This window comes from Trinickia fusca, from assembly GCF_003628145.1.
Lineage (GTDB): Bacteria > Pseudomonadota > Gammaproteobacteria > Burkholderiales > Burkholderiaceae > Trinickia > Trinickia fusca.
On sequence record NZ_RBZV01000002.1, the window covers coordinates 678,122 to 735,792 of the forward strand.

48 protein-coding genes and 1 pseudogene (2 of these 49 running past the window's edge) are annotated in these 57,671 nt (G+C 65.2%); 13 read left to right on the forward strand and 36 right to left on the reverse strand.

What is annotated here, in order from left to right; translation table 11 throughout:
* Window positions 1–263, reverse strand: partial view of an MBL fold metallo-hydrolase gene (locus tag D7S89_RS07835; RefSeq protein ID WP_121277045.1) — the 5' portion only. It extends 598 nt beyond the left edge of the window; only the first 263 of its 861 coding nucleotides appear in the window; the start codon lies at window positions 261–263; its stop codon lies beyond the left edge, outside the window.
* A 92-nt stretch (window positions 264–355) separates the two neighbouring features.
* On the opposite strand from D7S89_RS07835, the gene D7S89_RS07840 reads away from it, so the two are divergent.
* The 3 genes from D7S89_RS07840 (at window position 356) to D7S89_RS07850 (ending at window position 2,975) form a co-directional block, all read left to right on the forward strand.
* Window positions 356–700 (forward strand): ArsR/SmtB family transcription factor, encoded by a 345-nt coding sequence (locus tag D7S89_RS07840; protein ID WP_121277046.1) that lies wholly within the window; start codon window positions 356–358, stop codon window positions 698–700.
* A 183-nt stretch (window positions 701–883) separates the two neighbouring features.
* Window positions 884–2,143, forward strand: coding sequence for an NAD(P)/FAD-dependent oxidoreductase (locus D7S89_RS07845; RefSeq protein ID WP_121277047.1), 1,260 nt, complete (start codon window positions 884–886; stop codon window positions 2,141–2,143).
* A gap of 13 nt (window positions 2,144–2,156) precedes the next feature.
* Entirely contained in the window at window positions 2,157–2,975 is an 819-nt protein-coding gene (locus D7S89_RS07850; RefSeq protein ID WP_121277048.1) for a sulfite exporter TauE/SafE family protein, read from the forward strand.
* A gap of 9 nt (window positions 2,976–2,984) precedes the next feature.
* Here D7S89_RS07850 and D7S89_RS07855 read toward each other — a convergent pair whose 3' ends face one another.
* From D7S89_RS07855 to D7S89_RS07875, 5 genes are all read right to left on the reverse strand, one after another.
* On the reverse strand, window positions 2,985–3,596 hold the full coding sequence (locus D7S89_RS07855) for a thiamine phosphate synthase (RefSeq protein WP_121277049.1): 612 nt from the start codon (window positions 3,594–3,596) through the stop codon (window positions 2,985–2,987).
* A 247-nt stretch (window positions 3,597–3,843) separates the two neighbouring features.
* Window positions 3,844–4,764, reverse strand: coding sequence for an alpha/beta fold hydrolase (locus D7S89_RS07860; RefSeq protein WP_220702128.1), 921 nt, complete (start codon window positions 4,762–4,764; stop codon window positions 3,844–3,846).
* Between the two features lie 56 nt (window positions 4,765–4,820).
* Window positions 4,821–6,392, reverse strand: coding sequence for a methyl-accepting chemotaxis protein (locus D7S89_RS28125; RefSeq protein WP_121277050.1), 1,572 nt, complete (start codon window positions 6,390–6,392; stop codon window positions 4,821–4,823).
* A 140-nt stretch (window positions 6,393–6,532) separates the two neighbouring features.
* Complete coding sequence (locus tag D7S89_RS07870; protein WP_121277051.1) at window positions 6,533–7,255, reverse strand: class I SAM-dependent methyltransferase; 723 nt, start codon at window positions 7,253–7,255, stop codon at window positions 6,533–6,535.
* A gap of 129 nt (window positions 7,256–7,384) precedes the next feature.
* Window positions 7,385–8,332: a hypothetical protein gene (locus D7S89_RS07875; protein WP_121277052.1), complete on the reverse strand. Its 948-nt coding sequence runs from the start codon at window positions 8,330–8,332 to the stop codon at window positions 7,385–7,387.
* A gap of 127 nt (window positions 8,333–8,459) precedes the next feature.
* On the opposite strand from D7S89_RS07875, the gene D7S89_RS07880 reads away from it, so the two are divergent.
* The 4 genes from D7S89_RS07880 (at window position 8,460) to D7S89_RS07895 (ending at window position 15,267) form a co-directional block, all read left to right on the forward strand.
* A complete protein-coding gene (locus D7S89_RS07880) occupies window positions 8,460–9,335 on the forward strand; it encodes a M15 family metallopeptidase (protein ID WP_121277053.1) in 876 nt (291 codons plus the stop codon).
* A gap of 88 nt (window positions 9,336–9,423) precedes the next feature.
* The gene (gene tssM, locus D7S89_RS07885; RefSeq protein WP_121277054.1) at window positions 9,424–13,344 is read left to right on the forward strand and encodes a type VI secretion system membrane subunit TssM; all 3,921 of its coding nucleotides are present in this window, start codon (window positions 9,424–9,426) and stop codon (window positions 13,342–13,344) included.
* Entirely contained in the window at window positions 13,341–14,327 is a 987-nt protein-coding gene (gene tagF, locus D7S89_RS07890) for a type VI secretion system-associated protein TagF (protein ID WP_121277055.1), read from the forward strand. Before tssM ends, tagF begins: the two co-directional genes overlap by 4 nt.
* Before the next feature lie 4 nt (window positions 14,328–14,331).
* The gene (locus tag D7S89_RS07895) at window positions 14,332–15,267 is read left to right on the forward strand and encodes an OmpA family protein (RefSeq protein ID WP_121277056.1); all 936 of its coding nucleotides are present in this window, start codon (window positions 14,332–14,334) and stop codon (window positions 15,265–15,267) included.
* Between the two features lie 106 nt (window positions 15,268–15,373).
* Here the strand turns inward: D7S89_RS07895 and tssA are convergent, their stop codons facing one another.
* From tssA to D7S89_RS07940, 9 genes are all read right to left on the reverse strand, one after another.
* On the reverse strand, window positions 15,374–16,489 hold the full coding sequence (tssA, locus tag D7S89_RS07900; protein ID WP_121277057.1) for a type VI secretion system protein TssA: 1,116 nt from the start codon (window positions 16,487–16,489) through the stop codon (window positions 15,374–15,376).
* 1 nt (window position 16,490) lies between these two features.
* Window positions 16,491–19,148 carry a type VI secretion system ATPase TssH gene (gene tssH / locus D7S89_RS07905; protein ID WP_121277058.1) on the reverse strand — a complete coding sequence of 886 codons (2,658 nt, stop codon included), beginning with the start codon at window positions 19,146–19,148 and terminating at the stop codon, window positions 16,491–16,493.
* A gap of 25 nt (window positions 19,149–19,173) precedes the next feature.
* Entirely contained in the window at window positions 19,174–20,259 is a 1,086-nt protein-coding gene (tssG, locus tag D7S89_RS07910) for a type VI secretion system baseplate subunit TssG (RefSeq protein WP_121277059.1), read from the reverse strand.
* On the reverse strand, window positions 20,223–22,121 hold the full coding sequence (gene tssF, locus D7S89_RS07915; protein ID WP_121277060.1) for a type VI secretion system baseplate subunit TssF: 1,899 nt from the start codon (window positions 22,119–22,121) through the stop codon (window positions 20,223–20,225). The genes tssG and tssF overlap by 37 nt, the downstream gene beginning before the upstream one ends.
* A gap of 43 nt (window positions 22,122–22,164) precedes the next feature.
* Window positions 22,165–22,677 carry a type VI secretion system baseplate subunit TssE gene (gene tssE / locus D7S89_RS07920; RefSeq protein ID WP_121277061.1) on the reverse strand — a complete coding sequence of 171 codons (513 nt, stop codon included), beginning with the start codon at window positions 22,675–22,677 and terminating at the stop codon, window positions 22,165–22,167.
* 88 nt (window positions 22,678–22,765) lie between these two features.
* On the reverse strand, window positions 22,766–23,269 hold the full coding sequence (locus D7S89_RS07925; RefSeq protein WP_121277062.1) for an Hcp family type VI secretion system effector: 504 nt from the start codon (window positions 23,267–23,269) through the stop codon (window positions 22,766–22,768).
* A 75-nt stretch (window positions 23,270–23,344) separates the two neighbouring features.
* Window positions 23,345–24,835: a type VI secretion system contractile sheath large subunit gene (gene tssC / locus D7S89_RS07930; RefSeq protein WP_121277063.1), complete on the reverse strand. Its 1,491-nt coding sequence runs from the start codon at window positions 24,833–24,835 to the stop codon at window positions 23,345–23,347.
* Between the two features lie 27 nt (window positions 24,836–24,862).
* The gene (gene tssB / locus D7S89_RS07935) at window positions 24,863–25,399 is read right to left on the reverse strand and encodes a type VI secretion system contractile sheath small subunit (RefSeq protein ID WP_121277064.1); all 537 of its coding nucleotides are present in this window, start codon (window positions 25,397–25,399) and stop codon (window positions 24,863–24,865) included.
* A 37-nt stretch (window positions 25,400–25,436) separates the two neighbouring features.
* A complete protein-coding gene (locus D7S89_RS07940; RefSeq protein ID WP_183085121.1) occupies window positions 25,437–26,096 on the reverse strand; it encodes a tetratricopeptide repeat protein in 660 nt (219 codons plus the stop codon).
* 338 nt (window positions 26,097–26,434) lie between these two features.
* Between D7S89_RS07940 and tssJ the strand changes: the two genes are divergently transcribed.
* The 3 genes from tssJ (at window position 26,435) to icmH (ending at window position 29,254) form a co-directional block, all read left to right on the forward strand.
* The gene (tssJ, locus tag D7S89_RS07945) at window positions 26,435–27,049 is read left to right on the forward strand and encodes a type VI secretion system lipoprotein TssJ (RefSeq protein WP_121277362.1); all 615 of its coding nucleotides are present in this window, start codon (window positions 26,435–26,437) and stop codon (window positions 27,047–27,049) included.
* Between the two features lie 79 nt (window positions 27,050–27,128).
* On the forward strand, window positions 27,129–28,475 hold the full coding sequence (tssK, locus tag D7S89_RS07950; protein WP_121277065.1) for a type VI secretion system baseplate subunit TssK: 1,347 nt from the start codon (window positions 27,129–27,131) through the stop codon (window positions 28,473–28,475).
* Window positions 28,472–29,254: a type IVB secretion system protein IcmH/DotU gene (icmH, locus tag D7S89_RS07955; RefSeq protein ID WP_121277066.1), complete on the forward strand. Its 783-nt coding sequence runs from the start codon at window positions 28,472–28,474 to the stop codon at window positions 29,252–29,254. Before tssK ends, icmH begins: the two co-directional genes overlap by 4 nt.
* 9 nt (window positions 29,255–29,263) lie before the next feature.
* On the opposite strand, the gene D7S89_RS07960 is transcribed toward icmH, so the two are convergent.
* Together D7S89_RS07960 and D7S89_RS07965 are read right to left on the reverse strand one after the other, a co-directional pair.
* Window positions 29,264–30,031 (reverse strand): glycine betaine ABC transporter substrate-binding protein, encoded by a 768-nt coding sequence (locus tag D7S89_RS07960; RefSeq protein ID WP_121277067.1) that lies wholly within the window; start codon window positions 30,029–30,031, stop codon window positions 29,264–29,266.
* A 2-nt stretch (window positions 30,032–30,033) separates the two neighbouring features.
* Window positions 30,034–31,047 (reverse strand): zinc-binding alcohol dehydrogenase family protein, encoded by a 1,014-nt coding sequence (locus tag D7S89_RS07965; protein ID WP_121277068.1) that lies wholly within the window; start codon window positions 31,045–31,047, stop codon window positions 30,034–30,036.
* A gap of 396 nt (window positions 31,048–31,443) precedes the next feature.
* Between D7S89_RS07965 and D7S89_RS07970 the strand changes: the two genes are divergently transcribed.
* The gene (locus D7S89_RS07970) at window positions 31,444–32,358 is read left to right on the forward strand and encodes a LysR family transcriptional regulator (protein ID WP_121277363.1); all 915 of its coding nucleotides are present in this window, start codon (window positions 31,444–31,446) and stop codon (window positions 32,356–32,358) included.
* Here D7S89_RS07970 and D7S89_RS07975 read toward each other — a convergent pair.
* From D7S89_RS07975 to D7S89_RS08065, 19 genes and pseudogenes are all read right to left on the reverse strand, one after another.
* Window positions 32,345–33,826, reverse strand: a complete 1,482-nt coding sequence (locus D7S89_RS07975; protein ID WP_121277364.1) for an efflux transporter outer membrane subunit — start codon at window positions 33,824–33,826, stop codon at window positions 32,345–32,347. The two genes, D7S89_RS07970 and D7S89_RS07975, sit on opposite strands and share 14 nt — an antisense overlap.
* A gap of 23 nt (window positions 33,827–33,849) precedes the next feature.
* Window positions 33,850–35,097, reverse strand: a complete 1,248-nt coding sequence (locus D7S89_RS07980) for an efflux RND transporter periplasmic adaptor subunit (protein WP_121277069.1) — start codon at window positions 35,095–35,097, stop codon at window positions 33,850–33,852.
* 23 nt (window positions 35,098–35,120) lie between these two features.
* Window positions 35,121–38,288 carry an efflux RND transporter permease subunit gene (locus tag D7S89_RS07985; protein WP_121277070.1) on the reverse strand — a complete coding sequence of 1,056 codons (3,168 nt, stop codon included), beginning with the start codon at window positions 38,286–38,288 and terminating at the stop codon, window positions 35,121–35,123.
* A gap of 24 nt (window positions 38,289–38,312) precedes the next feature.
* Window positions 38,313–39,290: an extracellular solute-binding protein gene (locus D7S89_RS07990; protein ID WP_121277071.1), complete on the reverse strand. Its 978-nt coding sequence runs from the start codon at window positions 39,288–39,290 to the stop codon at window positions 38,313–38,315.
* A gap of 207 nt (window positions 39,291–39,497) precedes the next feature.
* A pseudogene (locus D7S89_RS07995) lies at window positions 39,498–40,565 on the reverse strand (3-deoxy-7-phosphoheptulonate synthase); the annotation flags it as partial.
* A 55-nt stretch (window positions 40,566–40,620) separates the two neighbouring features.
* On the reverse strand, window positions 40,621–41,160 hold the full coding sequence (locus D7S89_RS08000; RefSeq protein ID WP_121277073.1) for a chromate transporter: 540 nt from the start codon (window positions 41,158–41,160) through the stop codon (window positions 40,621–40,623).
* Window positions 41,157–41,819 (reverse strand): chromate transporter, encoded by a 663-nt coding sequence (locus D7S89_RS08005; protein ID WP_121277074.1) that lies wholly within the window; start codon window positions 41,817–41,819, stop codon window positions 41,157–41,159. Before D7S89_RS08005 ends, D7S89_RS08000 begins: the two co-directional genes overlap by 4 nt.
* A 7-nt stretch (window positions 41,820–41,826) precedes the next feature.
* Window positions 41,827–42,654: a c-type cytochrome gene (locus tag D7S89_RS08010; RefSeq protein WP_121277075.1), complete on the reverse strand. Its 828-nt coding sequence runs from the start codon at window positions 42,652–42,654 to the stop codon at window positions 41,827–41,829.
* 28 nt (window positions 42,655–42,682) lie between these two features.
* Window positions 42,683–43,849 (reverse strand): bifunctional 2-methylcitrate synthase/citrate synthase, encoded by a 1,167-nt coding sequence (gene prpC / locus D7S89_RS08015; protein WP_121277076.1) that lies wholly within the window; start codon window positions 43,847–43,849, stop codon window positions 42,683–42,685.
* A 36-nt stretch (window positions 43,850–43,885) separates the two neighbouring features.
* Window positions 43,886–45,565, reverse strand: coding sequence for an AMP-binding protein (locus D7S89_RS08020; RefSeq protein ID WP_121277077.1), 1,680 nt, complete (start codon window positions 45,563–45,565; stop codon window positions 43,886–43,888).
* A 93-nt stretch (window positions 45,566–45,658) separates the two neighbouring features.
* Window positions 45,659–45,988 (reverse strand): DHCW motif cupin fold protein, encoded by a 330-nt coding sequence (locus D7S89_RS08025; RefSeq protein ID WP_121277078.1) that lies wholly within the window; start codon window positions 45,986–45,988, stop codon window positions 45,659–45,661.
* Window positions 45,985–48,486, reverse strand: coding sequence for a lantibiotic dehydratase (locus D7S89_RS08030; RefSeq protein ID WP_121277079.1), 2,502 nt, complete (start codon window positions 48,484–48,486; stop codon window positions 45,985–45,987). Before D7S89_RS08030 ends, D7S89_RS08025 begins: the two co-directional genes overlap by 4 nt.
* A 2-nt stretch (window positions 48,487–48,488) precedes the next feature.
* Window positions 48,489–49,361, reverse strand: a complete 873-nt coding sequence (locus D7S89_RS08035; RefSeq protein ID WP_121277080.1) for a hypothetical protein — start codon at window positions 49,359–49,361, stop codon at window positions 48,489–48,491.
* Window positions 49,358–50,290, reverse strand: a complete 933-nt coding sequence (locus D7S89_RS08040) for an MbnB/TglH/ChrH family RiPP precursor modification enzyme (RefSeq protein ID WP_220702129.1) — start codon at window positions 50,288–50,290, stop codon at window positions 49,358–49,360. The genes D7S89_RS08035 and D7S89_RS08040 overlap by 4 nt, the downstream gene beginning before the upstream one ends.
* Before the next feature lie 87 nt (window positions 50,291–50,377).
* Window positions 50,378–50,551, reverse strand: a complete 174-nt coding sequence (locus tag D7S89_RS27390; protein ID WP_183085122.1) for a hypothetical protein — start codon at window positions 50,549–50,551, stop codon at window positions 50,378–50,380.
* Between the two features lie 18 nt (window positions 50,552–50,569).
* Entirely contained in the window at window positions 50,570–51,709 is a 1,140-nt protein-coding gene (locus D7S89_RS08050; protein WP_147426614.1) for a M50 family metallopeptidase, read from the reverse strand.
* Window positions 51,706–52,659: a class I SAM-dependent methyltransferase gene (locus tag D7S89_RS08055; protein ID WP_220702130.1), complete on the reverse strand. Its 954-nt coding sequence runs from the start codon at window positions 52,657–52,659 to the stop codon at window positions 51,706–51,708. Before D7S89_RS08055 ends, D7S89_RS08050 begins: the two co-directional genes overlap by 4 nt.
* On the reverse strand, window positions 52,647–53,384 hold the full coding sequence (locus D7S89_RS08060; protein ID WP_121277083.1) for a methyltransferase domain-containing protein: 738 nt from the start codon (window positions 53,382–53,384) through the stop codon (window positions 52,647–52,649). Before D7S89_RS08060 ends, D7S89_RS08055 begins: the two co-directional genes overlap by 13 nt.
* Before the next feature lie 117 nt (window positions 53,385–53,501).
* Window positions 53,502–54,188, reverse strand: a complete 687-nt coding sequence (locus D7S89_RS08065) for a sterol desaturase family protein (protein ID WP_245982754.1) — start codon at window positions 54,186–54,188, stop codon at window positions 53,502–53,504.
* A 523-nt stretch (window positions 54,189–54,711) separates the two neighbouring features.
* Here D7S89_RS08065 and D7S89_RS08070 point away from each other — a divergent pair.
* A complete protein-coding gene (locus D7S89_RS08070; RefSeq protein ID WP_121277085.1) occupies window positions 54,712–55,944 on the forward strand; it encodes an AAA family ATPase in 1,233 nt (410 codons plus the stop codon).
* On the forward strand, window positions 55,941–57,671 hold the 5' portion of the coding sequence (locus D7S89_RS08075) for a cobaltochelatase CobT-related protein (protein WP_121277086.1). The gene runs 57 nt beyond the window's last position; the window shows 1,731 of its 1,788 coding nt (coding positions 1–1,731); the start codon lies at window positions 55,941–55,943; its stop codon lies beyond the right edge, outside the window. Before D7S89_RS08070 ends, D7S89_RS08075 begins: the two co-directional genes overlap by 4 nt.

Below are 57,671 nucleotides of genomic sequence, written 5' to 3' on the forward strand. Positions count from 1 at the left end.
CCCCCCACCTCGTCCTTCAGATAGTGCGCCGCCGACAAATGATCGGCATGCGCATGCGTCTCCAGCAGCCACTGGACCGTGAGGCCGTGCTCGCGCACGAACGCGATCACACGGTCGGCCGATGCCGTCGAGGTGCGCCCCGACTTCGGATCGAAGTCGAGTACCGAGTCGACGATCGCGCATTCAGTCCCCTCTCCGCCATGCACGACGTAAGTAAACGTGGAAGTAGCGGGATCGAAAAAGGGCGCGACGAGCGGCTCCATGTAGGGCTCCGGTCAAAACGTTATGTTGCAATACAATATATGTATTCATATAATGTTCGTCAACCCATTATGAGCATGACGATTCGCGTCCCATGGAACAGTCGACGTCTCTCCCCCCTCAATCCTTGACCGGCCTTCGCGAGTCCGCGACGCAATGCTGCGCGCTGCTCAAGGCGATGGCGCACGAAGACCGTTTATTGCTGCTGTGCCAGCTGGTCGAAGGCGAGCACAACGTCGGCGAGCTCGAGGAGCTCGTCGGCATTCGTCAGCCCAGTCTGTCGCAGCACCTCGGCGTGCTGCGCGAGGAAGGGCTCGTCACCGCCCGTCGTGACGGTAAATACATCTACTACAGCCTCGCGAGCTTCGAAGTCATCTGCATCATGCAAACGCTTTCGAGCCTGTATTGCGGTAAAGCCAAACGTCGCAACAACAAGTGAGCCCCGGCCTGGCTCACTTTCATGCCGCGCGCGGCACGCGTGCGGTATCGTGGCCATCCGTTCGCTTCGTCCTCTCCGACACGCTCCCATTCGATGCACTGTCGGCCGGCTTGCCGGTCGGCGTTCGGGCTCGTCGCAGAACGCCATAACAAGCATGTCCAACAATAACCAGGAGAAGACTCGATGCCGATTCAGAAAGCCTCGGCCGTGGCATCGGCCGGCACAGTAGACAAGACGTTCGACGTCGTAGTGATCGGCGGCGGCACGGCCGGCATCGCGGTCGCGGCGAGCCTGTTGCGGCGCGAGCCGAAGCTCGCCATCGCCATCGTCGAACCGCGCGAGCATCACGATTATCAGCCGGCCTGGACGCTGGTCGGCGGCGGCGCCTACGACGTACGTAAGACGCGCCGCGCGACCCGCGATGTGATTCCTGCCGGCGCGACCTGGATTCAGGCCGCTGTCGTTCGCATCGAGGCGCAGCAGAACCAGGTGCAGCTCGAGGACGGCCGTATCGTGTCGTACCGGGATCTCGTGGTCGCCCCGGGCTTGCGGCTCGCGTGGGAGCGTATCGCCGGGCTCGAGCAGTCGCTGGGCAAGCATGGTGTCACGTCGAACTACCGCTACGAGCTCGCGCCCTATACCTGGCAGCTCGTGCAATCGCTCAAGCAAGGCACGGCGTTGTTCACGCAGCCGGCCATGCCGATCAAGTGCGCGGGCGCCCCGCAAAAGGCGATGTACCTGGCCTGTGACCACTGGCGCCGCAGCGGCGTGCTGGAACGCGTTCACGTCGAGTTCAACGCGGCCGGCGCCGTGCTGTTCGGCGTGGCCGCCTTCGTGCCGCCGTTGATGGAGTACGTGAAGCGCTATCGCGCGAATCTCGCCTTCAGCTCGAACCTCGTCGCGATCGACGGCCCGGCCAAGCTCGCGCACTTCGACGTGACCGACGCACAAGGGCAGACCACGCGCGAGACCAAGCCGTTCGACATGATCCATGTCGTGCCGCCCCAGGTGGCGCCCGACTTCATTCGCGACAGTGGCCTGGCCGATGCGGCGGGCTGGTGCGAAGTCGATCACGCGACATTGCAGCATCCGCGCTATCCGAACGTGTTCTCGCTCGGCGACGTGTGCTCGGCGCCCAATGCCAAGACGGCCGCGGCCGCGCGCAAGCAGGCCGTCATCGTCGCGTGCAATCTGCTCGCCGCGCGCGCCGGTCAGCCGATGCCTAGGCGCTACGACGGCTACGGTTCGTGCCCGCTCACCGTCGAACGCGGCAAGGTCGTGCTGGCCGAATTCGGCTACGGCGGCAAGCTGCTGCCGACGTTCCCGCTCGATCCGACGAAGCCGCGCGCGCTCGCGTGGTTCCTGAAGGCGACGCTGCTGCCCTGGTTCTACTGGAACGGCATGCTCAAGGCGCGCGAATGGTTCACCCGGACGTCGGCATAAGCGGCGGGCGCAGATGAACGAAGCTTCCTTGATCAGCACGGCGCTCGGCTCGGTAGTCGGCGTGATCCTCGCCTTGACGGGCGCCGGTGGCGGCATCGTCGCCGTGCCGCTACTCGTCTTCGGGCTCGGCTTGAACGTCGCGACGGCAGGCCCGATCGGCCTGCTGGCGGTCGGCATGGCGGCCGGGCTCGGTGCGCTGCTCGCGCTACGCGAACGGCGCGTGCGCTATAAGGCGGCTACGCTGATGGCCGTGGCCGGCTCGATCGTCTCGCCGGCTGGTCTCTGGCTCGCCCAGCGCGTGCCCAACGCGCCACTGATGCTGATCTTCGCCGCGGTGCTGTTGTATGTCGCCGCCCGCATGCTGATGCAGCAACGCGCCGGCGCGAACGGCGAGGCGCCGCGGCAAGGTCCGCCGCCGGCGTGCCGGCTCGATGCCCTGCGCGGCAAACTCGACTGGAACGCGCCATGTGGCTGTGCCCTCACCGCATCGGGCGCGCTCGCGGGGTTGCTGTCGGGACTGCTCGGTGTCGGTGGCGGCTTTGTCGTCGTGCCCGCGCTCAAGCGCGTCTCCGACATTCCGATGCAAGGCATCGTGGCCACGTCGCTGGCCGTCATCACGCTCGTTTCGATGACGGGGGTCGTCGCGTCGGCTGCCAGCGGTCATCTGCTGTGGGCCAGTGCCCTGCCGTTCACGCTCGGTGCGCTCGTCGGCATGCTGGCCGGGCGGCGCGGCGCGCGTCATTTGAGTGCGGCGCGCATCCAGCAGTCGTTTGCGGTGTTCACGGCAACGATCGCGGTCGGCATGGCCGTGAAGGCGCTGCACGGGTTGTGACTGTGACGCTCAGCGCGTTACGGTAGACGTAGAAGAAGCGACAGGCCACAGCCCGGAAATAGCTGCGATGCCTTGTGCGCCGCAGGTGCGTGCGGTTTGAATATCGGCACGCGTCATGCCGCCGAGCGCATAGATAGGCACGCGCGCCTCGGAACATAGGTGGGCGAACGTCGGCCAGCCCAACGTCGGCGCACCCGGGTGACTGGCCGTAGGCAAGACCGGCGATAACGTGACGAGATCGGCACCGATGTGCTCTGCATGCAGCAGCTGGTCGCGATCGTGGCAGGCGGCGCTCAACAGCATCGGCAGTGCGACCGGCCGCTGCGCCAAACTCATGAGCTGCGCGCTGCTCAGATGCACGCCATCGGCGCCGACGGCGACTGGATCGTCGATGGGACCATTGAGGATCAAACGTGCCCCATGCGCGTGACAGAGCGTCGCCGCTCGTGCGGCGAGCGCCGCATAAGCAGCGGCCGGCAGTGTCTTGGCCCGCAGTTGCACGAGCGAGATGCCGGCGTCCAACGCGGTGCGCAATCGCATGAGGAAAGCATCGAACTGCGAGGCATCGTCGGGCTCGGGCGTGACGAGCAGCAGTTCGGGCAGGGAAGCGGAGGAGGACATGGCGCTCACGCTATCAAAAGATCGCGCGGAGCGCCAATGCGGCGGCCGTTGAGGGGCGTGGGCAATTCGACGCTGTTGGCCTTGCGCGTTTCGACGGCGGACTGGGATGCATCAAAACCTGGGGTGTTTAGAACTACGGCTATATGCATGCGAGGGCACGCCGATCGAGAGACTGCAACGTCAATGGATAAGGCGTACTTGGCCGAAAATGCCAGGACTGTTGATGGGCGTAAGCCTAGCAGCACAATCAAGACGCTTTTTTATGTTCTTCATCCGTCTTTGAATGGCGCTCGAGGATGACTCGCGCCAGATCGGAAAACGCAGCTGCAACGGCAGACGGTTGCTCTACCCATGGAAAATGACCAGCGCAATCGATTTTCGTCCAGGTCACGTTTTTATCGCGGAAGTGCGAAGATTCCCAGCAATTTTGGGCAACGATGCGATCTTCGCTTCCACTAAGAATCAGCACAGGTGTAGCGCGAGGCCACCATTTCGCCGTGTATTGCGCTTCAAAATTGCTCTCTGACCAGTCCACTGCGGCCAAGTTGAAGGGCAGTGTGGCAAGCAGGCGACGCCCTGCAGCAAGTCCGTCTGGCGTGAAGTTCCATTCCGCTGCGGCCAAAGTAAGCTCGCGCAAAGTCTCATTGCTTCTGCACGTTTCGAAGCGATGGCTGGCGGATTCAACGGCAGGCAATGGGTTGTCGGACACCATCTCGCCAAAACGCTCACGCCAACCGGCATCGGGCGCCGAGCTGATCAATACCAGCCCGCAGATGTGATCTTCCAACTCTGGCACCGACAAGAGATACATGCCGCCGGTGGAATGGCCCACATAAATGCAATTGGGCAGTGCTTGCGCTGCCTCCAATAGAACTTTCGGCCAATGCCGATAGCATTCGTCAGCGGGAGGTAATGCAACGTTGGACCCGTCTCCGGGCAAATCCACCAGCCAGATAGCGCCGGGCACATCGAGACACGCTGCTAGCCCGGCAAGGGATTCCGAGCCGATCCCGGGCCCTCCGGGAAGTAACAGCCAGTTGAATGGCCCTGGCTGACTTTTGCATAGCCGCAGGCGAACTGCCGCTGGCGTGAAATGTTCTTCAAGCAAATGAATACCCGGAAATTCCAGAAGGGTGTCCAGGATTCGCAAAAGTCCGCCGCGCGTCAACCTAAGTTACCGATTTCAATGAAAAATCAGTGGTCACGTCGAGGAGGTGAAACGGATCAAGACAACGTCGACGAAGACGCCCCCACCTTGAACGACCGCGCTGCCTGCGCGAGACGCGCCGCCTGATCATGCATATTCTGGGCGGCAGCAGAAACCTGCTCGACAAGCGCGGCATTCTGCTGCGTAGCCGAATCCATCTGCGCCACCGCGCGATTGACCTGTTCGATGCCGGTGCTTTGCTCGTCGGAGGCGGCCGCGATCTCGCCCATGATGTCGACGACCTGCTTCACCGAGCCGACGATCTCCTGCATCGTCTGCCCGGCCTGCGTGACGAGATCGGCTCCGCTTTGGACCTTGCCCGTCGAATCGTCGATGAGGGCCTTGATCTCCTTGGCGGCAGTCGCGCTGCGCTGTGCGAGTGAACGCACTTCGCCAGCGACCACTGCAAAGCCCCTGCCCTGCTCGCCCGCACGCGCCGCCTCAACGGCCGCGTTCAACGCGAGGATGTTGGTCTGGAACGCGATGCCTTCGATGACGCCGATGATGTCCGCAATCTTCGTCGAACTCGCCGTGATCTCGTTCATCGTGCTGACGACGCGGCCCACGACCTCACCGCCGCGCCCCGCAATGTCCGACGCCTTAGCAGCCAGCACGGTCGCCTGGCTGGCGTTGTCGGCGTTGTGCTTCACGGTGCCCGTCAGCTGCTCCATGCTCGCGGCCGTCTCCTGCAATGAGGCCGCTTGCTGCTCGGTGCGCGAGGACAGGTCGGTGTTGCCCGAGGCGATCTGCTGCGCGGCCGCGCTGATCGATTCGGCGCTAGAACGAATGCTGCCGATCACCGACGACAAGCTGCCCTGCATGCTCGCGATCGCATGCAGCAGGCTTTCGTTGTCGCCCGGTTGCAGCACGACGGTCGCTTGCAAATCACGCTCGGCGATGCGGCTCGCGACATCGGCTGCATAGGCGGGCTCGCCGCCCAGGCTGCGCAAAATGCTGCGGTTGATCAGCAGCATCACGGCGGTCACGATGCCACCGGTCGCGATCAGCACGATGAGGTTCGTCAGCAGCGTGCCGTAGAACGCCTCATCGATGTCCTGCAGGTAGACGCCCGTGGCGATCGTCCAGTCCCACGGCTCGAAATACTTGACGTAGGTGAGCTTGGGCGCGCGCTGAGTCGTCGAGCCGACGACGAGGGCATCGTAATCGACATAGCCCTCGCCTTGCGCGCGCGAGGCTTTCACCATCTCCATGAACAGCAGCTTGCCCTTGCCGTCGGTCTGCTGCGCGACGTTCTTGTTCACCAGCTTCGAATTGGTCGGATGCATGATCACGACGGGACGCGAATCGATGATGAACACATAACCGTCACTGCCGTAACGCATCTGCGCAAGCCGCGTCATCGCTTCTTTCTGGGCCGCGTCCTGCGTCATCGTGCCCGCCTGCGCGAGGGCCGCATAGCCTTTGACGATGCCCGTCGCCGTATCGACGACGTTCTTGATGTCGGCCTTGCGATCGCGAATCATCGTGGCACGCTCGTGCAGCGAGCCCCAGCCGGCCAGCAGCAGCAAGCCGAGCCACATGAGAGTGAGCGCTAACAACAGCTTACGATGGAGACTTAAGCCTTTCATGAGCCTTATCTATCCAGGAAGTTTTCGATCACGGTGCCTGCCGAGGTCAACCTCTTGTTTACGGCATGCGCGGGTCGAGCTTGAACGCTGGAGGATCGGGTGATATGAAACCAGCGCTTAAGAACTGAAGGACATGCGCGTCAGCGCGCCGCCAGCGTCACCATCGGTTCGCCTTCGAGCGCCGTGACCGTCTCGAAGCCGGCGTCGTGCAGCCAGCCACACACCTCGTCTTGAGCGAGCCGCAGCTTGGGGTAAGCACTTTTCTGCGTCACGTAGCCTTCAGGCGTGCGACGCGTGACGACGTCGTGAATCATCGCAACGTCGTCGAGGTATTCGACGAAGCAGATCATCGATGCATGCTCGTCGGCGCGCACCGGAAAGATGCGTGCCACGCCCTCGAGCGCCTTCGACAGATCGCGATAGGTCAGCACGAACGTGCCACCCGGCACGAGCCGCTCGCGCACCGCGGCGAACAGCGCCCTGACATCGGCCCTGCCCGGCAGATGCGTGAGCGTATCGCCCATGCAAACGACGACGCGCGGCGCTCCGCCGCCCCAGGCTTGCGGATCGCGCATATCGGCGACGCGAGCATCGATCGGGCGGCCTTGCGAGCGCTCTTTAAGTTCGGCGATCAGCGGCGTGCTGGTATCGACGGCCGTGACGCGATAGCCGAGCTCGAGTAGCGCGATCGACTGGTAGCCAGGACCTGCGCCCAGATCGAGCGCAAGCGCACCGTCTCCAGGACCGATGCCGACCCGCTCGAGCAACGTGCGCTGCGCGTGCATGCGCGCTTCGAAGTCGCCCATCATCCAGGTGTAGTGCTCGGCGAGCAGCGCGTCGTAATGTTCGATCGGTGTGACCATAGCGGGCGTTCGACGGAAGGCGCCTTGAAAGCCGTCCCGTGCTACGAAAGAAGAACACGCGCAGACGTTATGCGTTCGCGCGCCGAATGTCGATTGCGGACTTGCGTAGTCGCCGGCGCGCGGACAGCCTTATTGGCTTTGCGCCGACGCCTTGGTGGGACAGGCGGGGTCCTTGCCCCAGTGACCGGCACAAACACGCCAGCGGCATGTCTCGCCCTGGAAGAAGCTCTGCTTGTCGCATTCGCTGAGCTGATCCTTCAAGCTCACGTGTTGCACGCTCGCCGGCTGCGGGGCCTTGGCGGCCACCTCCGATGCGGCAGGCTTGTGATACGGCTTCGTGCGCGCCACGAGCACCGCCAGCAGATCCGCATCGGAATCGTCGGGCGTTTGCGCGCCATGCGCTTTCGCATGTTTGTTCGGATGAACCGATGCCGCATGCGCGGCCGTCCGTGCATTCTTGGCTGTCTCGTGCGGGGCCGGCTTTGCCGCGGCTTTCGGCGCAACAGCAGCCTTGGCCACCGCAGCGGACGCCGGGGCCGATGCGGCCGCACCGCTCGCCACTTCGGCGCCGTTCGCCAGCGCGCGCGACAGGCGGCTCGCATCGGCGCTGCTCGAGGGGGCGGCGGCCGCCGCCGAAGCAGGTTTCCCATCGGGATGAGCGGCGTCTTCGGACACGATCACCGCCGCCTGCGGTGCGGACGCGGCCGCCTTTTGCGCCGCCTCCGCGGCAAGCGCCATCCCACTTGCGGGCGCAGCAACGGCAGCAGAAGCGCTCGCTACGCTGCTTGCGGCACTGGCATGGGCCTGCACGCTGTCGACCTGTGCGGCTACGCCGCCGTCGTCATCGGCTTGCGACAAATGCTGCCATTGCCAGGCGCCGAACGCGCCAATACCGACCACCGCCGCGACGGCAGCCGCGACGAACGGTTTACGGGAACGGGGACGCTTGGCCTGCTGGGACGGGACGCGACCTTCCAGGTTCGCCAGAATACGCGAGCCGTTGTCGGTGGCACCTTGGGCCGTATCGGAAAGCAAGCTTGGCCGCGCTTTGGAACTGGAATTGTCCGGCGCACTCATTCACTGTCTCGTTGAATCCGGGTTTAATTCGCCGCGATAATACATACAATCCGGCCTGCCTTGCAGCAGGCCAGATTCTAAGTTCAAGCATTACAAAATACAATTTATTTCCCACCCGGGGCTCACCTTGATTGCCGTCGCACTCGCCGCTTATTTCGCCGTTGCCGTGACAATCGCAGCACTGCTGCTATTGCCGCCCGCACGCGCCGCACTATTGAATGTCGCACTCGATTTGCATAAACGGATCAGTCGACGCACTTCGCGCAACGTCATGCGAGTACGCAGCGGCCTCAATGAATCAGTAAAAATTTCCCAATCGACGCTAGTTAATACGAAAAATTTACTTTATCGTCGCCGCTTGCTGATTTTCATTACGGCAGGTATCCTTGCGGCGCCTCCATTGCTAGCAATTGCATTGCGCGGCAAGCAGCTATTCCAGTTCGAAGGCGACACTCGCGCGCCGGACGAGAAAATCGCCGCGTTGCTGAACGGTGAACAGCTCGTGCCACCGCCGCCGCTGCCGCCCGAGGTGTTTGCAACACAGGAAGTCGAGCAGGTGCGCCCTGCCTTGGTGGATGCCAGCCGCGACTGGAATCTGCTCGACGCCGACTTCAGAACGCGCTTATTGCTCGTCTACAAGATCATGCGCGAGCAATACGGATACGAAATGGCTTTGCTGGAAGGTTATCGAAGCCCGGAGCGACAAAACCGGCTCGCGCAGCTGGGGGGCGTAACGAATGCTGCCGCATATCAGAGCTATCACCAATACGGGCTTGCCGCCGACAATGCGTTTTTGCGCAACGGCAAGATCGTCATTTCCGAAAAAGATCCGTGGGCCATGCGCGGCTACCAGCTATATGGGCAAACCGCCGAACAAGTCGGTCTCGTATGGGGCGGCCGATGGAAGCTGATGGATTTTGGCCACGTCGAATACCACAAGCCGGGCTTCGTGCTGGGCCACCGTCCGCCCGCCGCCCCCATTGCCGGACAAGCCGGACAATAAAACGCCTTACACACGCCATACGCAATGGCGCTTGCCCTAGCAAGAAAAGCGCCATTCATTGAGACCTGAACGCCATTTAGAACGCCTTATGCAACGCTTTCTCCATGCGCTGACCAACAAACGCACGATGGCCTTCATCGGCGTGCTCGTCATCGCGGTGATCCTGTTCGGCTGCGCCGCCTACTTCGACATCGCACCGATCTGGCCCGCCCTCGCGCTCGGCGCGATACTCGTGCTGATGCTGCTCACCTGGCTGTGGCGCCGCCTGGCCGCGCGCCGCGCCAACCGCAAGCTCGGCGAAATGCTCGAGCAGCAGGCCGAGACGGGCAAGGCGACGACCGCGGCGGCCCCGCCGGGCAAATCGGCGGAGCTCGAGGCGCTGCGCACGCGGCTCGCCGACGCGGTCCGCACGATCAAGACCTCGAAGATCGGCCAGATTTCGGGCGGCTCGGCGCTCTACGAGCTGCCGTGGTACATCGTCATCGGCAATCCGGCGGCCGGCAAGAGCAGCGCCGTGCTGAACTCGGGCTTGCAGTTCCCGTTCGCCGAGAAGAACGACGCCGTGATCCACGGCATCGGCGGTACGCGCAATTGCGACTGGTTCTTCACGACCGAAGGCATCCTGCTCGACACGGCGGGCCGCTATTCGGTGCACGAGGAAGACCGCACGGAGTGGCTCGGCTTTCTGGGCCTGCTCAAGCGCTATCGCCCGAAGGCGCCGATCAACGGCATCATCGTGACGGCCAGCATCGCCGAGCTCATGAGCAGCAAGCCCGATGCGACGATCCACCTCGCGCGCAGCCTGCGCCAGCGCGTGCAGGAACTGACCGAGAAGCTCGAGGTGTTCGCGCCCGTCTACGTGATGTTCACGAAGGCCGACCTCATCACGGGCTTCGCCGAATTCTTCGGCGGCGGCGAACGTCAAGAGTACGACCGCGTGTGGGGCGCCACGCTGCCCTACGAACGCGACGGCAAGCGTGACGTCGTCGCACAGTTCGACGAGCGTTTCGAAGAGCTGTATGAAGGACTCAAGGAAGTCAGCATCGCGCAGATGTCGATCAACCGCGGCAACAAGCTTGCACCGGGCCAGCTGAGCTTCCCGCTCGAATTTCTGGCGATCAAGCCTGCGCTGCGGGTGTTCCTCGCGACGCTGTTCGAAGAGAATCCGTTCCAGTACAAGCCGATCCTGCGCGGCTTCTACTTCACGAGCGCCTTGCAGGAAGGCCAGGCGAATAGCGCGGCGGCGCAACGGATCGGTCAGCGCTTCGGCCTCGACATCGAGAACATGCCGACGCCGCAGGCCGCCATGTCCAAGAACGGCTTCTTCCTGCGCGATCTGTTCTCGAAGGTCATCTTCGCCGATCGCCAGACCGTGCGCCAGTTCGCGAGCCCCGCGAAAACGCGCATGCGCTACGGCACGTTCTTCGCGTTCGTCGCCGTGCTCGCGCTCGCGCTGGGCGGCTGGACCTGGTCGACGATCGGCAACCAGCAGTTGACCGCCAACGTGCAGGCCGACCTCGACAACATCACGCGGCTCCAGCAGAACCGCAACGACCTGCAATCGCGCCTGCAGGCGATGGATATCCTGGCGGACCGCATCGACCAGCTCGAACAGTTCCGCCGCGAGCGGCCGATCTCGGTGTCGCTGGGCCTCTATCAGGGCGACCGCATCGAGCAACGCTTGATCGGCGAATACTATCGCGGCATCAAGCAGTTGATGCTCGACCCGGTTTCGCAGAACCTCACGTCGTTCCTGAAGGAAGTCAACGCGCATCCCGATCAGCTGGCCCCGCTCACGCATCCGCCCGAGTCCGGCGCGATCCCCGTGTCCGCGCGCCCAAGCACGGCGCAAACGGCGCAGAACCCGCAAGGCGGCCTCTACAGCGATGCTTCGCCGACCAACGTCGAGGACGCCTACAACGCGCTGAAGACGTACCTGATGCTGTCGGACAAGCGCCACGTCGAAGCCGCGCATCTGACCGATCAGCTCGCACGCTTCTGGCGCGGCTGGCTCGAAACGAATCGCGGCAACATGCCGCGCGATCAGATGATCAGGAGCGCCGAGCGCATGATCACGTTCTATCTGTCGCGCGTGAACGACAACCAGTGGCCGATGATCGACGCGAACCTCTCGCTCGTCGACCAGACGCGCGAAAACCTGCGCCACGTGGTGCGCGGCATGCCGGCCCGTCAGCGCGTCTATGAAGAAATCAAGGCGCGCGCCTCGACGCGGTTCGCGCCGATGACGATCGCGCGCATCGTCGGCGAGACCAACACGAACCTCGTCGGCGGCAGCTACGCGATTCCGGGCACGTTCACACGCGAAGCGTGGTTCCAGTACGTGCAGCCGGCCATCCGCGACGCGGCGACCAAGGAACTGCAAGCGAAGGACTGGGTGCTCAACACGTCGTCGCAAGACGACCTGACGCTCGAGGGCAGCCCCGAGCAGATCCAGAAGGCGCTCGTACTCATGTACAAGACCGAGTACGCGCAGCACTGGCAGCGCTTCATGCAGGGTGTCGCCGTGCAGGACTTCGGCAACTTCCAGCAGGCCGTCGATGCGATGAACCGCCTCGGCGATCCGCAGGATTCGCCGATCCGCAAGATCCTCGAAACGGCTTACGATCAGACGGCCTGGGACAACCCGGCACTCGCCGCGAGCACGTTCACGAAAGCACAAAACGGCGTGACGAGCTGGTTCAAGCGCCTGTTCGGTTCGCATGAGCAAGCGGTGCAGAACGCCGGCGTCGAACTCGACCTGAGCGGCATGGCCCCGTCGATCGGCCCCGTGGGCAGCGCCTTTGCCGGCCTCGCGCGCATCGCCACGACGCAGGACAACAACTCGCTGCTGCGCGGCTACATGGATTCGCTGTCGAAGGTGCGCACGCGCTTCAACCTGTTGAAGAACCAGGGCGACCCCGGCCCCGGCGCGCGCCAGCTCATGCAGCAGACGCTCGACGGCAGCGGCTCGGAGCTCGCCGATGCACTGAAGTTCGTCGACGAGCAGATGCTGACGGGCCTCACCGACGATCAACGCAAGGCGCTGCGGCCGCTGCTCGTGCGACCGCTGATGCAAGCGTTCGCCGTCACGATCGAGCCGGCCAGCGACGAAGTGAACAAGGTGTGGAACGCGCAGGTGTATCAGCAGTTCCAGACCTCGCTCGCGAACAAGTATCCGTTCTCGGGCGATGCGAAGGTCGAAGCGGCCGCCGGCGAAATCGCGCAGGTGTTCGGTCCCGACGGCGCTGTCTCGAAGTTCGTCGGCACGACGCTGGGCCCTCTGGCCGTGCGCCGCGGCGACACGCTGAGTCCGCGCACGTGGGGCGGCATGGGCATCGCGCTCACGCCGGAATTCACGAACGGCTTCGCGCGCTGGGTGGCCCCGCTCTCGGGTGCCGCCGCCTCGAGCCAGGCGTCGTCGGAACCGCAGACGGTATTCCAGATCATGCCGCAGCCTGGCGCGGGCACGACCGAGTACACGATCCTCATCGACGGCCAGCAGCTGCGCTACCGCAACATGCCGCCGCAGTGGGCGAACTTCGTCTGGCCGAACTCGCAGGGCAGCCCCGGCGCCTCGCTGACGGCGACGACCCTCGACGGCCGCACGATCCAGCTCGTGAACGAGCCGGGCCACTACGGTCTCGAGAAGCTCATCAACTCGGCACAGCGCAAGCGCAATCCGGACGGCACGTTCGATCTGTCGTGGACGCAAGGGACCGTGACGGTCGCGTTGAAGATGCGCATCATCAGCACCTCGCAGCCGACCGGCGCAGGTGCGGGCGGCGGCGAGACGCCGCAGCAGAGCCTGCGCGGCGCACGTCTGCCCTCCTCCGTCGCCGATGCAGCGGCGGCGCACTCGGCCGCTAGCGCGGCGATCGGCCTGCCGCAGCCGGCCTCTGGCGCGACGTCCAGCACCGCCGCTGGCGGCAGCGGAGCAGCAGGCGGCGAGCCGGCCACCACCCCGGCCACGCCGAACGCGGCCGCCACGAACCAGGGAGCGGCGCAATGATGCAATCGATCCAGGCGCAACTTGCCTACTTCGGCAAGATCCCGTCGCGCGGCGACTTCGTCAAGAGCACGCACAGCCCGCAGCTCCTGCAGACACTCGACCGTTGGGTGGCACAGGCGATGGAACTGCTCGCCGAAGACCCACGCTGGAAGATCGTCTACGAGAACGCCAAGCCCATGCACTTCGCGTTCCTCGGCTCGCAGAGCAAGCTCGCGATCGCGGGCCACATGATGTCGAGCCACGACGTCTCGTCGCGGCGCTTTCCGCTGTTGGCGGCAACGGCGCTCGAAGTCGAGCGTCCGCTCGCCTTTCTGGCGCGCAGCCCGCTCGCGTTCGCACGGCTATGGTCGCGTGCGCAAACCCAGATGCGCGAAGCGCACGACAGCGCCGAACCGACCGCCGCGCTGCAGGCGCTAGGCGACACGCAGGTGCCGATCGACGTCGGCGTGACGAACTCGCACGACGGCACGTTCGCCGACTTCCTCGAGCACCAGACGCTCGCGGGCCTCGAGCAGATGCTGCTCGGCAGCGGCCACCCGGTGCGGCTGCGCGGCGCGATGCTGGCGCTCGGCTCGCTGCTCAAGCCCGTCATGCAGAGCAAGTCACCGCATCTCGAGCGCGGCCTGACCTTGCCGCTGCCGAACGAGCCCTTCTATCGCAGCCTCGTCGCCGCGTTCTGGCTCGAGCTCGTGGCGCCGTTTCTCGCGCAGGCCGACTTCGAGATCGCGATCTTCATCGGCACGATCGCCGAACGCGAGCGGCTCGTGATCGGCTTCAACGGCGCCTCCGCGAAGACGCTGCACAGCGTCATCGATCCGCAGGCCTATTGTGCGCACAACATCGACATCGACGATCCCGAGTGGATCGACGAACATGCCCAGAACGAACATGGAATCAGCAAGCTCGTCAGCTATCTCGACCAACCTCAACTGTCGCTGCGCATCGCGGTCGACACGTTCCGCGAAGCGTTCATCGGGGCTTGATGTCATGACGTTCTCTGCTTCCCCGCTCTACAAGCGGCCCGCGCTGGCTGCGCTCGCCGCGGCCAGCTGCCTGCTGCTGGCCGGCTCCGCGTATGCCGACAACGCCGGCCCCGCCAACGTGACGCCCGTCGACAACAGCGGCATCCGCATCCACACCACGGTGTTGCCGCCGCCGAGCCAGCCGCAAGCGGCACAGGCTGCGCCGGCTACGGCGGTCACGCACGTGCCGGCCGCGGCCGACGCGACGCCGGGCCAAGTGGTCGTCAGCGGCAAGGTGCCCGACGAAGCGACGCGTGACGCGGTGCTCGCGCGCCTGCGCGACACCTACGGCGCGGCCAACGTCGTCGACCAGATCGAGATCGGCAGCGTGGCGACGCCGCCGAACTGGAGCGCCAACGTGCAAAAGCTGCTCGGTTCGCAACTGAAGCAGATCAGCAAGGGGCAACTGAAAATCGACGGCACGCAGATCGACGTGAAGGGTGAAGTCGGCAACGAAGCGCAGCGCCAGCAGATCGCGAGCGATATGGCCACCGCGCTGAACCCGACCTACACGATCCGCAACGCGTTGCGCGTGAGCGCATCGGAACAGAGCGTGCTCGATACGACGCTCGCGAACCGCACGATCGAGTTCGAGACGGGCAGCGCGACGCTGACGCCGCAAGGCCGCGCGATCCTCGATCAGATGGCCTCCGCGCTCGTGAAGATGCAGAACAAGACCGTCGAGATCATCGGGCATACCGATAACGCCGGCAGCCGCGCGTCGAACATCGCGTTGAGCCAGGCGCGCGCCGACGCGGTGAAGGGCTATCTCGTCGCGAAGGGCATCGCCCCGCAGACGATGGCGACGATGGGGGTCGGCCCCGATCAGCCGATCGCCTCGAACAGCACCGATGACGGCCGCGCACGTAACCGGCGTATCGAGTTCCGCGTCGGCCAGTAACGACGACGAAGGCCACGCCACCTGACGACGGGGGCCGTGCTCGAGCGAGCGCGGCCCCCGTCGCCATTTGGGAGGCGGCCTGGCCGCTTCCGTTGGTAACTTGCGCTCAGCTCTCGCCGTCGGTCTTCACGCCGAGCAGCTCGCGAATGTGCGCGAGCGAGCCGTCGTCCTTCACGACCGTCGCCAACCACTTGTGCAGCGGCATGTCGGCCCACTCGGCGGCCTTCTCGGCCAGATAGGCGGCCGGGCTGTGCGGCTCGGTCGCGCGCAGGAATTGAGCGACGGCACGCAATTGGCGCACGCAATCCGCGCGGCTCTCGATCGCACCCACTCGAACGGTGGGCGTGGCAACGGGCATGGCGATCTCGTCAATGGGCAGGGTTTTGAAGCTCGGCTCGGTGCGCCCGGCAGCGGTGGTCTGCGCGTTCGAAGAAGGGGCTTCGGGCTTGGACTCAGGCGTCAATGCACCGATCTCACGCGCGAAGCGTTCGGCCAGGCCATACACGGTTTCGTAGGCGTCCTTCGTCTGGCGAAAGCTCGGCGCCTGATCGCCGGCACGCTGGTCGAGCTCGGCTTCGAGCGCGCGCAGCGCCGACTCGAACGCTTTCAAATCGGCGAGCAAGCTGCGATAGAACGCTACCGGCGTCGCGCGCTTGGACGCGTCGATCTCGTCGATCGAGGGTTTGCCGCGCGCAATCTCGTCGGCCTGATCGGGATTGCGCTTGATAGCCTGTGCGACGTTCATCGCCACGTCCCAATCGAGTGCGCTATAGCTGGCCGAACTGCTTTGCGTGAGCGGCATGTCACGCAGCAGCTGCACCGTGCGGCCCACGAGCCAGCTCACGTTGCCGAGCCGGTACTCGGTGTCGTCACCTTCCGGCAATGGATGCAGCGCATCCCAGAAGCGTTCGCTCAAACCCGCCAGCAGCGTGTAGCCCTGCGTGAGACCGGGCACGCCCTGCTTGATCGCCAGCGCTTCGGTGAGCCACGCCGCGAGCCGCAGGTCCTTCGTCTGCGAGCTGAGCAGCGTCGTGCAGCGTTCGATGACGAAGCCCCAGTCGGCCTCCTTGATTTCGGTGACCCATTCGCCCTGGTCGAGCGAAGGATCGTCGAAGCGACGCGCATGCGTGATGGCGTCGAAGTCCGCCGAGAACAGCAGATCTTCGCCGCACGGCGAGGACTCCGACAGCGGAGCGAACAACGGAACGAGATCGATCGGCATGTCAGGCCACCTTGTATTCGAATTGGCCGGACTCGAGCGCACGCGCCTCGATGCGCTCGATGCGCTCGCCTTGTGCGATGCGGCCCAGCACGTGCTGGGCGAGTTCCGGCAGCAGCGTGCCGTTCAGGATGTGATCGACGTTGCGCGCCCCCGAATCGACCTCGGTGCAACGCGCGAGCACGGCATCGACCAGCGATTCGTCCCACGCGAACACCGCGCGATGGTTGGCTGCGATGCGATCGCGAATGCGCGAAAGCTTGAGCTCGATGATCTCGGCCAGCACGTCGTCGGAAATCGGGTAGTACGGCACCACCTTCAACCGGCCCAGGAACGCGGGCTTGAACGCCTTGTACAGCTGCGGACGCAGCGTCTCGGCAAGCTCGTCAGCGCTCGGCAGTTCTTCGGCAGGCTTGTTCAGGCACGCCTGCATGACGTTCGAAGAGCCCACGTTCGAGGTGAGGATGATCAACGCATGGCGGAAATCGATCTCGCGCCCTTCGGCGTCGTCGAGCGTGCCCTTGTCGAACACCTGGAAGAACATCTCCAGCACGTCGGGGTGGGCCTTCTCGACCTCGTCGAGCAGCACGACCGAATACGGATTGCGCCGCACGGCCTCGGTCAGTACGCCACCTTCGCCATAGCCCACGTAGCCGGGCGGCGAGCCCTTCAGGCCCGAGACGCTGTGCGCTTCCTGATACTCGCTCATGTTGATCGTGACGAGCTTGCGTTCGCCGCCGTACAGGATGTCGGCCAGCGCCAGTGCCGTCTCGGTCTTGCCGACGCCCGACGGGCCGACGAACAGGAACACGCCGCGCGGCTTGTTCGGGTCCTCGAGGTTGGCACTCGCGGTACGCACGCGCTGTGCAATCGCATCGAGCGCGTGGTCCTGGCCGATCACGCGCGCCGTCAGCAGATCCTGAAGATTCAGCACCGTGTCGATTTCGTCCTTGACCATGCTGCCGAGCGGAATACCGGTCCACGACGCCACGATCTGAGCCACGACATGCGCATCGACCTGCAACGGCACCATCGGGTGCGCTTGCTGCAACGCCTGCAATTCGCCCGTCGCCTGGGCTAGCGCCGCACGCGCGGTCCCGGCCTGATCGGGCGAGGCCGCCTCCAGCTCGCAGCGCAGCGTGCCGATGCGCGTGACGAGCGCACGCTCCTGTTCATAGCGGGCCTCATCGAGCGCCAGCCCGGTCACGTCGGTGTCGCGCGCGCGGCGCAACTCGGCCAGGCGCTCCTCGTGCGCGGCGCCCGTCATGCCCGTGGCCGTTTCGCGCTCGAGCGAGGCGATCTCGACGTCGATGCGCTCGATCCGCTTGCGCGCATCGTCGATCGCAGCCGGTGTCGAGCCGTGCGCGAGCGCGACCTTGGCGCAGGCCGTATCGAGCACGCCGATCGCCTTGTCGGGCAGTTGCCGCCCCGTAATGTAGCGATGCGACAGCCGCACGGCCTCGGTGATCGCTTCGTCGAGAATGCGAACCTTGAAGTGCGCTTCCATGCGCGCGGCCAGGCCCCGCACCATCGCGGCCGCCAGCATCTCGTTCGGCTCCTCGATCTTCACGACCTGGAAGCGCCGTGCGAGCGCCACGTCTTTCTCGAAGTACTTGCGATATTCGCTCCACGTGGTCGCGGCGATCGTGCGCAGCTCGCCGCGCGCGAGGGCCGGCTTGAGCAGGTTGGCCGCATCGTTCTGGCCCGCCTGTCCGCCGGCGCCGATGATCGTATGCGCCTCGTCGATGAACAGCACGATCGGCACCGCGCTCTTCTTCACTTCGTCGATCACGTTCTTCAGGCGGTTCTCGAACTCGCCCTTCACGCTGGCCCCGGCTTGCAGCAGCCCCATGTCGAGCACATGCAGCGCAACGCCCACCAGCGGCCCCGGCACATCGCCGGCCGCGATGCGCAGCGCCAACCCCTCGACGACGGCCGTCTTGCCGACGCCGGCTTCGCCCGTGAGGATCGGATTGTTCTGGCGGCGGCGCATCAGGATGTCGATGGTCTGCCGGATCTCGGCTTCGCGGCCGATCACGGGATCGATGTTGCCTTCGCGCGCGCGTTGCGTGAGGTTGGTCGTGTACGTGTCGAGCGCCGGCGTTTTCGAGGCGCCAGGCTGCGGGATCGGATCGGACGCCGCATCGAGCGCGCCCGCCCCCTCACCGGCTTCGACCGCGCGCATCGCTTCGCTCGATCCCGCCGTCGTCTCGTCGAACTTGTGCTTCAGATGCTCGACGGCGATGCGCGAGAACACCGACGACATCCGCTGCGCGAACTGCGCGAGATCGGGGGCGACCAGCAAAGCGAGCAGCAAGTGCCCCGAGCGGATGCGCGCCGCCTGCGAATCGAGCGAGGCGATGAGCCAGGCCTGTTCGAACAGTGCGATCAGATGCGGCGAAAAGACGGGCGTGCGCGTGTTGCCGGTCTTCAAGCCTTCGAGCTCGCGTTCGAGATCGCTGCGCAGCATGTCGACACTGAGCTTGTTCGTGCGCAGCACGACACACAAGTCGCTCGTCTTGTCCTCGAGCAGCGTGAGGAACAGATGTTCGAGATCCACTTCGTAGTGGCCGCGCGCGAGGCAGAGGCTCGCGGCGCGCGTGGCCGCATCGAGGCAAAGCGCGTCGAGCTTGGCGATCAGGGTCTTCAAAGGCGTGCTCATGAATGGGCAGTCCGTTCTCGTAAGGTCAATGGATGACGTGTAGGTCGTAACGTGCGTCGTCGCGATCGCGTTCGCTCTCGCGCGTGGAAAGGAAGGCATCCCAGCCGAGCCGCGAGCCGTGGCCGAGCCGGCTCGCGCCGACCTCCTCGCGGGCCAGCACCAGCGATACCTCGTATTCGAGCGTGACGCCGGCGAGCAGCAGCAACATGCGTTCGAGCGCGGCCGCGCGCGGGGCGCCGGGCAGAAAGGCTTCGTAATCCTGCTTGCTCAAAGGCCCGATCACGAGTCGCGCGCGCATGTCGCGCTGCCAGACCCGCTCGCCGGCCAGTGCCGTCGCGCCGAGTGCCACGTTCGCGCTCCCGAGCACGCTCAAACGCTCGCGCGGCACGTCGTACCACTTGCCGACGAACTGCTCGACGCGCACGGGCACACGGAAATACTCGGCCAGCGTGCGTTGCAGATAGACGGCCGACATCGGGCGATGCCGCACCGGCAGCGCGTAGCCCGCGATCGCCTCGTCGAGCAGCGCGCCGCGACCCTGCTGCAGCTCGGCACGCGTGGGCGCGTCGGTCACCCCCGCGAGCGCCAGGAGCAGCGGCAAATAGCGCTCGTCCTTGTCGAGCTCGTAGTGAAACGGCAGTCGGTACTTCTTCCAGGCCGCGTAAAAGAGGGCTGTCGCGCGGTTCGAAAACACATCGAAGAACTCGCGCGCGGCCGAATCGCGCTGGGTGTATTCGCGCGCGATCAGCTGCTCGGTGTAGTGCAGCGGCAAAGCGCCCTGCTGGCCGAGCAGGCCGAAGAAAGACGGCGTCAGATCGACGCGCGAGAGCGCGCCTTGCGACACCGCCTCGCGGCGCTCTTCGTCGCCCGCCAGCGCGGCCCCACTCTTGCCGTAGGGCGTCGCGCGCTCGAGCTCGCTCGGCGCGAACGTCAGCGACAGTGTGTTGCGAAACACGATGCGTTGCGCGACACGCTCGCCCGGACGGCCTGGGGCACGCTGCGAGAACCACTTCTCGAGCATCCGCACGGCCTGAAAGAACTGGAAGCGATACGGCTCGCTAAGGAGCCGCTCGACTACGCCAGCATCGACTCTGCGCTGCGCGGCTTGCATCGCATGATCTCCTCGCCGGTCCGCTTGGACACGGCAACCAATTGCACAAAGCTGTTCAGGTGGACGTACAGCCCAAAAAACGTGTCGAGCACACGCACGAATGACGCGAGACTCGTGCCGACGAAGTTGGCTTCGTCGACCGTCACGCGGATCTCCATGCCACGCACGAACGTCGCGAATGGCTGCCCGGGCAGCCACTGGACGGCGCCGCGTTGTTCGATGCCGACGAGCCCTTCGATATGGCGTGCCGACACGGCGCTGCGCCGCAGGTCGTACAGCACCAGTATTTCCTTGAGCGCGGCGAGCCCTTGCTCCGCCAGCGACACATGGTTCAGCGCCAGATGCGCCACGAGCCGCCAATGCATCAACGGCCCGCGCGGCACGCGCACGCTCGGTGTAGGGCGGCTCAGCATCGCAATGGGGCCGGCCCGCTTCGTACCGGGCGTATCGTCGGCGCCGTGCGTCTCCTCGACGAACAGATCGCCCCCCTCGAGCCCGATCGCGAGCGCAGCGGGCCAGTCGCGGTTCGTGCAGGTGAGCGCGAGGCTCAGCGTATCGGTCCGCGACTCACCCGGTTCGAAGTCGGCATCGACCAGCGAGATCTCCGTTTCGTAGCCGGGACTCACGCGTGCCACCTCGTCATCGCGTCGCGCGAACCAGTACCGACCCGTGCGCGCGAGCTCGTCGTGATGCAATGCGTAGAACGGCCGGAATTCGGTGACGGTCTGCATAGACTGCGTATCGGCGCACTCCTTGACCAGATGCACGCGATCGATCGAATACACCTCGTAGGCATCGGCACGGCGCGCAGCGGCCAGCACCGGATACGACACGGCCTCGTGGCTCACGTGGATCGGCTCGCCGCGCTGCGCGAACAGGTTCACGACCGGCGTGCAAAAGAGCCGCAGATGATGCCGCGCCAGCGTTTCGATCAAGCGCGCGAGGTGTGCCTCGCCGCGCATCTCGCCGAGCACGACGTGCAGCGTGATGCGCATGCAGCGTTCGCTCGCGCGCAGCATCGCGCCCAGATCGAAGTCGATGAAGTTGAACTTGTCGGGAAACGCGAAGTATTCGGTCAGCAGGCGGTAGGCACTGTGCGACTTCGCAGGGAAGTCGATGAGCGCCTCGTCGTCGGCGAAACCCGCTTGCGCAACCGGCACCGCGGCGAGCGGCGTCCAGCGACGCCCCGTGCCGGTTTCGACGTAAGCCGCGCTCGCGTTGATGAACAGGCAGTCGGCCAGCGCGGCAATGAACGATTGCTCGCCGTGCAGATAGGCGCGCAACGTGTCGAGGCCGATGGCGGAGAAGTCGACGCCGCTCGTCGTCTCGAACGTGAACGAGAGCACGCCCGAGGCATTGCCGGGCAGCACGGCCGCCTCCGGGCCGAGCGCACCTAGCGGGGTGTATTGGGCATCGGCGATACGCACAGGCGCAATCGCCACGTCGTAGGCCGTGCGGAAGCGGCACCGCACGCCGCGAAGCTCGCGCGTCTCGAGCAGCGTGCCGCGTGCGATCGTGGCGACCCGATGCGCGTGCTCGAGGTCTTCCGCGTCTTTCGCCCCTTCGACGTCCTGCGCGCCGAATTGTGCGATCGAGCATGACGGAAATGGCCGCAGATAGTGCGGATACAGCACTTCGAGCAGTGCTTCGGTGAATTCGGGGTACTCGTCCGCGAGCTTCTTGTTGATGCGCGCGCCCAGCAGGGCGAACGAATCGATCATGCGCTCGACGTGCGGATCGTCGCTTTGCTCGCCCCCGGTCGCCAGATGCGACGCGATCTTTGGATATCGCTCGGCGAATTCGCGCGAATACTGGCGCAAAAACGCCAGCTCGCGCTCGTAGTAAGGCAGCAACGCTTCCATCGATATTCCCCGAGCGTGCGCTCGTCTTTACTTTAGGGCCTGTTCACCCTGCTTCGCGCACGCGGCCACGCGTGGCATCGAGGGCCCGGCCCGCTCGCGTGACGGAGTATTGCAGCGTCGATGCCTGCAGCATCGCGTCGAAGCTGACGGGCTCTTCGGCCGGATGCACGACGAGCTTCGCGCGAATGCCGAAGTAAAGCGCGTTGGTCGATTGTCCGTTTATTTCGAGTGCGACGACGACGTCGCGCAAGCGCGGTTCGTGCCGTGCGATGGCTTGCCGGATCGAATCGCAGATGAACGTGCGATCGTCGTGGCTGACGAGGCTCAAGCCCGCGAAATCGTTGAGACCGTAGGTCAGCACCGAGCGCTGGCATTCGGTCAGTTTGACGAGGTCGTGCTCGGTCAACACGATGCGCGTGTTCAGCAGCGCTTCCACATCGCGCGCCACGCGGCTCTTGAGCTCGTCCAGCGACAATTGCCGCATCGCCGCCGGAGCCGGCGAACGGGGATCGTCGTCGAACAGCTTATCGAGCAAGCTCGGTTCGAATCGCTTCATCGGACAGCGCTCGCGCCCCTCTCGTCATGACAAGCGCGAAGCGCTCAGCGGCTCGAGGGCCGCGAGCGCTCCACGCGAGTTGCGGCAATCAGACCGCGTAGGTCTTGTCGTTCTTCGTGAGGCTCCAGGCGCCTTGCGCGTTACCGCCCTGGCTGCCGCCGATCTTTTGCTGCGTGTACTTCCATTGCACGGCTGCGTACTTGAGCGAGAACTGCTCGGTCGGCAGACCTTCGCCCACGACGCTCGGTGCGATCGACGAGATGATCACGTACTTGAGCTTGATTTCGAGGTACTTGACGCGCTGGCCTTCGCCGTCCGAACGCATGAAGTCGATCGTCACTTCGTCGAACGTCGAGCCGCCCGACGCGTGTTGATAGAGCAGCGGGCTCACGACGTCGATGTCCTTCGTGAACACCATGTCGCCGTGCTCGCAGCGCTCTGCCGTATGGCCGCCGGCCGTCGATGCCGTTGCCGAACGCGGCTGCGTGATCTGGTGATTCCACGCGCTGATTTCGATCCAGTCTTTGTGGTCCTTGTCGGCCGACTCACCCTTGATAGCAGGATTGCCGAACTTCAAATAAATATCTTTCATGACTTCGCGACTCCCGGAATGGCGGTTTATAGGTGAGCCCGGGCTTGATGCCCGAGCTCTATACGTTCACATCGTTTAAGCGTTTGCCGGCTTCGGCAGATCCGCGACGAGCCGCAGCGAGATCGACAACTCGTCGAGTTGGAAATGCGGACGCAGGAATGCGACCGATCGATACGCCCCCGGCCTGCCGGGGATTTCTGCAACCTGGATCGACGCCTCACGCAACGGGAACTGCGCTTTTTGTTCTTGTGTGGCGTTGTCGTCGAGCAACACGTACTGCGAAATCCAACGGTTCAGGAACACCTCGACGTTCTGCGCCGATGCGAAGCTGCCGATCTTGTCGCGCATCATGGCCTTCAGGTAGTGGGCCACGCGCGAAACCGAGAAGATGTATTGCAGCTGCGCCGACAGCACCGCGTTCGCGTTGGCACTGTCGGTGTTGTACTTCTTCGGCTTTTGCACCGACTGCGCCGCGAAGAACGCCGCATAGTCGGAGTTCTTGCAATGCACGAGCGGAATGAAGCCGAGATCGCTGAGCTCCTTCTCGCGGCGATCGGTGATCGCGATTTCGGTCGGGCACTTGAGCGCGATTTCGCCGTCGTCGGTCTTGAACGTGTGCGTCGGCAGATCCTCGACGAGACCGCCGCCTTCCACGCCGCGAATCGCCGCGCACCAGCCGAAGTCGTCGAAGGCCGCCGTCAGGCGCGCAGCAAAAGCCCATGCCGCGTTGCACCAGAGGTACTTGCTGTGATCGGTGCCGTCGACGTTCTCGACGAAGCTGAAGCCCTCGGCCACCAGACCGTCCTTCGGGTTGTACGGCAGACGGCCCAGGAAGCGGGGCATCGTCAGACCCACGTAACGCGAATCCTCCGACTCGCGGAACGACTTCCATTTCGCGTATTCGACCGTGTCGAATACCTTGGCGAGGTCGCGCGGCTTGCCGAGGTCGGCGAACGATTCGAGACCGAGCAGCTCGGGCGAGGCCGACGTGATGAACGGCGCGTGCGCCGCAGCCGCCACGTGCGACATCTGCTCGATGAAGTACATGTCCTCGGGCTGGCGCGTCAGTTCGAAGTCGCCGATCAGCGTGCCGAACGGCGCGCCGCCGAACGTGCCGAACTCTTCTTCGTAGACCTTCTTGAACAGCGCGCTTTGATCGAATTCGGCAGCCGTCTTGAAGTCGCGCACGATCTCGCGCTTGGTGGCGTTGAACGCCTTGATCTTGATCGTCTGACCCGTGTTGCTTTCCTTGCACAGGTACTCGAGCCCGCGCCATGTGCCTTCCATGCGCTGGAATTCGGGCGCGTGCATCACTTCGCTGAGCTGCGCCGACAGCAGACGGTCGAGCTCGGCGATGCGCGCGTCGATCGTCGCGGACAGGTTGTCCGACACGACGACGGTGCCGGCCAGCACCTGCTGCACCAGCTCGCCGATGAGATCTTTCGCGCGCGCGTGTTCCGATTCCGATTTGGCGACCTTGCTCTTTTCGACGATCTCGTCGAGCAGCGAAGGCGCCGCGTTCGTTTGCGCATCGGCAAGCTGTGCCGTGGCCGTTTGCTGGTTCATCTCAACACCCCCCGCTTGTTGCTTTCTTTACTCGCCCTGCTTGTCGTTGCCGGAGCCGTCGCCGTGCTCGTCGCCTTTCCCCGCTAACGTTTGCAGTTGCTGGGTGTTGGCGAGCACTTCGCTGAGCAGGCTCTCGAGCTTGTCGTTGCCTGCCAGCTTGTTGCGCAGGTCGGCCAGCTTGGCGCGTGCCTCGAGCAGCTGACGCAGCGGCTCGATCTGCTCGACTACTTCGTCCGGGTTGAAGTCCGCCATCGAGCGGAAACGCAGATCGACCGCAAAGGTGCCACCCGCGTCGCTGAGCTCGTTCTTGACTTGGAACGCGGCACGCGGCTCGAGGCCCCTCATCACGTCGTCGAAGTTGTCGCGATCGATGTTGACGAACTTGCGATCGCGCAGCTTGGGCTGTTCGATTTCCGATTGCCCCGCAAGGTCGGCCACCACGCCGACTACGAACGGCAACTCCTTGACTTCGATCGCATCCCCGCGCTCGACTTCATAGGTCAACTGCACACGCGGCGGACGCACCTTTTGCAGGCGCTTTTGAATGCTTTCTTTCTTCGCCATCGACGGCTCCCCGGACAAAAAAAATCAAATGACCCGATCAGCGAAGCGCACTGAAGGGATCGGATGCACCGCCGCCCGCCGCGGCTTTCGGCGCGGGCTCGGCAGGCTTGGCCGCGGGCGCTGCCGGAGCGCCTTCAGCCGGCTTTTGCGCAGCGGGTGCCGAGGCGCTGGCAACCGGATGGCGCACGATGCGGCGCTTCTTCACGACCTTCTTTTCCTCGTCTTCGGGAAACAGCGTCGACTGCCCCAGCGTGTCACGCAGTTGATGCGCAAGCGCCTGAGCATCGGTCTTCGCGTCGCCGGCCAAGGCCGAATCCTGACGCAGCTGGCCCAGCGACTCGGTCGCGACGCGCAGGCCGCTGACGGCCAGCACGCTCTTCGCCTCGCGATCGTTCGAATCGCGCTGCAGCGCCTCTTGCGCGGCGACGATGGCCTGGCCGTAATGCGATTGGGCGAATTGAATTTGCGCAATACGCGACCACGGCTCTTCACGAGTCGGATCGCTCTTGGTCAACTGCTCATAAAGCGCCTGCGCGCGATTTTGATCGCCGCCCTTGGCGACGGCATCGGCGTCGGCAAGCGCTTTGTTAAATGCTTCAGGAGACGAAGCAGTCGGTCCGTCTTGCGTCGCACAACCGGCAATAGCCGCGCACACGAGCACGGCCGCGGAAAACTTTTGGGGAAGTCCTAGTTTCATGATTCTTGATACCGCCAAGCGGTTTATTGACTGACCGAGAAACCGCAGCTTTGCTTTGCGGCGAGTGCGCGCGTATAGTACCGGCCAATTTTCGACAATTCAACTTCTATTTTGAGATAGAAGAATGACCGAAATCCATTTGTAATTGGCATTGGATCGGCCTTATGCGGAAACAATTTCCGAGCAAATGCGCAATGCGTCGGAATGCGGAAAAATTTTCCGCATTCCGACGCATACGAATCTGTATGTTTCACCGTAATGCGCATAGCGGAGCCAATGCCGGGGCAATTCTTTCTCATGTTTTGGACGGGGGCGGCGGAATGCGCCAGCACATTTCCATGAAGTCTCGTTTCACCCGTTACGCGCTAGCGCTCGTCGCGTGCGCGCTGCTAGGCGGCTGTGCCGCGGCGGTCCCCATGGTGGGCGCGGCCGCGCAGACGGTCTTGCAGGCCGCCGGGATCGGCAAGCCTGACGTGCCCGACGCGCAAAAGCCGCCGCGCGATATTGCGTTGACGCTCGCGGCCGCGCCGAATCTGAATGCCGCCAATGACAATCACCCGCTCGCCTTGGTCGTGCGGCTCTATGTACTGAAAGACCCGACTTCCTTTCAGCAGGCGCCATTCGACGCCTTTACCGATCCTGACAAGGAAAAAGGCGCACTCGGCGCCGATCTGATCGGCGTGCGCGAAGTGACGCTGATACCTGGGCAGCGTTACCAAATGACCGAAAAAGTCTCGCGCGAGGCGCAGGCATTCGGCATCGTGGCGCTGTTTCGCGACCCCGCCCTGCAGCGCTGGAAATTCGCTTTCGATCCGGCGAAATCGGAGAAATCCGGCATAATGGTCGGTCTTCATAACTGCGCAATGACCGTGACGAGCGGCACCGTGATACCGGCCAGCCCAGGATTGCCGATGCAGCCATTGAATATGCTTTCTTCCGTTACGTGCGGGTAAGCGCAACGGCAACGAGCGGCATACGCATCATGACGACCGCATTCGCGGCCCATTGAACAGAACTACGGCGAACTTAAGAATGAGTTATTCGGCGAAATTGCTCTGGGGCGAAGGGCTCTTTCTGAGGCCACAGCATTTCCAGCAACAGGACGCCTATCACGAGGCACGCCTGTTCGAATCGATCCGCTCGATTCAGCCGTTCAACTGGGGCGTGCGCTCGGTGCGCTTCGATACCGATGCGCTCAGCAACAACCAGCTGCGCGTGACCGAACTCTCGCTGATCTTTCCCGACGGCACGCTGTACGCGGCCCCGCAAGCGGACGAGCTGCCCGAGACGCAGTCGCTCGATACGCTGCCCGAAGGCGTCGGCGAGTTCGTCTTCTACGTCGCGCTGCACCCGCTGCGCGAAACGGGCACGAACTACTCGAGCGATCCGGGCGAGCACTTCACGTCGCGCTATGCGAGCCGGCAAGTGCCGGTGGCCGATCAATTCACCGATGCGGCCGTGGCCGATCTCACGTTCCTGAAGACGCGCGTGAAGCTCGTCGGGCACAACGAGCCTCGTGCGCAGCTCGTGACCGTGCCGGTCGCGCGCGTACGCCGCACGGCCACGTCGGGCTTCGAGCTCGACGAAACGTTCGTGCCGCCGAGCCTGTCGATCGATGCCTCGCCGGTGCTGTCGCTGCGGCTGCGCCAGCTCATCGACGCGTTGCAGGCCAAAGTCAGCGCGCTCTACGGCTTTCATCGCGAGCCCACCAAGAACATTATCGAATTTCGTTCGGGCGACATCGCCTCGTTCTGGCTGCTGCATACGGCCAACGCGGCCGTCGCCTCGCTCGTGCATCTGCACCAGTATCCGTCGCTGCATCCCGAGCGGCTCTTTCACGAGCTGCTGCGCCTTGCCGGCCAGCTGATGACGTTCTCCAAGCGTTACGCGCTGACCGACTTGCCCGTCTACCGCCACGAGGATCCGGGCCCCGTGTTCGCGCAGCTCGACACGATCGTGCGCGACCTGCTCGAGACGGTCATCTCGACACGCTACTTTGCGATCGCGCTCGACGAAGTACGGCCCTCGTTCCACGTGGGCCGCCTCGACTCGGGCAAGATCGACGAAAAGACGACGTTCTTCATCGCGGTATCGGCCGATATGCCGCCCGTCGAGCTCGTCGATGCCGTGCCCGCGCGCTTCAAGGTCGGCGCCCCTGACGACGTCGACAAGCTCGTGCTCTCGGCCATGCCGGGCGTGCGGCTCACCTATACGCCGCAAGTCCCCCCTGCGGTGCCCGTGCGGCCCGGTGCCTGCTACTTCGCGCTAGAGACGCGCGGCGCGCTGTATGACCGCATGCTGCAGGCACAGTCGGCGATGATCTACGCACCGTCGGGCATCAACGAACTCAAACTCGAACTGATCGCAGTCACGTCATGACCGAAGTCCCTTCCCTTTTCGGCAGCAGCGCCCAAGCGGCGCAATCCGTGCCCGCTCAAGATGCCGGCTTTCAGGCACGCTCGCTGCGCGACCTGCTGTACGACGGCTTTTTCATGCTGTTCCTGCTCAAGCACGGTCATGAGCCCGAAGACGGCGCCGCCGAATTCAGTTCGCGCGTGCAGTCGTTCCTGGCCGATTTCGAACGTGGCGCGAAAAAGCTCAACGCGCAAGCCGACGATATGTACGCCGCCAAGTTCGCGTTCTGCGCCGCGATCGACGAGGCCGTGCTGTCCTCGTCGTTCAAGATCCGCACCGATTGGGAACGGCGTCCGTTGCAGCTCGTGCTGTTCGGCGAGCAACTGGCCGGCGAGAAATTCTTCGATCACCTCGAGTCGTGCCGTGCGCAGGGCGTGGCGCGGCTGCAGTCGCTCGAGGTTTTTCACATGTGTCTGCTGCTGGGCTTTCAGGGCAAGTACCTGCTCGAGGGGCCCGAGAAGCTCGCGTATCTGACGGCTCGTCTAGGCGACGAGATCGCGCAGATGAAGGGCAAGCGCGCGCCGTTCGCGCCGAATTGGCAGCTGCCCGATCAGGTCGCACACCGGCTCAAGCATGAAGTGCCGCTGTGGACGATCGGTGCCGTGTTCGCGCTGGTCGGGCTCGTGGCCTACCTGGGCCTGAACACCTACCTGCGCGACACGACGATGCGCACGCTGGCGCCGTACTCGCAGCTCGTCAAGCCCGAGGCCGAGTCGGCCAACTTGACGATTTCGCTGCCGTAAATTTCCGCTTCAATCGGCCACGCCGCGCTGCAGATAGCGTTCACCGGCCTGCAGCGGCGTCATGCCCTCGCAGGCTATCCACCGGTCGAGCTGCGTGATGTCGGCGTTGCCTGGCGACAAGCGGCGCAGCGCATCGGCAGCCGATACCGGTAGCTGTTCGAGCGTGCTCTTGCGGATGATCAGCGTCGCTTCATCGCGTCCGCGCAAGAGCCCGTTCGGCTCATGCAATTCGCGGATGCGATGGGTCGCGTGCAGATACTGCGGCTGCCATAGCGGCACGACGACCCAACGCTTTTCGGCCACCGCTTGCTCGAACGCATTCACGCAGTCGGCAAGCGAGCCATTCTCGAAGCGATAGCCATATTGCTCGAGCCCGTATGCCTCCATGATTTCGCGCGAGAACCGCGAAATGCCGGCACCCGGGCCGATGCCCTGAATGCGCTTGGTCATGCGCGCCACGACATCGAGCCGCGTCAGATCGGCCACGCTCGACACCCTCTCGGCCGGCACATAGTCGGGCACGCCCCACAGCGCATAGGGCGTGTACATCACGCTGATCCCCTCGAAGTGCTCGGCCAGGGGCTCGAAGTACTTCCCGTGGCTGCCGGGCAGCCACGCTGCGCAAAGCGCATCGGCTGTCCCGTCGGCCAACAGCTCGAACGCGGCTTCGTGCGGCCGACGCCACTCCTCGACGGCCACGCCATGACGTGCGAGCGTGGCCATCACGAGGCCGGCGGCCGCGTGATGGAACGACAAATCGATCGTCGCGAGCCGCATGATCAAAACCCTTCGAGCACGATCTTGCCGCGCGCGCGGTTGCTTTCGATCAGTGCATGGGCACGGCGCAGATTGCTCGCGTTGATCGTGCCGAAGTGCTCGGCGAACGTCGTCTTCAACGTGCCCGCATCGACGAGCTCGGCAACCCTTTGCAGCAGGTGATGCTGAGCGATCTGATCGGGCGTGTCGAACATCGGCCGCGTGAACATGAACTCCCAATGCAGCGACACGCTCTTGCGCTTGAGCAGGCGCCAGTCGAACAATTCGGGATCGTCGATGAGCGCGAGGCGGCCTTGCGGCTTGATGGCCTCCACGATCTGCAGGAAATGACTGTCGGTCTGGTTCAAGCCCGCGACGTAATCCACTTGCGCGCAGCCGATCGCTTGAAGCTGTTCGGCAAGCGGCTTCGTATGGTCGATGACGTGATGCGCGCCAAGATCGAGCACCCATTGCGTCGTCTCGGGGCGCGACGCCGTGCCGATCACCGTCACGCCGGTCAGCTGGCGAGCCAGTTGCACGAGGATGGAGCCAACGCCACCGGCCGCGCCGATCACGAGCAGCGCCGCGTCCTGGCGCGCGCCGCCCTGCGCCACCTGCAGGCGGTCGAACAGCAGTTCCCACGCGGTGATGGCCGTCAGCGGCAGCGCGGCGGCCTGCGCGAAATCGAGCGTAGCCGGCATCCTGCCGACGATGCGCTCATCGACGACGTGCAACTCGCTATTGGTGCCGGGCCGCGTCAAGGCGCCCGCATACCAGACGCGGTCGCCGGGCTTGAACAGCGTCACGTCGCGCCCGACGGCACGCACGATGCCGGCCGCATCCCAGCCGAGGACGCGCGGCTGCCCCGGCTCGGGCTTCATGCCGGCCCGGACTTTGACATCGACCGGATTCACCGACACCGCGTGCACTTGCACGAGCAGATCGCGTGGGCCCGGCTGCGGCTCGGGCAGTTCGATGTCGACGAGGGACTGCGGATCGTCGATCGGAAGGTTCTGATACAAGGCGACGGCTTTCATAGGGCGACTGGCTCCCAAGGCGTGATTGAACAGGGTCGCGGCGAGCAGCGCTCGCGCGGCCGAGCGGGCTCGTCTGCCCGCTCTCGGTATGGCAATCATCGGCAAACGCGCAGCGCCGAACCAGCCGCACGACACGCATTCAGTTTCGCCGCAGGATTGAAAATCTCAGCCGCCATGCGGTGGCGCGCCGATCGCATGTATCGCCCGCCATCGAGCGCGACACCCTGCACCGACCCACATCGTTCGCCCGAAAAATAAATTCACCCAATATTCTTTTTTAGGCGCAAACGATTTCCTCGGAACCGCTTCCTGCTTTTGCTCTTCCCTCGACGAGGTGCACCGCTATAATCTTGACGATAAAGAAAGGCGCAAAAAATAACCGCACCGAGGGCGATGATGAATCAGCTCGAACAAATGGCATCGATGGCGATCTTTGCAAAAATCGTCGAGACGATGAGTTATACGGAGGCCGCGCGCGTAATCGGGGTGTCGAAGTCCGCCGTCAGCAAGGAGCTGGCGCGGCTCGAAGCCACACTCGGCGTCACGCTGCTCAAGCGCACCACGCGCAAGATCGAAATCACCGACGTGGGGCGGACGTATTACGAGTACTGTGCGCGCATGCTCGTAGAAATGCGCAGTGCCGATGCGTTCATGGAGAAATATCACGCCGACCCGGTCGGCAATCTGCGAGTGGCGGCCCCTGTCACGTTCGGCAATGTCGTGCTGATGCCGGCATTAAATCAATTCGCCACGAAATACGTGAACGTGCAGGTCGAACTCGATTTAACGGATCGGCAAATCGATCCCGAAAGCCAGAATGTCGATGTCGCGATCATGATCAACCGCAGCAAGCCCGAGCATGCGCGCGGCAAGGTCCTGATGGAGATCGACTGGGGGTTGTTCGCCGCGCCGGCCTACCTCGGGCGCCATCCTTCGATCACCGATCCCGAGCAGCTCTCGCGCCACGGCTTCCTGCTGTTTCGCGGCCCCGCTCACACGAGCGTGGTCGCCATGCAGAAGCACAAGCGCGAAGTCGAGGTGCGCGCGCGCTGCGTGATGCGCTCGAACAACAGCCGCGCACTGTTGAGCTCGGCGCTCGACGGCCTCGGCGTGGCCTACCTGCCGCGCTATGTCGCGAACGAGGCCGTCGACGACGGCACGCTCGTACCGATCTTTCCCGACTGGACCTTCGAAAAACGCTTCGCCTTCCTGATGTGGCGCGACGATCCGTTCGTCGCCCCGCGCGTGCTCTCGTTCATCCAGTTCCTGACCGACCACTTCGCCAACACACACACGCCTAGCGCGGCGTAGCTGAAGGGCTTGGCGTGCTCGTCGCAGGCGTAGCACTCGCCAGCGCGGGCGCGCCGTGCGTCGACGCCTGCGCCTGCCAGCCACCGCCAAGCGCCTTCGCCAGAAAGACCAGTGTCGCCAGCTGGCGACCGTGAATGGCGACCTCCTGTTCGCGGCTCGTCTGCAGCTGCTGCTGCGCACTGATCACATCGATGAACGCGGTCATCCCGCCCGTGTAGCGTTCATGCGCCATATCGACGAGGCGACGCGCATCGTCGACGGCCGCATGCGCCTGTCGCGCGGCGACGTCGAGCACCGACAGGCCCGTCACGCCGTCCTGCACCTGCTGCATCGCGTCGAGCACCGTCTGCCGATAGCGCGCCTGCGCTTCGGCATAGCCAGCCTGAGCGAAATCGACGCGCGCGCGACGCTTGCCACCGTCGAACAGCACCGACTCGGCCGATGCGCCGACCGACCACAACAGCGCCGGCGCACTGAGCATGCTGGCGAAGCGCGTCGCTTCCCAGCCGATGCCAGGGTTCAGCACGAGGCTCGGAAAGTACGCGGCGCGTGCCACGCCGATGCGCGCGTTGGCCGCCGCCATCGCGCGTTCTGCCGACGCGATGTCGGGCCGCCGCTCGAGCAGTTCGCTCGGCAATGCCAACGAGACAGCCGGTGGCGGCGTATCGATCAGCGGCACCACGCGCTGCGCGATCGAGAACGACGAGGCCGGCAAGCCGACGAGCGCCGCGAGCGCATGCTCGTATTGCGCGCGCGTGGCGAAGAGCAGTTGCGCCTGGGTGCGCGTCGCATCGAGCTGTGTCTGCTGCTGCAAGACATCGAGGCCCGAGACCGCGCCGAGATCGTGCCGCGTGCGCACGTAGTCGAGCGACTGCTGCTGCAGCGCAATGATTTGCGCCAGCACGTCGCTTTGCGCATCGACGATGCGCAGCGCCACATAAGTGGCCGCCACGTCGGCCGTGATCACGAGCCGCGCGTTGGCCAGATCGTCCGCAGCCGCTTCTGTCGAAGCATTCGCGGCCTCCACTTCGCGACGAATGCGCCCGAACAGATCGAGCTCATAGCCCACGCTCGCGCGCAGCACCACATCGTTCTGCACGGTCGAGAAAGTCGGCACCGCATAGTTGATGCGCGGCCGCTCGCCCGAGATCTTCTCGCGCGCCACGTCCGCTTGGAGACCCAGCTGGGGCGAGCGCGCCGACGCGACTTCGGCGAGACTCGCACGCGCGGCGTCGTAATGCGCGCTCGCCGCCCGCAGCGTCTGGTTGTCGGCGAGCGCGGCCGCTTCGAGGCTGTCGAGCTGCGCATCGCCAAAGCCGCGCCACCAATCGAGCGCGAGCGGCGCATGCGTGGGGGCCGCCGCATGCCAGTAAGCGTCGCTGGCCTCGATGCGCCACGCCGAGGGCGTCTCGACATCAGGCCTGCGGTAGTCGGGCCCGGCCGCGCACCCGGCAAGCGCCGCCAGCATCGGCAACCAGCCCCAGCGCCTCTTCACGCGTGCCCCTTCGTCGGCGCGGGCGCGGCAATGACTTTATCGCCATCGGCCAGCGAGTCGCCGGGATTGACGATGACCTGATCCTTCGGCGTGAGCCCGCTCTCGATTTCGAGCGACTGCCCCAGATCGCGCGCGATCACGACGGGCTGCAAATGCACGCGACCGTCTGCACCGACCACCGCCACACGTGGCCCTTCGGCACGAAACAGCAGCGCATTGCCGGGCACTTGCAGGCGCGCATGAGCGGTATCGGCGAACGCCACCTGCACGTAGGCCCCGGGCATCAACGCACCATCGCGGTTGGGCAGCGTCACTTCGACCTGCATCGAGCGCGTCGTCACGTCGATGGCCTGCGCCGTGTGTGTGACGGTGCCCGCGAACGAGCGACGCGCGAGCTCGGCCTGCGTCACGACGACGTGCGCGCCCGGCGCCATACCTTGGGCGTAGGCCTGCGGCACGTCGACGTAGACGCGCAGCGGGTCGGTCTGCGCGAGCGCGAACAAGGCACGGCGCGTGCCGCCATTGCCCGCGTCGACGAGATCGCCGACGTCGACGTTACGCCGCGTCACGACGCCTCCGAACGGCGCGACGATGCGCTTGAACGACTCGAGTTCGCCGAGCCGCTTCACGTTCGCATCGGCCGCGGCAAAGCTGGCTGCGGCTTCGTCGTAGGCGCTCGAGCGTTCGTCGAGTTCCTGCTGCGAGACGGCGTCGTGCGCGCGCAGCTCGCGCCAGCGCGTCAGCGAACTCTTCGCGAGACCCAACGTGACGTTGGCCTGACGCCGCTGCGCGAGCGCCTGAGCCAGCTCCTGATCGATCTCGGGCGTATCGAGCTCGGCCAGCAGCTGCCCTTCCCGCACGCGCGTGCCGATGTCGGCATACCAGTGCTTCACGTAGCCGTTCGCGCGCGCATAGATCGGCGATTCGACGGCGCCGCGCAGCGTGCCCGGCAGCACGAGCGCATCGCCATGACGCGGCAGTGTCGGCTTGACGACGTACACGTACTCGCGCTGATTGCTCGCCGATGCGTCGGCCAGCGCATGCGTGCGCTCGATGCCGACGACAACCGTACGCGCCGTCAGCACGACGAGCACGACCGCGATCAACATTGCCGCGACGCGCAGGCGTCGCCGCACCGTGTCCTGCGACGGCAACGGCATGGCGCTGCCCTCGGGCGACGTACGCGAGGCGTCGGAGGCAGCGTGCAGCCGCTCGGCGTTGACGGATTCCAGAGAGTCGTCCATGTCGTTGCGTTTTAAATGGATCGTCACGGTGCGTGCCGCGCGTCTCGCTTGCGCGCAAGACGCCCATGCAAGACCGAGAACACGAGCGGCACGAACACGAGCGTCGAGACCGTCGCGAACAGCAGGCCACCGATCACGGCGCGCCCGAGCGGCGCGTTTTGCTCCGCCGCTTCGCCGATGCCCAACGCCATCGGCAACATGCCGACGATCATGGCCGTAGCCGTCATCAAGACGGGCCGCATACGGGTCGCCCCGGCTTCGAGCGCGGCGGCGAGTGGCGTCGCCCCCGCGGCCAGGCGCTCGCGCGCGAACGACACCACGAGAATGCTGTTGGCCGTCGCCACCCCGACCGTCATGATGCCGCCGGTCAGCGCGGGCACCGACAGGCGCGTCCCGGTCAGGAACAGCATCCATGCGATGCCGGCCAAGGCCGCAGGCAGCGCGCTGATGATGATCAAGGGATCGAGCCACGACTGAAAGTTCACGACGATCAGCAGATACACGAGCACGACCGCCACGGCGAGCCCGATATAGAGCCCCGAGAACGACGAGCGCATCGTCTCCACCTGGCCACGTACGTCGATGTCCGAGCCGCGTGCGAGGGTCGGCCGCGCCGCTGCAACGAGCTTGTCGATCTCGCGCGCGACGCTGCCGAGGTCGCGCCCTTGCACCGAGACGAGCACATCGATGGCCGGGCGGATGTTGTAGTGCGACACCTCGGCCGGCAACGCGCGCCGCTCGACGCGCACCAGATTGCCGAGCAACTGCGGGCGGCTCGTCACGCCCGGCGCCGTCACGGGGATGCGCATGAGGCTGTCGAGCGAGGCCGCGTCGTACTGCGGCATCTGCACGCTGAGCGGGTATTGCACACCGTTGTGCTCGTTGAGCCAGAACGCAGGTGCCGTCTGCGAACTGCCGGACAGGGCGACGAGCAGATTCTGCGCGACATTTTGCGCAGTCAAGTCCAGCTGCTGCAAGCGGGAGCGGTCCATCTGAAACACGAGCGTCGGCTCGTCCACGCGTTGCTGGATATGCGCATCAGCAGCGCCCGGCAGCGAACGAATCGCCTTCATGAGGTGACTCGCCACGGCAAAGTTCGCGCGCTGATTGGCGCCGACGATCTGCACGTCGATCGCGGCAGGCAGGCCGAAGTTCAGGATCTGCGTCACGATGTCGGCCGGCTGAAAGAAGAACTCGACGCCCGGAAAGCGCTGCGGCAGCAGCGTGCGCAAGCGCTCGACGTAGCGTTGCGCGGGCGCATGCCCCGACGCGAGCGCGATCATCAGCTCGCCGTCGAACGTGCCGATCGTGCCGGCATTGCTGTACGACAAATTGATGCCGCTATAGGGCAGCCCCAGGTTGTCGAGGATCGGACCACGCTCGCCCACGGGGACGACTTCGCGCACGACGCCCTCGACCTGATCGGCCAGGCGCGCGGTTTCCTCGATGCGTAGCCCCGTCGGCCCGCGCATGTGCAAGCGGATCGCACCCGAGTCGACCGATGGGAAAAAATCGGTGCCGACGACGAACAGCAGCGTCGTGGACAGCAGACACCCGCCCAGAAACGCGCCACCAAAGCGGCCCGGCCGCTCGAGCGCCATCGTCAGCAGCACGACGTAATTGGCATGCAGTCGGTCGAACACACGCTGAAAGCGCCGATGCACGCGTGCGAACAGCGAGGTCCCCGCTTGCGCGTCCTCGAGATGCATGGGCGGATGTTGCGTGAGCAGCAGCGCGAGCGTCGGCACGAGCGTGCGCGACAGCCAATACGACGCGAGCATCGCGAACACGACGGCCTCGGCAAGCGGCACGAACAGGTAGCGCGCCACACCCGTGAGGAAGAACATCGGCACGAAGACGATGCAGATCGACAGCGTCGAAACGAATGCGGGCACGGCGATCTCGCCGGCGCCGTCGAGAATCGCATCGCGCAGGCTGCTGCCCCTATGCAAGTGGCGCTCGATGTTCTCGATCGTGACGGTCGCATCGTCGACGAGAATGCCCACCGCGAGTGCGAGCCCGCCCAGCGTCATGATGTTGATGCTCTCGCCGAGCGCCGACAGCGCGATCAGCGAAGCCAGAATCGACAGCGGAATCGAGATCGCGATGATCAGCGTGCTGCGCCAGTTGCCCAGAAACAGCAGCACCATCGCGGCCGTCAGCGCCGCGGCGATCACGGCTTCGCGCGCCACGCCCTGCACCGCCGCCTTCACGAACACCGATTGATCGAACAGCGAAACGATCTTCAGATCGGGCGGCAGCGATTGCGCGACATGCGGCACGAGCGCGTGAATCGCCTCGACGATCGAGAGTGTCGACGCTTCGCCGCTCTTCATCACCGACATCAGCACGCCGCGCCGCCCGTCCTGCCGCACGACGTTGGTCTGTGGCGAAAAGCCATCGCGCACGTGCGCGACTTCCCCCAGGTAGGTCGTCGCGCCGTCGACGGTGCGCACGGGAATGCGGTTCAAGCCGTCGATCGTGTCGGGCGAGGCGTTCGTCATGACCGAATATTCGGTCGCCCCGATCTTCGCGGTGCCGCTCGGCAGGATCAGGTTCTGCGCGTTGACCGCGTTGATGACGTCGCTCGGCGTGAGGTCCTTGGCCAGCAGTGCGCGCGTGTCGAGGTCGACCGAGATCACGCGCGGCTTGCCGCCGTACGCGAACGGCACGACGGTGCCTGGAATCGTCACGAGCTGCGGGCGCAGGAAATTGGTGGCCGCATCGTTGAGCGCCTGCTCCGACATCACGGGGCTCGAGATGCCCAGTTGCAGCACCGGAATGCTCGAAGCCGAGTACGTGAGGATCAGCGGCGGTGTCGCGCCGGGCGGCATGAAGCGCAGTTGCGCCTCCTCTGCCGACACGGCCTGCGCCATCGCCGTGCGCACGTCGGTATGCGGCTGCAAGAACAGCTTGATGATCGCGATGCCGGCCAGCGACTGCGACTCGCTATGCTGGATGTTGCTGACGAGCACGGTCAGATTGCGCTCGTTCACGGTCGTGATGCGGTTGGCCATCTCGTCGGCCGACAGACCGTTGTACGTCCAGATCACGCTGATGACGGGGATGTCGATGTCGGGCAGCACATCGACCGGCGTGCGCACGAGCGTGAGCGGTGTCGCGAGCACGATCGCGAGCGCCATGACGATGAACGTGTACGGCCGCGCGAGGGCGAGCCTGACGATCCACATTGCGTCGTTTCCGCGTCGATACGGTTACTGCGAAAACAGCGCGGCGAAGCGCTTGAGCACGGCGTCGCGGCTCGTGCCGCTCTTGCCCGCCTGCGCGGGCGGCGCCGGCAGCAGCTTGATCGCGTCGAGCCCGGGGCGCTCGGCCGCCACGTCGTTACGCGCGGGGATGATGAACTCGTCGGCGACGTCCTGCTGGCCCTTGCGCGACAGCACGAAGTCGACGAAGCGCTTGGCATCGCGCGCCTCGCGCGTCTGCTTCATGATCATCATCGGGCGCGCGGTCGCGATCGTGCCCGAGCGCGGGAAGATCACTTCGATCGGCGCACCGTGCGCCTTATCTTCGAGCGCCGTATGGTCGGCCACCGCAAACAGCGCCGCCTTGCCGCCCTTGAGCACGGCATCCATCGCCTGCGCATTCGAACCCGACGGCGTGAGGCCGTTCTCTCGCAAGGCGGCGAGCATCGCCCAGATATCGGTGCCATGCTGGGCGTCGAGCGCCGCGATGAGGTCCAGCGACGAGCCCGATTGCGCGGGATCGACCGTGCCGATACGGTCGCGATAAGCCGGCGCGGCGAGGTCGCCCCAGTCTTCGGGCCGCGGCGTGTCGCTGTCGATGCGCCACACGAGCGCAAGCGTCGCTACCCCCTGTGCGACGAACTGCGGCGTGCGATAAGCGCTGGCGATATGCTCGTAGCCGGCGGGCTGATACGGCAGCAACTCGCCGCGCCGGCTCATCTCGAGCGCCGTGTCCCATGAGCCGAGAATCACCACGTCGGCCGGCGCTACGCGCTTGTCGGCCAGACGCGCGAGCACCTGGCCCGTGTCCCCTTGAAAGACGTCGACCTCGATGCCCGTTTCCTGGCGAAAGTCGGCTGCCAGCCGACGAATGAGCGGCGCGGGCCCGACGCTATAGACGGTCAATGCCGCCGCATCGGCCGCAGCCGTCGCACACACGAGTGCCGCACAACATGCACTGAGAAGTCGCACAAAGGGTCGTTTCATCGGTATCGATCGAGCCGCTCTTGTTCAAGCTTTAACGAGTGTTGCGTCGCGGCAATGGTAGCGCAACGAATGTTGTCGCCCCCTTGCCGCGCCGATTGTTTCCTACCGCGCGTCGAGCGTAGTCGCAGCGGAAACGTCTGACAGCGCTGAAAGGCGTGCGCCGTCCAGATTGCCGAGACTGCCGAGTCGCTCGCGCCGGGCCTGGCTGGCCGTGCGCCGACGACGCACGGCCACCGCCAGCTGCTCGACCACGCGCTCGGTGTCGGCCCAGCCGATGCACGCGTCGGTGATGCTCTGCCCGTACACGAGCTCGCAGCCCGCACGCAGGTCCTGACGGCCATCGACGAGATTGGACTCGATCATCACGCCCACGACGGCCTCGTTGCCCTCGGCCACGAGCCGCGCCAGGTAATCGCTGACGAGCAGCTGATTCGCGTGGCGCTTGCGGCTGTTGCCGTGCGAGGCATCGATGACCACGCGCTCGGGCAGGCCGCGCTGCGCGAGCGCGGCACAGGCCTGCGCGATGCTCTGCGCGTCGTAGTTGGGCTCCTTGCCACCGCGCAGCACCAGGTGGCACGCGGCGTTGCCGGTCGTGCTGATCGTCGCCAGCGTGCCGTCGGGCGCAGCCGAGAGGAACTGATGCGGGCGACTCGCCACCTTGAGCGCATCGGCTGCGATCGACACGTTGCCGTCGGTGCCGTTCTTGAAGCCGATCGGGCACGGCAGCCCCGACGCGATCTGCCGATGGATCTGCGACTCGGTCGTACGCGCGCCGATCGCGCCCCACGCGATGAGGTCGCTCAGAAAATGCGTGGCTGCCGGCTCGAGGAATTCGGTCGCCGTCGGCACGCCGAGCAGATTGATGTCGATGAGCAGGCGCCGCGCGAGCCGCAGGCCGAGCCGCACGTCGCTGCTGCCGTCGAGCAGCGGGTCGTTGAGCAGGCCCTTCCATCCGTCGGTCGTGCGCGGCTTCTCGAAGTACGCGCGCATGACGATTTCGACATCGTCCGCATACACGCGTCGCAGCGCCGCGATTTTCTCCGCATAGACGAGCGCCGCATCGACGTCGTGGATCGAACACGGTCCGACGACGAGCGCCAGACGATCGTCGTCGCGCGCTACGATCGCACCGAGTGCGCGCCGCGCCTGCTCGACGGTATCGCCGGCCGCCGCGCCGGGCAACACGGTGGACAGCTCGGCGGGCGATGGCAGCGGCGCGACGTGCGCAATCCGTCCACCGTAATAGGCACCGCTTTGATGAAGGTCTTCGTTCATGTCCTCGGTCCTCGATGATGATCGTTGCATGCGGCGCGCGTACGCCGGCGTCGCGTCAAATGAGCCCCACCGCGCCAAGCAGGCAGCCCGCCGCAATGAGATAGATCGGATTGAGCTTGCGCGTCATCGCGACGCCCGTCGCCACTGCCGTCAGCAGCAGCGTGCGCACCCAGCGCTCGTCCATGTGCGAGGCGCCGACCGACAGCATCCAGCCCGTCGCCAGCACGAGCCCTACGGTGAGCGGCGCCAGCGAGCGGCGAATCAGCTTGTGCCATTCCGTGCCGCTGTGGCGCGCGCCGAGCGTCTCGACGGCGAACGCGAGCAGCGACGTCGGCCCGCACATCGCGCCGATCGAGACCAGTGCGCCGGGCACGCTCGCGACCCAGAAGCCGTACATCGCCACGATCTGCACGTTCGGCCCCGGCGCCGCCTGCGCGAGTGCGTTCAGCGCGATGAAGTCCTGATCGGTCATCAGGCGCAGATCGTCGACGAGAAAGCGATGCATTTCCGGCAGCACCGCACTCGCGCCGCCGAACGCGATCAGCGAAATCAGGAAGAAATGCAGTGCCAGCAGGCGGGTCAGACTCAGGTTCATGCCGAGCCCCCTCCCTGCTTACCGCCCTCGATGCGGCTGGCCGCCCAACTCGCGTGCTTGCGCATCGCGAACTCGCAGACGATCGCCGCGGGCACGAGCACCACCATCACATGCACGAGCGGCAGATGCAGCACGGCGATCGCGACGAACGGTAGCAAACCCAGCACTACCGTGTGAATGCGACGTGTCAGCGCGCGCGCCAGGCGCAAGCCCGTCTCGATGCTGAGACCCGCTGCCACAGCGGCCATCCCTTTGAGCGCGCCATGCACCTCGGGCAGCTTGCCGTACCAGCGATAAAGCAGCGCGAGCGCGATGAGGATCACGAACGGCGGAATCAAGAGGCCCGTGACGGCAGCCAGAGCCCCGCGCCAACCGCACCGTCGCGCGCCGAACATGACGGCCAGGTGCGTACCGTTCGCGCCTGGCAACACCTGTGCGAAGCCGAGCAGTTCGGTGAACTCCTGGTCCGTCAGCCATGCTTTCGTATCGACGAGCGTACGCCTCGCCCACGGCAAGATGCCGCCGAAGCCGCACAGCCCGATCGTCGCAAACGCGACGAACAGCGCGGCCGCCGAAACGGGCGCCGGCACGCGTTCGCGCGACGACGCGCCGGGCTCGGCGAGCGTCCTCAGATCGGGGGCGGTGCTCTCGACTCGCATCGCGTGCTCAGTAGCGTGCGTCGGAAGGCTTGCCGCCCTTGGGCCAATCGTCGACCTTGGGCGCGTAGTCCGGACGCGGCTGCTGCGTGACATAGGCCGCCACATCGACCGCTTCCTGATCAGTCAGCGTATCGCCCTTGCCGAGCGGCATGTTGTGCTTGATGAACGCCGCGGCCGGGCTGAGCCGCGCCATGCTCGCGCCGATGTTGTACGACGCGTCGCCCCACAGCGGCGGAATCGCGAACGTGCCGCCCGCCTGCATGCCTTCGCCGTTCGCGCCGTGGCACGACGCGCACTGCTGCGTATAAACGGCCTTACCGTGCACGCGATCGGGAGCGATCTTCGAGATGTTCTCGATCTTGCCCATGCCGCGGCCCGGCACATACTCGCCGCCCTTTACGCCGCGCGACAGAAACGCCATGTAAGCGAGCAGGCCGTTCATCTCGCGCGAATCGAACGCGAGCGATGTACCACTCTCCGAGCGCACGAAGCAGTTGTTGATGCGCTGCGACAGCGATTCGACGGTCGCGCTGCGCCCACTGTACGCCGGCATCACCCCCGTGATGCCGCCCCACGGCGACGCGTTCGCTTGAATCCCGCCGCCGATATGGCAGCTCGCGCACGACATCGCGTTGCCGGGCACGTGGCCCGGTGCGTAGCGCGGCGTGTCGAACGTGATGTTGCGTCCGAGCACGATCGCATCGGTGTCGGGTCCCGGCTTCAGCGCAGCGATGCGCGCATCGAGATCGTCGGCCCCATACGCCGCGCCGGCGGCCAACGCCGACAGCACGGCGACCAGCGCAAGCGTCGGCGCATGCTTTCGCTTCAATTGCATTGAGAATCTCCTCGCGTGAATCTTGGTGTCATGGACGCGCATCGAGCGGCACGAAGGCCAGATTGTCGGGACCGACGTAGTTCGCGCTCGGGCGGATGATCTTGTTGTCGATGCGTTGCTCGATCACATGCGCGCTCCACCCCGAGGTGCGCGCGATCGCAAAGATAGGCGTGAACATCGCCGTGGGCACGCCCATCTGGTGATACGCGATGGCCGAGAACCAGTCCATGTTCGGGAACATCTTCTTCGTATCGCGCATCACGTGCATGATGCGTTCGGCGATCTCGAACATCTTGCGGCTGCCCGCTGCGTTCGACAGGCGCTCGGCGACCGAGCGGATCACCTGATGGCGCGGATCGGCCACCGTATAGACGGGATGACCGAAGCCGATAATGACTTCCTTCTTGTCGATACGACGGCGGATGTCCTCTTCGGCTTCATCCGGCGTGTCGTAACGCTTCTGGATCTCGAACGCGACTTCGTTCGCGCAGCCATGCTTGGGCCCGCGCAGCGCGCCGATCGCGCCCGTAATGGCCGAATAGAAATCGGAGCCCGTGCTCGCGATCACGCGTGCCGTGAACGTCGACGCGTTGAATTCATGCTCGGCGTACAGGTTGAACGACGTGTGCAGCGCGCGCACCCACTCCTCGCGCGCGGGACGGCCGTGCAGCAGATGCAGGAAGTGGCCGCTGATCGAATCGTCATCGGTTTCGACCTCGATACGCCGGCCGTTCTGGCTGAAGTGATACCAGTACAGCAACATCGAGCCGAGCGAGGCCATCAGGCGGTCGGCGATGTCGCGCGTACCCGAGATGCCGTGGTCGTCCTTTTCGGGCAGCACCGTGCCGAGCACCGACACGCCCGTGCGCATCACGTCGAGCGGGTGCGCACTGGCCGGCGTCGCTTCGAGGGCGTCCTTGACGGCCGCGGGCAGGCCGCGCAGCGACTTGAGCTTGGCCTTGTAGGCCGCGAGCTCGACCTGGTTCGGCAGCTTGCCGTGCACGAGCAAGTGCGCAATCTCTTCGAATTGGCACACGTCGGCGATGTCGAGAATGTCGTAGCCGCGATAGTGCAAGTCGTTGCCCGCGCGGCCCACCGTGCACAGGCGCGAATCACCGACCACTACGCCTGACAGCGCAACGGACTTCTTGGGCTTGAAGCCAACGGGCTCCGATGCAATCGCACGCTCATCCATCGTGGGTTCTCCTTGTGCTTTTTGATGCTGGCTTGATTACTGAGTGGAAACGGAAGTCTCGGCAACGGCTTCGCGCAACACGACCGTGAGCCGAGCGCGCAATTCGTGTTTCTGGATCTTGCCCGTCGACGTCTTGGGCAGCGGCTCGAAGCGGATCGCCTTCGGCATCTTGAAGCCGGCCAGCCGCGTGCGGCAGTGCGCGATCAATTCGTCCGCGGTCACCTGCATGTTGGGGCGCGTCTCGACGAATGCGCACGGCACCTCGCCCCACTTCTCGTCGGGCATCGCGACGACGGCCACCGCGCCCACGGCCGGGTGCTGATACAGCGCGTTCTCGACGTCGATACTCGAAATGTTCTCGCCGCCCGAAATGATGATGTCCTTGCTGCGGTCCTTGATCTGCACATAGCCGTCGGGCCACTGCACAGCCAGATCGCCGGTATGGAACCAGCCATGGGCGAACGCCTTGTCGGTCGCCTCCGGGTTCGCGAGATAGCCCTTCATGCACAGGTTGCCGCGGAACATCAGTTCGCCGATCGTCGTGCCGTCGGCCGGCACAGGCTCTAGCGTCTCAGGGTGCCGGACCGACAAGCCGCGCTGCAATTGATAGGCCACGCCCTGCCGCGCGCGCTTGGCAGCACGCTCTGCGGGATCGAGCGCGTCCCATTCGTCGCGTGGCACGCAGATCGCGGCCGGACCGTAGGTCTCGGTCAGCCCGTAGCCATGCGACGGCACGATGCCGAGCGTTTCGAGCCGCTTGATCAAGGTCGGCGAAGGTGCCGCGCCGGCCAGCAACGCATGCACGGCTCGCGCGCTGCGCGCATGCCACTCACCGAGCCGCGCGTCGATCTCGTCGGCGACCAGGGTCTGCACGATCGGCGCGCCGCAATAATGCGTGACGCGTTCGCTGCACATCAGATCGACGACGAGCGCGGCGTCGACGCGCCGCAAGCACACGTTCACCCCCGCCCGCGCGGCAAGTGCCCACGCGCAGCTCCAGCCGTTGCAGTGAAACAGCGGCAGCGTCCACAGGTACACCGGGTGCATCGGGATGTCCCAGTCGAGCACGATGCTGAGCGCACTGAGCGCCGCGCCGCGATGATGCAGCACGACACCTTTGGGCTTGCCCGTCGTGCCCGACGTGTAGTTCAGCGCGATCGCATCCCACTCGTCGAGCGGACGCAGCCACGCAAACTGCGGATCGCCGCCGGCGAGAAAGTCCTCGTAATTGGTCCAGCCGCGCATGCGATCGAGCGAGAACGCGCCCGGCGCGACGGGATCGGTGTCGACGATCACACGCAAGTTCGGACAGGCGGCCTCGATCTCGAGCGCGCGCGCGGCGAACTCGGCATCGACGAGCAGCACCTTCGCCCCGCCATGCTCGAGCATGTAGACGAGCGATGCGGCATCGAGCCGGTGGTTCAACGCGGCCAACACCGCACCGGCCATCGGCACGCCGAAATGCGCCTCGACCATCGCGGGCGTGTTCGGCATCAACACGGCCACCACGTCGCCGCGTTCGACGCCGGCCTGCGCGAGCGCGCTGGCAAGGCGCCGCGTGCGCGCATAGGTGTCGCGCCAGTTGCGGCGCACAGGGCCATGCACGACGGCCAGTCTGTCACCGTGCACCTCGGCCGCGCGCGCGATGTAATCGAGCGGCGTGAGCGCGGCGAAATTGGCGTCACGGCGCGGCAAATCGGCTTGGCTGTCACTCATGAGGCTTCTCCGTGAATCGAACACAACGAAGCGGGTGGCATGGCACTTGGCCCTCGGAACGAGGGCCGCCGGTTAGATCAATCGGTTAGTCGGTCAGTCGACGATGAACAGCTTCGCGCCGGTCGCCGTGCGCGAGCGATGCGGCTCGGCATTGTCGGCAACCTGATAGCTCTGGCCGGCCTTCAGCGTGAAGCAGCGACCATCGTCGAGTTCGGTGTCGAGCTCGCCCTCGAGCACGTAGAGGATGTGTCCTTTCGAGCACCAGTGGTCGGCCAGGTAGCCCGGCGTGTACTCGACCTCACGCACGCGAATGTCGCCGAACTGACGCGTGCGCCAGTACGCCATGCCCGTCTCGCCCTTGTGCTCCGTGCGCTCGACGCCCGACCAGTCGGTCACGCCGAACGGAATTTCGCTCATCTTCATAGCAATGCTTCTTCGTGTTGTTGGGGGAAATGCGCAGGTGCGCCCTCCGCGCCGGTGCTGCCGACGATCGAGGTGCGGAACTCTGCGCAGAACGCGCCGCGCTCGTCGGCGAGCCACACTTGGTGCGGTGCCGGCAGCATCTCCGAGACGCCGAGCGTTTGCGCACGCGCCGCGACCGAGGTTAGCGCATCGAGCGATAGCGGGCAGTCGAAGTCGACGAATACGGGCTTGGGCTCGGTGTCGGCCTTGACGAAAATATGGCGCGGCAGGCCCTGCGCGCTGGCCCAGCGTCGCCACGCGAGGAACGCCGGCATGCTTTCGCCGACGCGTTCGGCAACCGGCAGCTCGCTCGCTTGCAGCGTCCAGGTGCGGCGCTTGAGAATCGTGCGGCCCAGGCGGATGCGCTCGGCAATGCCCGCGCCGAGCACGTCGGCGGCCAGCGCGAACGCAGCGCGATGAAAGTCGCCCGGCAGCACCGTCAGCAGGTGCTCGGTGAGACCGCTCGCGCGGTCTTCGACGAACAGCGTGCCGCTGCGTTCGATCAGCGTCAGCCGCGCAGCCGGCACCCGCCGCTCGCCGGACACGCGCGCGCTGGCGCCGGGCATCTCGACTTGCCACAGCTCGGGCACATCGAGCCAGTCGATGTGCGAACGCTGGTACGTACTGTCGGAATCGGCCGCGACCATGCGCGAATTGCCGAGCGTGTCCCGCACTTCGTCACGCACGCTGTCCTGGTAAGGACAGAACGGCTGCGCCACGGGCTGCGATACCGTATGCACGGTCGGATGCACTTCGCCGATCACGAGGTCGAACTGGCCCGCTCGGATCGCCTCGACGTTGGCAGCCGCGATCAGGAAATCGGGGGAATGCACGCGTGTGCCGAGCGGCAGCGGGTCGTGCGCTTGCAAGCCCGCCTGCTCGAACGCCGACACGAGCCGCTCGAGGTCGCCCGCATCGAGCGCGATCTCGCCGTCGACGGCAGGCTTGTCGGCCACGACGCTGCTCCACGCTGCGCGCAGCAGCGGACGCAGTGCGGCGACCGTCTCCTCGGCCACGCGATGACGCTGCAATTCGCGTGCGAACGACAGCAAGTCGTGCCGCACCGCCACATCACCGTTCGTGCGGATGCGCACGTAGGCAGCCGAGACCTGCGTGGCGATGGCGCCGGCCAGGCGATCGTAGAGCGCCATCAACGGCACGAGCTCGGTGTCGATCGCGCGCCTCACCTCACCCGCGATGCGTACACGCACATTGCGCGCGCAGTCTTCATAGAACGGGAAGCGGCCGACGTACATCTTGCCTTGTTCACGGCTCACGTCGATGCCGTTCTCGGCCAGCAGCGTCTCGCAATCGGCGAGCGCCGCACGTCGCTCGTCGAGTGTGCCGGTCGCGAAGCGCAGACGCTCGCGCTCCAGCGCCTCGAACAGTTCGCGCCAAAAGCGCGTGCGCGGATGGCCCGCGTCGAGATGCGCAAGATAGGCACGCAAGGCGCCGAGCGGATCGCCGAGGCCGGCCGCGACGCGCACGCCGCGCGCCGCGATGCCCTTGGCGAGCACGCTGTCGATGGCGGCATCGACGTTCTGCTCGCTCAAACCTCGCGCGATGCAGCGCTCACGCAGCAGCGCACGTTTGATGCCATGAGCGCGTTCAGCTTCGAGTTCGTCGAGGACGGCAAGGAGCGCGCCGTCGACGGCGATGCGCCGATTGCCGGGGGCGTGCAACGCGCCTTCGATCAGTGCGCAGGCGGGCGACAACGAGATCGGCAGCGTATCGCCGAGCACCGGGTCTTCCGACATGGCCGTCGCGACGCGCGAGATGACCCAATGCTCGAAGTACGTGCGCCGCTCGCCGATCCAACCGCCTTCGCCGAACGTCACCTCGAACGACGAGGCCTTTCCGTCGGCCCCATCGGCCGGCGCGAACTCGCCCCAGGCGATCGGTCCGAAGAAGCTCGTCGTGTCGTTCTTCGCGCACAGCCGCTGCACATAGCTCCACGCCAATCGCAAACGCTGCCGCATGCGGTTGTCGACGCGCTCGGGCGAGCACTCGGCCAACGTCTCGACGCGTTCGAGCGCGCTCGGATTGGACAGGAACACGGCCTCGCGCAGCAGCGGGTCGCGCAGCGTCTCGAACAGCGCGCCGCGCGCCTGGGTCGCAGCCGTACCGAAGCTCGCCTCGAGCGCCACGCCGAGCTGTACGAGCTCGGCGCGTTCGGCATAGAGTGGCTCGAGCTCGGCAGCCGCCAGTGCCGTTTGATCGGCGGGCCAGTCCTTGGCCGTCAACGGCATGCCCTCGGTCAGCTTGCGCACGACCTTCAGCGCCACGGGCGAGCCGGCCTTCAGCAGGCCCTCGCGAATACGCTCGATGCGCGCCTCGATCGATTCGGTCAGCGCGTGAAAGCGCGCGACCTCTTGCTCATCGAGCCGCACGGCGAAACGCTCGAGCCAGCTGATCGGAAAGCCTGCCGAGCGCATCCAGAAGAACGACGAAAGCGACATGGTTATCCCCGCGAGACGTCGATGGCGCGACACTGACGCAGCAGCTCGAACGCGCGCGCGTCAGCTTCTGTAACCGGTGCCATGCCGCGCGCGACGAGTCGCTCGTTCAGCGCGGCACGATCTGCCTCATGTTCGAGCGCGTCGACAATCTGAGCCGCACGCTCGGGCAGCATGCCGAAGCGATGGGTGCGCACGTCGTCGGCGTAGTACGCGACATACACGCCAGGCACCGCCGGCAACGGCTCACGTCCGAGCGTGCCCTTCTCACGCAGCCATTTCGCGAGTTGCGTCGACGAGCGGTACAGCTCGCAATACGGCGAACGCACCCACACGACGCTCGCATCATCGAACTGCGCGGCCGATGCGGCTGTGCTGCCCAAGGCTTGCGCTCGCGTCGCTTCGTCGAGCGCGCCCACGCGCAGCAGCATCGCGACGGCTGCCGCTTCGAGTCCCATCAAATCGCTCATGCCGGCCACGCGCACCGCTTGAGCATCGTGCCGCAGGAAGGTCAGCGCCTCGGCACAGTACGTGTAGACGAACGGACCGTAGTCGCGCCAGCCCACCGTGTCCAGGAAGCGCGCGCCGAGCTCGCGCACGTCGTGACCATCGGCCAGCAACGCACGCAGCGTCAACGGCGCGCCGTTCTCGAGCGCATTGAGGAACGAGTTGCGCATACGGAAGCGATAGTTCTCGACGAACCAGCGCGCGCCCGACGATTCGTGTGCGTATTCGCGTGCGACCGCGTATTCGTCGTCGGTCAGCGAAAAGCGCTGTTGCAGATCGTCGACCCGGCCCGCGAGCACGGCCTCGGCGAGCGGCTGCTCGCACATGATGCGGCGCCAGGTGAGCCAGACCGTTTGTGCGTTCATGTTCATGCTTGCTCCGCGATCGTCGACATGTCGTGCTGCGCGCCCTTATGGCGATTCCAGATCTCGCGCGCACGGGTGAGGTCGCCCGCGATCATTTCGTGATCGGCCTGCGCCGTCGATTGACCCAGCACGCGTGTGCCGTCGTGATGCGCCTGACCTTGGAATTCGAGGATCACGGCGGCCGGCTCGGCGCGCGAAAGCACGTCTTCGAGCAGGTCCCATACGGGCTCCGGCACCTTGCTGTCGTGCCAGTCGTGATAGCTGCCGCCATACCAGCTGCCGCCCGCGAGGTGGATCGCGATCACGCGATCGAGCGGAATCGTGTCGAGGTAGTCGGCACACGAGAACCCGGCGAGGTTCACCGAGTTCGTATAAATGTTGTGCAGGTCGAGGTGCAGGAACGTGCCTGAGCGCTCGACGAGCCGCGCCATGAATTCGGCCTCGCGCATTTGCGCGCCGGGCGTCGGCATGTAGTAGGCCGCGTTCTCGTGCGCGAGCGGCATGCCGTAGGCTTCCTGTACGGCCGCGGCGCGCGCGGCGCAGCGCTCGATCTCGGCGGTCGAGAACTGGACCGGGCTGCTCCAGATGTCGAGCCACGAGTTGTCGCCGTAGAAGCAGTGGTTGGCGACCCACGGGCTTTCGAGCGCTTGGGCGAGCGGCACATGGCGTCGCAACGCGGCCGTCTCCTCGAGCGGCGCAAAGCCGAAGTCGCAGCCGTAGTTCGAATGCGCGAGCAGCCGGCCGCGCCCGCGAATCTTCTCGAGTTGCTCGCGTGCGGCGGGACGCATCAGATACGGACCGTCGAGCGGACCCATCAGGTTGTCGAGCAGCACTTCGAACACGTCGACTTCCATATCCTCGAAAGGAAACCAGTCGAGAATCTCTGGGTTGTATTGCAGCCCGACGCCGATGGCGGACGGCTTCGCAAATGTCATGATTGCTCCGGAAAAGGAACGCCCCCGACCTGGTGGGTCTTGCGCAACGCAGTTACCCACGCGTTGGCACAGGGGCGTGCGTTTGCATCACGCGAAGACCTTGCTTTCGATGACCTCGATGTCGTCGAGCGAAAAGTCTTCGAAGTCCTGCAGCGCGTCGGCCGGCTTGCCTTCGCACGTGCCTGCGTTCTGCGGTGCGGCGTTCGCTTGCACGTCGGCTGCGAGCTGGCTCTGCTCTTGGGAAACGGTCGTGTCGTTCATGAGATCCTCCGTCAACAGTCAGTGGGGTTGAAAAGCAGAAACCGCGATGCGTGCGACGTTGGCCCACACGATGAGCCAACCGCCGAGTGTGCCGATGACCATGGCCGTGTAAGTCAGCGTCTCGCGCCGCGTGAGCGACACGGGGCGTCCGCGCACGAACGCCATGAAGGCCGAGAACGCGCGCTGCCGAAGCCGTGGCATGTTCAGGAGTTCCGTCATCGCTAGATAGCCGTCGCCGTTGAAGATCGGCAGCAGTGTCGGAATCAGCGCGAGCGACGGACTGGCAATCGCGACCGTCGCCGCGTAGCGCGCCGCGCTACCCGGTGCGGCCCATTCCCAGATGAAGACAGCTACCGCGGCGAACACGAGGCTCGCAAACGGGCCTGCGAAAATCGTCACGGCCCGCGCCGTCTTGTCGAGGCGGCTCCATTCACGTTGCACGGGCCACGCCCAACCCGTCGCGATGACGACATACACCGCCACCCCGATCTCCGTCACGCGTACGCGATAGGCCCGGCACGCCAACGCGTGGCCGAACTCGTGCACGACGATCGACGCGATCACGACCCCGTAGTGAATCGGAATCCACGCGAAGCCCGTCGAATAGACCGTGACCAGATCGTGCGCGAACGCGTGCCCGTTCAACCCGAGCAGCACGCAGGCGGCCATGACGAGCACACCGAACGCGCCGAACGCCGTGCGCGTCGCGAGCCACGGCATGCGCGCCATCATCGCGTCGAGCAGCTCGTGCGGATCGAAGCGAAACAGCGTGATCATCAGCACGCGCTTGAACGGACCGTAGGTGATGCCGGCCGATTGCGAGCGCGGCTTGGCCACGCGCGCAGCCGACGGCTGCAACGGATCGGTCAGGATGCCTAGCTTGAGCATGCGCTCTTCGAATTGCTTGACGGTCGCCGCCGACGCGCGCACCGCGTGCTCCTCGCGCAGCCGCTCGACGATCTGGTCGATCGAGCAAATTCCGTCGAACATGCGCGCGACGAGCAGCTCGCGCTTGCCGAGCACGAACGACTCTTCCGAGTCGCGATCGCGTAGCACGAAGCGCTCGGGCTGACCGGGCTCCGCGAGGGTCTCGATGTCGAGATCCTCGCGCAAGCGGGTGTAGCCGCCCACGATTCGCTGAGCGAGATCCTGGTTCAACTGCGCGCTCCCGGCAGCATGGCGACGGCTGCCCGCACCTTCGTCCGTTCCTCGGCCGCCCCTTCGCGTGCCGCTAGCGCGAACGCGTCCGCGCTCATCGGCTCGCCCGCCCGGCCCAGCACGTAGACACCGCCAGGCCGCGTCGGCCCCGTCAGCGGCTCGTCGGTCGAGAGGATCGGCTCCCAGCCGTGCTTGCGCATCAAAAGACCGATGTTGCGCAACGTGAGATAACGCCGATGCGTATGGCTGAACGTGCCGAGCGCCACGCCGCCGCGCAGCGCGCGCCCTTCGATGAACAGCAGCCCGCCTTCGCGCGTCGCGCGCCGGCACAGCTCGAGCGTGCGATTCACGTCATGCACGTGCTCGAGCGAGCCCGTGATCACGACGAGATCGAAGTGCGCCTCGGGCAACACCATATCCTCGGCGCCGACCGTCTCGATCGTGAGCTTCAGATGACGGGCGCCGTATTCGGCATAACCTGCGTCGGGATCGGTGCCGAGCACTTCCCAGCCGCGCTTGGCGAACGGCACCATGAGGCCGCCCGCCGAGCAGCCGACGTCGAGCAAGCGCCCGGTGGCCGGCAGGTAGGGCTCGAGCGACTGGAGCAGCCGCTCGCCGCGCCGCAGCTGATCGACCATGAACGCGCGCTCGGGCTCGGTTGCGCCGAACAGGTTCACGCGGTAGTGCTTGCGGTAATACGCGTCATAGAACTCGGGCTCGAAGCGCGGGTTCTGCATGACGAAGCCACACGTCTCGCACATGACGACCGGCAACTTCCAGCGCCGACCCTGCCCGATCTCGACCTCCTCGACCAGCGTGGCGAAGTGCGTGTGACCGCACACGTCGCACGGCTGCTCGGCGCATGCGTAATCGTCCTCGACGCCAACCGCACGCAGATAGTCGCGCACCGAGTCGAGCTGCGCTTCGCTCGTTTCACTCACTTGATGCATAGGAAACCTTCGAAGCAGATGTGCTTGAAGACGGTCACGACGTCGGAAAAGCCCGCGCGCTTGAGCATGTCGACATTGCCGGCCGTCGAGAACGGCTCGAGCACGCCCTTCAGGCTGCGCGTCTTTTGCATGATCTGCTCGCAGTCGTAGCCCTGCTTGAGCTTGTACTCGTTGTACAGCGCCACCGAGATGTCCTGAAAGCGCGCATCGGGCGCACGCACCTTCTCGAACATCAGGAAGGCGCCGCCCCAGTTCAGGCTCTCGTAGACCTTGTCGATGAGCGCCTGACGCAGCCGCGGCCGCACGAACTGCACCGTGTAGTACGCGACCATCAGGTCGCTCTTCTCATACGGATGCAGGTTGATGTCGTCGACGAGAAAGTTCACGTTCGCCATCGGGTCCGCTTCGTTCGCGGCCGTCTTGCGGGCCTGCGCGATCATGTCGGGCTCGACGTCGATGCCGATCCATTTGGCCGTGGGTCCGTGGCGCCGCGCGAGCTTGCGGGTGAGCGCGCCCGTGGAGCAACCGAGTTCGTAGCAGACCGAATGCGCGCTCACGAAGAAATCGCTGATTTCCGCAACGAGCTCATGACCTTCCGCATAGCGCGGCACCGATTTCGACACGTGGTCGTCGAAGTGCTTGGCCGTTTCGCCGGCGAACGTCCATGCGGCGTTGCCCGTGACGATCGAGTCGCCGACGGAGGCGACTTTCAGGTTGGTGTCCATACTCACCTTTGTCGTTGCTGCTTGATTTCGGGGGCGACACGTCCCTTGCCGGCGCTCTCGCGGAAAGAGCGCGGCACGGACGGCCTTGAGGAACTGCGGGGGCTGACTGGCCCGGCGCTACGGATGCGGTTGAAAGATGTCGCGCTGACCGCTGCGGCGGCGCTTGCCGCCGAACCACACATCGCCCCAATGCTTCACGCTGATCGGCAGGAGCGGCAGCAGATGGAGCCCGGCGAGCGAGTAGTCGGGATGCTCGTCGAGCCCGTTCGTAAAGCCGGGCGGACGGCGCGTGACGGCGCAGCGCGTGCCGGTGAAGTAATCCCAGACGCTGAGGATGGCGCCGTAGTTCGAATCGGTGAAATTCTGCGTGCGGCCGTGATGGATGTTGTGATAAAGCGGCGTCACGAGCACCTTGCCGAGCCACTGCTCGAGCCGGTCCGGCAGGCGGATGTTGCTGTGGTGGAAGATGCCATAGCAGAACACGAACGCTTCGTAGGCCCCGACGGTCTCGGGCGGCACCGCCAGCAGGAACAGCACGGGCAGCTTCGTGGCGAGCGCGAAGAACTTCTCGGCGAAGTGATTGCGGATGCCCGTCGTCACGTCGAGATGCTCGTCGATGTGATGGATGGCATGGAAGCGCCACAACAGCGGAATGCGGTGCGCCAGCATGTGCTGCAAGAAATGCGTGAGGTCGAGGATCATGAAATCGATGACGACCGCGAGCACGCCGTGATACCAGTCCGGCCGATGCAAGCGATACGGGACATCGCGCACGATATAGAGCACGAGCGGCGCAATGACCATCGGCGAGAATATGATCTTATAGGTTATGCCGAGGCCAAAATTATTGACCAATCGACTGCGCTTATTACCCTCGAAAATAATTCGCGGAAAGATTCGCTCGAGGATAAAGAAGGCCGCAAAGACTCCAACCGAGACGATCAATGACATGCTGATCGTCGGAGGTAGCAACGATTTCAAAATATCCTCCTTCAGGCTACGTCAGTGCATTTAAAAAGAAGCGATGCCATTCGCAGCTCTCATCGGATAATGCAGCAATTCATCGCCGCAATAGCGGCGAGACCTTCTGCGATCATTGGAAGCTACGATTTATACATAGAACTGATAAGCATATGCGCAGCTACGATAAACACTAACCATTACCGGCGCAAGATGCTTGCCGGGCTTGTCCAATTGTTTCCATGTGGAAACGCAAGCGGGCGATTTTTCCGGCGTCAACCTACTATAAAATATAGGTTCATCAACCATTTATGCCTGTTGAAAATGACGCGCCACGTAATCCTGGTCACAATTACCGGCCAATGCCATGAATTCACCTGAAATTACCGAGAGCGATTCGCTCGGCTTTTATCGCCGTTCTACCGAAGCGGGCGAGCAATGGTGGCGCGTGACGATCGGCGATCGTCCGCAGACCTATCGCATCGAGCAAGGCATCGGGGACACGCCGGGCGACATCGATCTCGTCGTCGATGCCGAGAACCTGCGCGCGAAGCTCAAGAAGTGGCATCGCGAGGGCTTCGTTCTTGACGCACACGCCCCACTGCGGGAACAGACCGCCGATGCGCGCGTCGCATTCATGGGCGAGCTTGCGCGCGTGGCCGCCAACTACCGCGCCGCCAAGCGGGACAACGGCGAACGCAGCGACGGCGGCGACTCTCCCCTGCCCGACACCGTGCGCATCGGCACCATCGAGCTCGCCTGCGGCGCCGGCCATGCGCTGGTGCCGCGCATCAATCCGGCCTACCTGTTCTCGCCACGGTTCGACGACATCGTCGAAGACATCCTGGAGAACAAGCGCGTCATGCTGATCGGTCACACGGGCGCCGGCAAGACGAGCTTCATCGAGCAGGTGGCCGCCCGTGCACGCTACGGCGTGTTGCGCTCGAACATGAACGGACAGACGACGGCCGGCGACTTCGTCGGCTTCTGGACCGTCAAGGGCGGCGAGACGATCTGGGTCGACGGCGTGCTACCCACGGCGATGCGCGAAGGGTTGTGGCTCATCGTCGACGAGATCGACTTCGCCGAGCCCTCGATCCTGGCCGCGCTGACCGCCGTGCTCGAACCGCAAGGACGCCTCGTGCTGAAAGAGAAAGGCCACGAGATCGTCGAGCCGCATCCCGACTTCCGCCTGTTCGCAACGGCCAATGCCGTCGGCGCCATGAGCCGCTTCCGGCATCTGTACCAGGGTGCCAACCTCATGAACGAAGCGTTTCTCGATCGCTGGCGCGTCTATCGCATCGACTATCTATCGCCCGACGAGGAAGCCGATGTACTGGTGCGCACGCTCGCGCCGCATATGACGCGGCCGCTCGCCGACACGCTGGCCAGCATCGCCGCCGAATGCCGCGCGGCGTTCATGCGCGAAGACTTGTCGAGCGCATTCTCGACACGGCGGCTGATCGACTGGGCCGAGCTCATGCTGCGCACGGGCGACCCCGAGCGCGCGGCCGAGCCCGCCATCTACGCGAAGGTCGCGCCCGAAGACGCGGCGTTCATCCGCGCGATCGTGCGTCACCACATCGCACCGAGCTCATGAGCACGGCCCGTGCCGCACGCGCCGCGCGCGAGCCCGAGGGCTTCGCCTTCGAATCGACGCTCGGCAAGATCGCGCGTGTCATCACGGGACGCTACGGCGTCTCGGTCGCATTCAGCCCCGACGGCCCGCGCGTCGAACAGGGGCGTATCGTGATTCCCGATCGTGCTGCCGACGAAGCGCTGGAGAAAGATGTGCTCGTCGGCTATCTGGATCTGCTCGCCGCGCGCGCCAAGCATTCGTCGCTCGACGCGCTCGCCGCGCAGCCGCCCGGCGTGACGGCCGAGCTCGCGCAAGTCATCGAGGACCGCCGTGTCGCGCGGCTGCTGATCGAAAGCTATCCCGGCGCGCGCTGGTTCCTCGGCGCGCTGCGGGCACATGCGGCGCGCCAGGCGGAGCAGCGCTGGCCACGCTTGCATTGGCGCGCCCGCCTGGTGTGGCGCATCGAGCGCGCGCTATGGAACGAAGCGCCGACCGCGATCGAAGCGCAAAGCTACTCACTGACGGCCGCCCTGCACGCGGCCAGCGAACTGATCGACGCGGCGCGCACCAGTCGCTCGAGCCGCGAAAGCATCGAGCGCGCGCAGGCGATCGTCGCGCGTGTGCGTGCGCTGTCGGCCGGTGGCGCGAACAACATGATGTTCACGACGCAAACGGCCGAAGACATCGAAACCGACCGTGCGGCGGCCACGTTCGAATCGTTCGACGACACGTTCGCACTCGAAGCTCCGCTTGCGGCCGACGGCACCCAAGCGGAATTCACCGAACGCGCATCGGCCGATTCGTCGCGCGAAGCGGTCGGCATGGGCCGCTCGCCGCTCGGCGCAGCGGCGCTCGACGAAGCCGGCGAGGCAGGCGACATGGCCGGCCGTGCGCCGCGCAGTAGAACGGCTGGCACCCGCCCGCAGTTGTCGATCCCGCTGGCCACCGAGTTCGACGTCGAAACCGATCTGACCGGCGCGGGGGAATCTGCGGCCTGGCGCGCGCTGCGGCAAGCCGCGCGCGCCCAGACGGCGCCGCTGAAGGACCGCCTCGAACGCGCACTGAGCGCCGACGAGCGCGTCCGCTGGCGCCGCGAGCAGGAGCGCGGCGAAATCGACCGCGCGGCGCTGGCCAAGCTCGCGACATCACCGGGCTACCGCACGCCGTTTCGGACGCTGCGCGCAACCAAGGGCCGCGACGTGGCGATCACGCTGCTCCTCGACCGCAGCGGTTCGATGGCGGGCAGGAAGATCGAGCTCGCGCGGCTCTGCGTGGCGGCCCTCGCCGATGCACTGACGCAGTTGTCGTTCGAATGCGAAGTGCTCGGCTACAGCTCGGTCGACTGCGCGCCGATGCAGGCACTGCTCGAACGGCAGCGTGCCGCCGGCGCCGACCTGAGCCGCTACAACCGTTTCGTCGAACGGCTCGATCTGAAGATCTACAAACGCTTCGGCTCGCCCGACCTCGCCGGCCTCGCGTGCATCGACTGCGGCTACGAGAATCCCGACGGCGAAGCGCTGGCCTGGGCCGCCGCCCGGCTGGCCGAGCAGCGCGCCGCGCGCCGTATCCTGATGGTGTTCTCCGACGGCTACCCGTCGACGGGCGACGGCGATCCGCAGGTGCTGCGCAGCGACTTGCGCGCACGCGTCGCGGCGATCGGCTCACGTGGCATCGAACTCGTCGGCGTCGGCATCCTGACCGATGCGGTCGAGTCGTTCTACCCGCACAACATCGTCGTGAGCCGGCTC

What these genes read in the sequence shown, in the direction of transcription:
- tssG (WP_121277059.1), bottom strand. Translation starts at nt 20,259, where the DNA reads ATGCAAGCCGCGCAGCGCAGAGTCGATGCTGGCGTAGTCGAGCGGCTC.
- D7S89_RS08010 (WP_121277075.1), bottom strand. Translation starts at nt 42,654, where the DNA reads ATGCAATTGAAGCGAAAGCATGCGCCGACGCTTGCGCTGGTCGCCGTG.
- D7S89_RS07925 (WP_121277062.1), bottom strand. Translation starts at nt 23,269, where the DNA reads ATGAAAGATATTTATTTGAAGTTCGGCAATCCTGCTATCAAGGGTGAG.
- D7S89_RS08000 (WP_121277073.1), bottom strand. Translation starts at nt 41,160, where the DNA reads ATGAACCTGAGTCTGACCCGCCTGCTGGCACTGCATTTCTTCCTGATT.
- D7S89_RS07990 (WP_121277071.1), bottom strand. Translation starts at nt 39,290, where the DNA reads ATGAAACGACCCTTTGTGCGACTTCTCAGTGCATGTTGTGCGGCACTC.
- D7S89_RS08060 (WP_121277083.1), bottom strand. Translation starts at nt 53,384, where the DNA reads ATGGACACCAACCTGAAAGTCGCCTCCGTCGGCGACTCGATCGTCACG.
- D7S89_RS07985 (WP_121277070.1), bottom strand. Translation starts at nt 38,288, where the DNA reads ATGTGGATCGTCAGGCTCGCCCTCGCGCGGCCGTACACGTTCATCGTC.
- D7S89_RS08070 (WP_121277085.1), top strand. Translation starts at nt 54,712, where the DNA reads ATGAATTCACCTGAAATTACCGAGAGCGATTCGCTCGGCTTTTATCGC.
- tssJ (WP_121277362.1), top strand. Translation starts at nt 26,435, where the DNA reads ATGAAGTCTCGTTTCACCCGTTACGCGCTAGCGCTCGTCGCGTGCGCG.
- D7S89_RS07855 (WP_121277049.1), bottom strand. Translation starts at nt 3,596, where the DNA reads ATGTCCTCCTCCGCTTCCCTGCCCGAACTGCTGCTCGTCACGCCCGAG.
- D7S89_RS07845 (WP_121277047.1), top strand. Translation starts at nt 884, where the DNA reads ATGCCGATTCAGAAAGCCTCGGCCGTGGCATCGGCCGGCACAGTAGAC.
- D7S89_RS07895 (WP_121277056.1), top strand. Translation starts at nt 14,332, where the DNA reads ATGACGTTCTCTGCTTCCCCGCTCTACAAGCGGCCCGCGCTGGCTGCG.
- D7S89_RS07980 (WP_121277069.1), bottom strand. Translation starts at nt 35,097, where the DNA reads ATGGACGACTCTCTGGAATCCGTCAACGCCGAGCGGCTGCACGCTGCC.
- D7S89_RS07875 (WP_121277052.1), bottom strand. Translation starts at nt 8,332, where the DNA reads ATGAGTGCGCCGGACAATTCCAGTTCCAAAGCGCGGCCAAGCTTGCTT.
- D7S89_RS07850 (WP_121277048.1), top strand. Translation starts at nt 2,157, where the DNA reads ATGAACGAAGCTTCCTTGATCAGCACGGCGCTCGGCTCGGTAGTCGGC.
- prpC (WP_121277076.1), bottom strand. Translation starts at nt 43,849, where the DNA reads ATGGATGAGCGTGCGATTGCATCGGAGCCCGTTGGCTTCAAGCCCAAG.
- D7S89_RS07965 (WP_121277068.1), bottom strand. Translation starts at nt 31,047, where the DNA reads ATGAAAGCCGTCGCCTTGTATCAGAACCTTCCGATCGACGATCCGCAG.
- D7S89_RS08020 (WP_121277077.1), bottom strand. Translation starts at nt 45,565, where the DNA reads ATGAGTGACAGCCAAGCCGATTTGCCGCGCCGTGACGCCAATTTCGCC.
- tssH (WP_121277058.1), bottom strand. Translation starts at nt 19,148, where the DNA reads ATGAGCACGCCTTTGAAGACCCTGATCGCCAAGCTCGACGCGCTTTGC.
- D7S89_RS08025 (WP_121277078.1), bottom strand. Translation starts at nt 45,988, where the DNA reads ATGAAGATGAGCGAAATTCCGTTCGGCGTGACCGACTGGTCGGGCGTC.
- tssM (WP_121277054.1), top strand. Translation starts at nt 9,424, where the DNA reads ATGCAACGCTTTCTCCATGCGCTGACCAACAAACGCACGATGGCCTTC.
- D7S89_RS08055 (WP_220702130.1), bottom strand. Translation starts at nt 52,659, where the DNA reads ATGCATCAAGTGAGTGAAACGAGCGAAGCGCAGCTCGACTCGGTGCGC.
- D7S89_RS07970 (WP_121277363.1), top strand. Translation starts at nt 31,444, where the DNA reads ATGAATCAGCTCGAACAAATGGCATCGATGGCGATCTTTGCAAAAATC.
- tssF (WP_121277060.1), bottom strand. Translation starts at nt 22,121, where the DNA reads ATGGAAGCGTTGCTGCCTTACTACGAGCGCGAGCTGGCGTTTTTGCGC.
- D7S89_RS07840 (WP_121277046.1), top strand. Translation starts at nt 356, where the DNA reads ATGGAACAGTCGACGTCTCTCCCCCCTCAATCCTTGACCGGCCTTCGC.
- D7S89_RS08040 (WP_220702129.1), bottom strand. Translation starts at nt 50,290, where the DNA reads ATGACATTTGCGAAGCCGTCCGCCATCGGCGTCGGGCTGCAATACAAC.
- icmH (WP_121277066.1), top strand. Translation starts at nt 28,472, where the DNA reads ATGACCGAAGTCCCTTCCCTTTTCGGCAGCAGCGCCCAAGCGGCGCAA.
- D7S89_RS27390 (WP_183085122.1), bottom strand. Translation starts at nt 50,551, where the DNA reads ATGAACGACACGACCGTTTCCCAAGAGCAGAGCCAGCTCGCAGCCGAC.
- D7S89_RS08030 (WP_121277079.1), bottom strand. Translation starts at nt 48,486, where the DNA reads ATGTCGCTTTCGTCGTTCTTCTGGATGCGCTCGGCAGGCTTTCCGATC.
- tagF (WP_121277055.1), top strand. Translation starts at nt 13,341, where the DNA reads ATGATGCAATCGATCCAGGCGCAACTTGCCTACTTCGGCAAGATCCCG.
- D7S89_RS08035 (WP_121277080.1), bottom strand. Translation starts at nt 49,361, where the DNA reads ATGAACATGAACGCACAAACGGTCTGGCTCACCTGGCGCCGCATCATG.
- tssE (WP_121277061.1), bottom strand. Translation starts at nt 22,677, where the DNA reads ATGAAGCGATTCGAACCGAGCTTGCTCGATAAGCTGTTCGACGACGAT.
- D7S89_RS07975 (WP_121277364.1), bottom strand. Translation starts at nt 33,826, where the DNA reads ATGCTGGCGGCGCTTGCCGGGTGCGCGGCCGGGCCCGACTACCGCAGG.
- D7S89_RS08005 (WP_121277074.1), bottom strand. Translation starts at nt 41,819, where the DNA reads ATGCGAGTCGAGAGCACCGCCCCCGATCTGAGGACGCTCGCCGAGCCC.
- tssA (WP_121277057.1), bottom strand. Translation starts at nt 16,489, where the DNA reads ATGCCGATCGATCTCGTTCCGTTGTTCGCTCCGCTGTCGGAGTCCTCG.
- D7S89_RS08065 (WP_245982754.1), bottom strand. Translation starts at nt 54,188, where the DNA reads ATGGTCATTGCGCCGCTCGTGCTCTATATCGTGCGCGATGTCCCGTAT.
- D7S89_RS07960 (WP_121277067.1), bottom strand. Translation starts at nt 30,031, where the DNA reads ATGCGGCTCGCGACGATCGATTTGTCGTTCCATCACGCGGCCGCCGGC.
- D7S89_RS07940 (WP_183085121.1), bottom strand. Translation starts at nt 26,096, where the DNA reads ATGAAACTAGGACTTCCCCAAAAGTTTTCCGCGGCCGTGCTCGTGTGC.
- D7S89_RS07870 (WP_121277051.1), bottom strand. Translation starts at nt 7,255, where the DNA reads ATGGTCACACCGATCGAACATTACGACGCGCTGCTCGCCGAGCACTAC.
- D7S89_RS28125 (WP_121277050.1), bottom strand. Translation starts at nt 6,392, where the DNA reads ATGAAAGGCTTAAGTCTCCATCGTAAGCTGTTGTTAGCGCTCACTCTC.
- tssC (WP_121277063.1), bottom strand. Translation starts at nt 24,835, where the DNA reads ATGAACCAGCAAACGGCCACGGCACAGCTTGCCGATGCGCAAACGAAC.
- tssB (WP_121277064.1), bottom strand. Translation starts at nt 25,399, where the DNA reads ATGGCGAAGAAAGAAAGCATTCAAAAGCGCCTGCAAAAGGTGCGTCCG.
- tssK (WP_121277065.1), top strand. Translation starts at nt 27,129, where the DNA reads ATGAGTTATTCGGCGAAATTGCTCTGGGGCGAAGGGCTCTTTCTGAGG.